Below are 40,997 nucleotides of genomic sequence, written 5' to 3' on the forward strand. Positions count from 1 at the left end.
AGGCATAGTTTCCTACTACTTGCACATCATCTGTTTGGAAACCACTATAGTTATGTCTATTGTGATTTCCCACGAAAACCGGGGAAGCGGGGTTAGTGATATTAATGATTTCCAGTCCTGATTCGTGATCAGCTACATAAGCGTAGTTATTTACTACTTGCACACCATAAGCAGTGCCTGATGTATCATAATTACCGATGAGGGTGGGGGAAGCGAGGTTGCTGATGTTGATAATTTGTAATCCTGAAGTACCATCAGCCAGATAAGCGTAGTTCCCTAATACTTGCACCCCATAAGCATTACCAAGAGTAGTATCCCACGTTCCCGCTAAAGTAGGTACAGGTGTTAATTGAATGGTTAACGGTTTTTCAAAGTATAAACCGCCTTGGTCGGTAGTGCGAACTCTGATGTTGTAAGTGTTTTGATTATTATAGATAACACTAGAATTGGTTTTGAGTTGATTACCGACAATGGTAAATGATGCGTTATTGGTAGAACCTGTACCTGTGAATAAGCTATAGGTAAAAGTATTACCTATATCTGGGTCTTGGTGAGCAAGTCTTTGACGAACACATCATAATCATTGTTAGTGTCGCCACTGACTAGATTAGAGGCTAAAGAACTAAAGACTACATAGCGGCCATCCGCTGATATGGCTGTCTTTTCTGAGTAACCATCTCCCTCAGTGCCGTCAGCTGCTGTAGACACACGGGTAGTAATACCAGTAGTTAAGTCTTTAACAAAGACATCCCGTGTATAGTTATAGTCATTACTGACTAAGTTGGTCGCGGTGGACTCAAACACCACATAACGGCCATTGGCTGAGATAGATGCATCACCGGAGTCAATATTCCCTTGAGTGCCATTTGATGCTGTAGAGACGCGGGTGATGGTATTGGTGGTTAAGTCTTTGACGAATACATCATAACTGTTGTTAGTATCGCCACTCACGAGGTTGGTGGCATTAGATGTAAACACTACATAGCGCTGCGGTAATTTGCTCAATTCCGTTGTGATTTGGGTTAAGGATGCTTGTTTCTACACCTTCAACAACTCCCGTCTGTAGGGTTTCACGATCCGTAACAGAGGAGTCAATAAAGACAACAGTTGCATTTATCATAACTGTTGACCTCCTGATATTGTGTTTTTTCTAGATATTTCTCTATAGGTTGGTCATGGCCTATCTATATTTCTTATTTTACCCGGCTTTCAATGAAATCACTCTATAATACATAAAAAACACACATCTTATTATTAGTTAATATATTATAGCTTTGTTCAATCTCATGAGGTATACCTAACTTCTTTACTGTTCCCTGTTCCCTAATTAAAAATGATATAATTTTAATACTTAAATTTTATAGTTTAAATTTATAACAGGAGGATAATATTATGTTATCAACAAACATTGAGCAAGAATCCGTGATTAAGAGAGTTGAGAAAGTGGTATCTATTTTAATGGAAGAAAATCCTATATTTAAAGAGGATCTTAATTATGCTGCAATAGTGAAACATATATTGAAAATTGTTCAGGAAAATCTCACACCTGAAAGATTTAATAATATGTCTGATGAAAAGTTAAAGGAAAATTGTGATTTTGTGATGTCAACAGAAGTATTATCCAAAATTGGGGAAGATTTGACACCTGAACAAATGGCTATTTTTGATGAAGCAATTAAACGTAAGTGAGTGAATAAGTAAATATTATGGGTTATTTGTTAGATACTAATATTGTTTCTTTAGCGATTAAAAATGATTTTCGCATCAAGCAAAGGCTACAAGTCATCAAATTTGAGGGGATAGATATTTACATTAGCTGTATCACCTATTTTGAAGTGAGAAGAGGTTTTTTAGCGTTTGATGCTCCTAAACAAGGAGAAAGATTTAACCAACTTTGTCAAAAATATCCGATAATTTTTCTAGATGATTTAGCGATTTTAGAAAAAGCTGCGGAAATTCATGCGAATTTAAGATTAAAAGGTTTACCGATTCAAAGTGAAGATGTTTTAATTGCGGCTACAGCGATAATTAAAGGTTTAACCGTGGTTTCTAATGATAGTGATTTAGCAAGAGTTGAAGGTTTAAGTTTAGAAAATTGGTTACAGGGATAACAGTCAAACTCCTGACTCCTGACTCCTGTACGGGCGTTCGCGAAGCGTGCTGGAAGCATCAGCATTCGGAAAATAGCCTTCTCATAAAATTGATAATTGGTCGCCCGAATGCTTCGCCCCTACGACTCCTAACTTCTGCCTCTTGACTTCTAACAGCTATAACTCCTGCAAATACTATCTTTTCCAACTTCTTTCTTCAACTAGCGGTTAGTAGTGGTATCATTCGGATATTACAAAAAGTAAAGGGCAATTTTACTATGACCAAAGCACCTGTTGCTCCTGTGGTGCTAGTCATTTTAGATGGATGGGGCTACTGTGAGGACAAGCGAGGAAACGCGATCGCTGCCGCTAAAACTCCCATTATGGACAGTTTGTGGGCGGCCTACCCCCACACCCTCATTCGCACTTCAGGAAAAGCCGTAGGGTTGCCAGAAGGTCAAATGGGCAACTCGGAAGTTGGTCATTTGAATATTGGCGCTGGGCGTGTCGTCCCCCAAGAACTGGTACGCATCTCCGATGCGGTTGAAGACGGTTCTCTGGCCGCTAACCCAGCACTTGTAAACATTTGCCAGGAAGTGAAATCACGAAATGGCAAATTACACTTGATTGGGCTTTGTTCTGACGGTGGGGTACATTCCCACATTACCCATCTCTTTGGGTTACTGGACTTAGCCAAATCACAGCAAATTGCTGATGTATGTATTCACGCTATCATGGACGGGCGTGATACTCTTCCCGCAGATGGAATAAAAGCCATCGCACAACTGCAAGATTATATAGACCGCGTGGAAATAGGGCAGATAGCCACTATTAGCGGTCGTTATTATGCGATGGACCGCGATCGCCGTTGGGATCGAGTCCAACGAGCTTATGATGTAATGACGCAAGAAGGCGCTGGCAACGGAAAAACAGCGTTAGAAGTCTTGCAAGCCTCTTATGCTGAAGGCGTAACCGACGAGTTTATTGTTCCCATCAGAATTACTCCTGGCGCAGTTGCACCTGGCGATGGGGTGATCTTTTTCAATTTCCGTCCCGACCGCGCCAGAGAATTAACTCAAGCTTTTGTTAGTGTTGATTTTCAGGGTTTTGAGAGACAGCAAATTACACCTCTGTCTTTTCTGACATTTACCCAATATGACCCAGAGTTAACTGTCTCTGTGGCCTTTACTCCCCAGAACTTGACGAATATTCTGGGTGAAGTGATTGCAAATCATGGTCTAAAACAGTTCCGCACGGCAGAAACGGAAAAATACGCTCATGTCACCTATTTCTTTAATGGGGGACTAGAGGACCCATACAAGGGAGAAGATCGGGAACTGGTCAGCAGTCCAATGGTAGCCACCTACGATAAAGAACCCGCAATGTCCGCCCAGGCGGTGACAGATGTGGCGATCGCTGCCATTGAAAAGGGTATTTACTCTTTAGTAGTGATGAACTACGCTAACCCTGACATGGTAGGCCACACAGGAAAAATAGAAGCTACAGTCACAGCGATTGAAACCGTTGACCGATGTTTAGGCAGACTTATAGAAAGTGTCGGCAAAGTTGGCGGTACAATGCTAATTACAGCCGATCACGGTAACGCTGAGTATATGGCAGATGAGGATGGTAATCCTTGGACGGCACATACAACTAACCCCGTTCCCTTCATTTTGGTAGAAGGGGAAAAAGTGAAAATACCCGGATATGGTGCAAATGTTGACTTGCGACATGATGGTAAGTTAGCTGATATTGCACCCACTATTTTGGATATTTTACAAATTCCTCAACCAGAAGAAATGACTGGTAAATCTCTACTAAGAGCCGCAGAATATGATTTACAACTTTCTCGTACTCCTGTACAAGTAGGGTTGTAATCTATTTCTCTTCTTTGACAGTTAACTTTTCACAGTTAACTGTTTTTTAGAGGTAATGGGTAATGGGTAATGGGTAATGGGTAATTGGTAATTGGTAATATTATCCCAGTCACCAGTCACCAGTCACCAGTCACCAATCATCAAATTTTTAATTAACCGTGTTACGTTAAATAATATTCAAGATCATCTTTGGGAATTTTTAATTACGTATGTCGATTACTAACATTGTGCAAGGAATTTGGGCGTTTTCTGCCTTAGGTTTAATTGTCCTGGTTTTACTACATAGCCCTAAAGGTGATGGTATCGGTGCTATTGGTGGCCAAGCTCAACTCTTTAGCAGTACCAAAAGCGCAGAAAATACATTAAATCGTGTCACCTGGGCGTTAGTAGTAATTTTTCTCGGTTTAACAGTGGTTTTAAGTGCTAACTGGCTACCTAAATAAGTAAAACCTAGATAAGTAAAAATGGGAAAAATATCCCAAAAATCAATATCCAAAACCCAAAATAGAAATCATCATTTTTTTGGGTGGAAATTATTAACAGTTCTGACTTTATTCATAATTTCAGGACTGTTAGTTATTTTGACGAATTTTCATACTCAAGCCAAAGAACCTAACCCCCAACCCCGTTCCCTAGCAGGGAAGGAGACTATAATTTCCCCTTTCCTTGTAGCAGAGAGGTTAGGGGAAAAATCAATACAAAAACCCCATCCTTTACCACTAAGTTTAGAAAAATGGCAAGATCAAAATAATAGTGGTGATTATTTTGAGCAAATTCAACCTACAAAATATGGTTATTTAATTTGGTCACATTTCCCGATTAAAGTAAATATTGAAACTCCTACAAATATCAATCAACAACAAGCGCAAACATGGGTAAATCAAGTTTCACAAGCTATTAAAGAGTGGAATAATTTTTTACCTTTAGAATTAGTAGAAAATTCAGAAATTACTGATATTAAAGCTGATATTAAAATTATGCGTCAACGTCCACCTTTACAAATAAACCCCATTAGTAAAATTCCCCGTGCGCGTTCTGCATTAGCGACATACGAGTTATATAATCAAAATAATTTTTTATTACACCGTTTTACTATTTTATTAAGTCCCACTCAAACAGGGGAACATTTGCAAGCAGCAGCACGTCATGAAATGGGACACGCTTTAGGAATTTGGGGTCATAGTCCCGTAGAAACTGACGCACTTTATTTTTCTCAAGTTCGTAACCCTGTATCTATTTCTAGCAGAGATGTGAATACTTTAAAGAAGATTTATCAACAGTCTACAAGTTTGGGGTGGTCAAGTGTGAAAAAGTAATATAGTAGGAGTCAGTGGTTCGACTTACTTCGACTGCGCTCAGTACAAGTCGCTCACCAACCGGAGTCAGAAGTCAGGAGTATATGCCTATTTTAGTAAGACTTTCATGATAAATTGATGTCTTAACTACCCTGTGTTGGGCTATAAGTTAATATTTGTGAAATATGGAAGATTTATAACTTCTGATAGATGTATAAAATTTAAAGTTGCAAATTTAAAGTTGCAAATTACAACAATGAATGAAACTGATTTAGCTTTTACCCCAGCTTTAGAGTTAGCACAATTAATTCGTCGTCGGGAAGTTTCACCTCTCGAATTGACAGAACTATATTTAGATAGAATTTCTCGCTTCAATCCCCAATTAGGAAGTTATTTTACTGTCACAGCAGATTTAGCTATTGCTGACGCTAAAGCAAAAACAGAATTACTCACAACCGCTTCAGAATTACCGCCATTTTTTGGTGTTCCCATTTCTATTAAAGATTTAAACGCCGTAGCTGGTGTTACTTGCACTTACGGAAATCCAGCTTTCGTTAAAAATATCTCTAACTATGATGATGGCGTAGTGAGCAAGATTAAACAAGCCGGTTTTACAATTTTGGGAAAAACTGCCACGTCTGAATTAGGTTCTTATCCTTACAGTGAACCTACAGGTTTTCCCCCAGCTAGAAACCCTTGGAATTTAGAATATACTCCTGGGGGTTCTAGTGGTGGTGCTGCGGCCTCTGTGACAGCAGGATTATGTGCGATCGCTCAAGGTTCAGATGGTGGTGGTTCAATTAGAGGACCTGCGGCTTGTTGTGGTGTAGTGGGAATTAAACCAGCAAGGGGAAGAGTCACACAAGCACCGGTAGGTGATCGTATGGGAGGAATTGCTGTTCATGGTCCCATAGCTAGAACTGTATCAGATGCAGCAGCCATGTTAGATGTGATTTCTGGATATATTACCGGAGATCCTTACTGGTTGACAAATCCAGAACCTTCATTTTTAGCAGCAACCCAAGTAAAAACCCAGAAGTTAAAAATAGCTTTTAGTACCAGTATTACTCCCTTGGGAGATGCTGACACAAACTGCAAACAAGGAGTATTAAAAACAGTTAAATTATTAGCAGAAATGGGACATGAAATAGCAGAAAAATGTCCTGATATGAGTGGTTTAGTAGCACCATTTCAAATAGTATGGCAATCTGGAGTAGCAGCAGCAGGAATACCCCTAGAAGCACTGCAACCATTGAATCAATTTTTATTATCTAGAACCGGTTCTGCGGGTGAATATTTGCAAGCTTTAGCACAAATGCAGATAGTTTCCCGGCAAATTGTCGCCTTTTTTGATAATATTGATTTGTTAGTATTACCGGTTTATTTGCACTCACCCATTAAAGTTGGTGAATGGCAAAATTTAACCCCAGAAGAGACATTTCAAAATATTATCAAATGGGTTGCACCTTGTCCAGTAGCAAACGCAACAGGATTACCTGCAATAGCGATTCCTGTAGGTTTTGATAGTAATGGTTTACCCCTGAGTGTGCAATTAATAGGTAAACCTGCGGACGAGTCTACTATTATTAGTTTAGCAGCACAATTGGAAACCGCTAATCCTTGGATTCAACATCGTCCAAATCTCTGAGTTAGTGTTAATAAGATGGTAATGTTGTCTGAATCAGGATATCCAGGATTTAAGGATTTTCAGGATGTTTAATCAAAAATAAATCATGTTTTTCTTTAAATCCTGTTAATTTTTAATTTTGAGACTGTCGTTTATCAACAACCAAAACTAAACAAAGTGCAGCAACCGCTTTTTCCCATTCCTGACGAACTTTGACATCTTCCACACCATCAAATAAACTAACTAAACGAGGAACAGCTTCTTCTAAAGCTGCTGGTGGAACTGGATGATGTAACTCAACGAGGTGATTTAAACTTTCTTGATGATGGAGAAAATTAATTACCCATTTTGTTGTATGATCTGGACTATCAGGAACACGCTTAACCCCTAATTCGTTTTTTAACCAATGATAGAAAGGCGGTAAATTTTCAGCTAAAACTTGTCCTGCTGTGGGTAAAGTTTCACGCAGTAATTGAATATCTAAACTGTCTAATTCTTGTTTTAGTGCTTCTGATTTCAGTACCTCATCTAAAGGTGTAGAAAGTATTGCTTCTATTTCTGATTGAGAAAAATCTAAATGCTGAGTAAAGGTAGAAATTGCTGTTGACATTTTCCAAACCTCCCAAAATGATTAATTAATATCTGCTGACTTTTCAGAAAGTGTGAGCAGAAATGATAAATTAGATTCAGCCTGTAACGCATGAGGGGCATTAGCAGGCATAAAAATAAAAACTCCGGGTTCGAGTAGAATTTCTTCTCCTGATAAAGTTAATAAACCTCCACCTTCCAAAACATTGACAGTAGCATTGCGTGTAGAGGTATGTTCAGAAATTTCCGTATTAGCTGCTAGACAAAAGAGAGTATATTGACAAACTGTATCTTTTGCCAGCACCTTGCTTAAAACTCCCTCACGGGGATATTCAATGTGTTCCTGTAATCGAGTGACAGTAGGATTCATATCAATAGCGTTGAACCTATCAATACCATTTAATAAATGCTAACAAAATGAAGTTGGAAATTTTCCACTTCACCACCCAAAAGAGCCTCAACTATGGCAATCTGAGAAACATAACCCCTTGCAATCTGATATTTTAGCTACAGAAAATCTACCTGTTGAGGCTATGCAAACCCTACCACCCCTTGAAACTAACAACATTACATCCAGTCAACCCGTCTTTGACACCACCATCAAACGCCGCAAAACTCGTCCTGTCAAGGTAGGAGATGTCACCATTGGCGGAGGCTACCCTGTGGTGGTACAGTCAATGATTAACGAAGATACCCTCGATATTGATGGTTCTGTAGCAGCTATTCGTCGTCTTCATGAAATTGGCTGCGAAATTGTCCGCGTTACAGTTCCTAGTATGGCTCATGCCAAAGCCTTAGCAGAAATTAAACAGAAATTAAAGCAAACTTACCGTGATGTTCCCATTGTTGCCGACGTGCATCACAATGGCATGAAAATTGCCCTGGAAGTAGCTAAACATATCGAAAAAGTACGTATCAATCCAGGGTTGTATGTATTTGAAAAACCCAACACCAACCGCACAGAATACACAAAAGCCGAATTTGACGAAATTGGCGAGAAAATCCGTGAAACCTTAGAACCCTTGGTAGTTTCCCTAAGAGATCAAGGTAAAGCTTTGCGGATAGGAGTGAATCATGGTTCGTTAGCAGAAAGAATGCTATTTACCTATGGTGACACTCCCGAAGGAATGGTAGAATCTGCCTTAGAATTTATCCGCATTTGTGAATCTTTGGATTTTCGCAACATCGTTATTTCGATGAAAGCTTCACGAGTTCCCGTCATGGTAGCAGCCTATAGGTTAATGGCCAAACGCATGGATGATTTAGGCATGGATTATCCTTTACATCTGGGAGTAACCGAAGCCGGAGATGGGGAATATGGCAGAATTAAATCTACAGCGGGAATAGCTACATTATTAGCCGATGGTATTGGTGATACAATTCGCGCATCTTTGACAGAAGCACCAGAAAAAGAAATTCCCGTTTGTTACAGCATTCTGCAAGCTTTAGGTTTGCGGAAAACAATGGTTGAGTATGTCGCTTGTCCTTCTTGCGGAAGAACTTTATTTAACTTAGAAGAAGTGTTACACAAAGTCCGGGAAGCAACCAAACACCTAACAGGTTTAGATATTGCCGTCATGGGTTGTATTGTCAACGGACCAGGAGAAATGGCCGATGCTGACTATGGTTATGTAGGTAAAAATCCTGGTTTTATTTCTTTATACCGTGGCAGAGAAGAAATCAAAAAAGTTCCAGAAGATCAAGGTGTAGAGGAATTGATCAATTTAATTAAAGCTGATGGACGTTGGGTAGATCCTTAATTTGGGGAATGGGGAGTCGGGAGTCGTAGGGGCGAAGCATTCGGAAAATAACCTTTTCATAAAATTGAGAATTGGTAGCCCGAATGCTTCGCCCGTAGAGGAGTCGGGAGAGAAATATTTTTCCCCTATCACCCATCACCCATCACCCATCACCAATCACCAAATCCTGTGTTAGATTGGGCATACTGACAATAGATTTTCCCTCTGACATAGATGTCATTATGGTGATTACAAAAAGTAGACTTGTTTTAGGTGCTACAGCAGTGACGCTTTCTACAATTGCTGTTACTAGTCTTGGTATTAATTCCCGTGGTCAGGCTTTGTTTAAAGCAAGTCCCAAGGAATTGGTAGACGAAGTTTGGCAAATTGTTTACCGTCAATATGTAGACGGGACTTTTAATCAAGTAGATTGGCAAGCTGTTCGTAAAGAATATTTAAGCAAGTCCTACAGTAATCAGCAGGAAGCTTATACATCCATCCGGGAGATGCTGAAAAAGCTAGAAGACCCTTATACCCGGTTTATGGATCCAGAGGAATTTAAGAGTATGCAGGTTGATACCTCTGGAGAATTAACAGGTATTGGTATCACTATCAGTCAGGATGAAAAAACAAAGGAATTAGTTGTAATTTCCCCTATTGAAGATACACCAGCTTTTAAAGTAGGAATTTTAGCTAAAGATGTCATCTTAGAAATTGATGGCAAAAGCACTAAAGGCATGGATACTAACCAAGCTGTATCTTTAATTCGCGGTGAAGCGGGAACTCAGGTCAGACTGAAAATTCTCCGAAATGGTCAGCAAAAAATATTTGACATCACCAGGGCGCGAATCGAAATTCATCCGGTTAAGTTTGCTGAAAAACCAAGTCCAGCAGGTAATATTGGCTACATTCGACTGAATCAATTCAGTGCTAATGCTGGCAAAGAAATGAGAGATGCCATTAATAAGTTAGAAGCTAAAAACGTCACTGGTTACATTTTGGATCTGCGTGGTAATCCTGGTGGTTTATTATTTTCCAGTATAGAAATCTCCCGGATGTGGTTAGATAAAGGTACGATTGTTTCCACTATTGATCGTCAAGGTGAGCAAGAACGGGAAATAGCCAGAGGACGTGCTTTAACTAATAAACCTTTAGTAGTGTTGGTGGATAAGGGTTCAGCCAGTGCTAGTGAAATCCTGTCCGGTGCTTTGCAGGATAATAAGCGGGCGACGATAGTGGGTACACAAACTTTTGGTAAGGGTTTGGTGCAGTCTGTGCGTCCGTTGGAAGATGGTTCTGGTTTAGCGGTGACTATTGCTAAATATCATACTCCTAGCGGTAAAGATATTAACAAGCATGGTATTGACCCTGATATCAAAGTAGATTTAACTGATGCCCAAAGACAAGATTTGTGGTTAAGGGAACGTGAGAAATTAGGTACTTTAGAAGATCCGCAATTTGCTAAAGCTATTGAGGTTTTAGGTAAACAAGCTGCTCAAAATACTACAACAACTAATAAGAATTAAATTGTCAGGAGTCAGGAGTCAGTAGGGGTTTAGCAGTGCTAAACCCTTACAGGAGTCAGGGGGAAAAGTGAGCAGTTTGTGATGGTTTTAATGTCTATTCTTTGGATTTTCTTCCCCTTTTGATCCCTGAATCTCTTGATTCAGTTTTGTATTTATATGCTTAATGGCACGCTGCGGTAACAGCAGACGTTACTTATTTTGTTATTTATAGTAAAACCAGTTGCCAAAAATACGACAAGTATGTTAATCTACTTAGAGTATATTTAAACATATTATGATTACTTTATACTGTTAATTCCTGTACTGGTGATGAATAACAGTCATTTATTGATGGGGCGGATTTTGCGCGATGTCCTATTGTATCAATCCTCACTGTGCCAAACCTGCTGATCCTGCAAACGCAAATAATCCTATTTGTCGTAACTGTGGGTCACAACTACTGCTGCAAAATCGTTATCGGGTACTTAAACAACTAGGTCAAGGTGGTTTTGGTAACACTTTTGAAATTGACGACGGTGGAAAAACCAAAGTTTTAAAAGTGCTGACTGAGAATAACCCCAAAGCTGTGGAACTGTTTCAACAAGAAGCTAAGGTTTTGAGTCAGTTAAATAGTGCAGGTATTCCCAAAGTCGAAGCAGATGGTTATTTTACGGTTTTACCTAAAAATAGTTCTGTACCATTGCACTGTTTAGTAATGGAGAAAATTGAAGGGGTAAATTTAGAGCAATGGATGGAAGTTCGCAATTATCAACCTATTACGGAAACTCAAGCTATCCATTGGTTGAAACAAATAGTAGAAATTCTGGCTTTAGTACACGCTAAAAAATATTTTCATCGTGATATTAAACCTCAGAATATCATGCTGCGACCTAGTGGGCAACTGGTTTTAATTGATTTTGGTGCAGTGCGACAAATCACCACTACAATTTTAGCGGGAAATTCCCATACTAGAATTATTTCACAAGGTTATTCACCACCAGAACAACAAAACGGTTATTCTGTACAACAGTCTGATTTTTTTGCTTTAGGACGGACTTTTATATTTTTGATCACAGGTAAAGAACCCCAGGATAAAGCTATTTATGATCCTCTGACTAATGAGTTACATTGGCGAAAATATGCAGTTAATATTTCTCCTCTTTTAGCAGATTTAATTGATAATTTAATTGCTCCTAAGCTGTTACACAGCTAAATTGTATAATCCTAATATTCTGAACTCTTGTTTAACAGGCAAGATGCCTGTTCCACTTATACAAATTAAATGCACAACAGCTTACTGCAAATCAGCGTCCTGAAAATACGAGAGTTATTTTACAGAGATTAAAGAAAATTGAAAAGGCTTTAAATCAACCGCAAATTTTTGTAAATACCACGAATATTCAATCTAAAAATAGTTCTTTACCCACTATTTCTGTTAGTCCAGGTAAATCAGTACAAACGACTGGTAAACCAAGTCAGAAAAATCGCAAAAAGTGGAAATGGTTGATTGGTTTAGGTGTAGGATATTTTGCTATTGCTGCATTGAATCAACCTAATAATAAAAACATAGTTGAAACTGAAGAAAAAATACCCGTTATTAGTCCTAGTATTTCTAATTCATCACCAGTTATCCCCATTTCTGAATCTACACCAAAGGCTAAAACGCAAATTCAACCAAGTCCTGTAAATGTAATTTCTTCTGAAGATGTGGAAGCTGAAAAAGCGAAAAGGGAAGAAATAGAAAAACGTGAAGCTGCTTTCAAAGCTGAACGAGAGAGAAAAGAAGCTATAGAGAAACAAAGGAAATTAGAATCAGCCGCTAAAGCGGAACAAGAAAGACTAGAGGCTATTAGGAAAGAACAAGCAGCTAAAGAAGCACAGAAAAAGCTAGAAGCTGTGATCAGAGAAAGGGAAAATCAGGCTGCGATATTGGCACAAGAGAAACAACAAGCCGCACTGCGAGAGAAACAACGAAAACAGGCAGAAATACAAGCTAAAAAGGCTAAACAAGCTTTGCGAATAAAATCACAAAAAACAATTGTGTTAACTCCAAAGAAACGACAATTACCACCTAAACCACAAAAAGTGAGGAAAAAACAGGAAAATACACCACGTTCACATGATAATGTAGTTGATGCCACTAAACCTTGGGAAGTTACACATCCCATTCCTAAAGCTTCCGATGAATTAGAACAGGTCATAAAAGAAGGAAATCAATGATGAAATTCACAGTTAAAAGTCTAATTGCTTTATTTGTCACTAGCTCGACTCTGTTATTAATGCCAATGAGAAGTGATGCTCAGATTAATATGAAGATACTAACTCAGGTGGCTGATAGTTGTCAAAAAGATGTAGTTTCTGAAAGCTATTATCAGCAAATGGGATTAAATATTAATACTGTTAATAATTTTTATTTACAATATTGTATTGAATCTCGATATCATTACTCCTTAATTTTGGATAAATTTCCTGAACTTGCTTCAACAGGAGAAATACTGCCAGGGTATCCTGGTTCTGTAGCTGTTGGACAAATAGCAGACGGCTTTCTTCGTTACGGTGGTGATAAGAAGTTGTTAGATTGTATTATTGCTAACGATACCTCTAGTGATGTATGTAACGCGAGCAGAATGAGGATTTCTCAAAATACAAAATATAGATCCAATTCGGGTTTAATCCGAGAATACTTACCATCTGTTTGCCCTTCTTGTGTTGTAGCTCATGACGAAGTATCAGGTTCACAAGAGGTAATTTTAAAAGCTTTTATCCAATGGTTTCTCAAACTTGAAAAACCACAAAGAAGAGAAGTGATTTCGCTTTTAGGAGATGACGATCAAGCTAATCAATTGAGATGGTCACTAAGGAGTGAATCTCAAAAAGCAGTAGGAGAATATCAGGAAACACGCGAACGAGTTGAGCAACAGGAACAGGAGAGACGTAGAAGAGAATTATTAGGTCAATAACAGTAGGTTGGGTTGACGCGAGGAAACCCAACAATAATCAATAACAGCGTAACGTAGAATTAATGATAATAGGTTACAACATACGACACATCAGATAGAATCATGACCTCAGATGCAGAATATAAAGCAAGAATTACCAGCTATAACTGGGATGATTTAATTAAATTATGGTCAGAAATTAAAGCAAAAAAGACATCAAATTTTTGGGATGCAGGTAAAGCATTAAAATATCTCATTTTACGAGCATTTCAACTTGATGGTGCAGAAGTAGCTTGGCCTTACATCGTCAAAATTCAAGATAAAATAGTAGAACAAATTGACGGAGTAATCTATACAGATAGCCTAGCCTGTTTGATAGAATGTAAAGATACAAGTGACGAGGTTAATATTGAACCTATAGCTAAACTAAGAAATCAATTGCTACGAAGACCAGCATCAGCTATTGGTAGTGTGTTTAGTCGCAGTGGATTTACAGAAGCAACAGTAACATTAACTGGGTTTATTTCTCCGCAAACTATTCTACTATGGGGAGGAGAAGAAATTGAATATTCACTCACAAATAAATGTATATGTAAATTCCTAGTCAAAAAATATCGTGTTTGTGTTCAAAAATGTATACCTAATTACGACATTACAACGGAGATTTTCTCATGACACTAGCATACATCCTGACAGAAAGTGATAAAGATATAGAAATTTTACAGAAATTGCTACCAAAAAATTTAATTCAAGATATTAAATTTATAGCAGGTGCAAGTTCTTACAGAGCGCGTTCTTTAGCTAGTTCACTACTTGCGACTCAAAAAATACCTGTTTTTCTTATTATAGATGCAGATACAAATAACCCATCTCAAGTATTTGAAAAGAAAGATTTAATTAATTATATGTTAAGTCAAGCATCTTCTGGTATTCCTTTTCAAATCTCCCTTGCTATTCCTGAAATAGAAATTATATTTCTCCAAAATAAACCATTAATTGAAAAAATCGCCCAACGTGAATTTAATGATTTAGAATGGCAACTTGCCCAAAGTAAACCCAAGGAATTTTTAGAGACAGTATTAGGAGCAGAAAAGCCAATTAACGAGATAATATTTAGCAACATAAATGATGAAGAAATTAAAATATTACAACAACATCCATTAATTCAAGAAATAATCACTTTCTTATCATCACTTACTGCATCTTCCCTAGCAATAAATTAATTATTCTCATGTTGATGGCAATAAACATCCTGTAAATCCTAAAATCCTGGATATTATCTCGACTTCCCTCGATAACCACCTGATTCAGAGAAATTATGACTCGTAGAAAAATATTATCAGAAAATCAATCCTACACATTCCAATCTTACTTTGAAATGAGCTATGAAGCTGATGAAATATTAGCAGAATTAGGTTACTCTTTACTCAGAAGACATATTGATTTACCTAAAAGTAATCATCCTTTAGAAAGATTAGAAGAGTTAAAACAAAGAATTGAAGAATCTTTAACTCTAGTCAGTTTAAGTAGCGAAACAGCGCGACGAGAAACTTTAGTAGCACCTACATTATTAGAAGTTGCTCGTTATTGTCAATGTCAAGTAAGAATCGAATATCCATTATCTGTGAATAATTGGTTAAAAGGTAATTTAGATTATTTCCTAAAACGAAATCCCGGTTTATTAGTAGTTGAGGCAAAAAATGATGATTTAACACGAGGTTTTACTCAGTTAGCTGTAGAATTAATTGCTATTTCTGAAGTTGAAGAAGGTGATATTTTTTATGGATGTGTAACTATTGGGGATGCTTGGCGTTTTGGTAGGTTAGATAAAACAAATCAGCAAATTTTTCAAGATATCTCACTATATCGTATTCCTGATGATTTAGAAGATTTAATGAGAATTTTGTTAGGAATTTTAGAATAGTATGATTACAATATTTTAGTAGTAGGTTGGGTTGACGCAAGGAAACTCAACATTAATTTCAAAAATCAAAATTTCCGCAATAGTAAAGAGTAAACCCCTTGACACCACCTGAAAACCCTGTTATGCTGGTTTTGATGAGGAAGAACTATCTTCTGTGCATAAGCAATTACAAGTATTTTCAAATAAGTAAGGGCGAAGCATTCGGAAAGAAAATCAATGGTTTCAGGGATAACTTATCCCCCGAATGCTGCGCCTCTGCGTCTCTGCGTGAGAAAAAAATAGGGGCAGTTTCCACAACCACCCCCAAAACAACTTGTAACTTAACAACTACTCAGCACTAGCTAAAGTGGGAGCAGAAAAGATTTGAGAATATAAACTTGTAGGTTGTTGACGAGCGATCACAGGCAACACTTGACGGGCATGAGCCGCAACTTCTACAGTTTTTACATCGTATGTTTCTGTTACTAACTTAGGATAGAAACCAATACCGATGATAGGCAGTAACAAACAAGCAGTGATGAACAACTCACGGGGTTTCACATCAGCAACTACAGTATCTAAATGTAACTCTTCACTTTGCTTACCGTAGAACACCTGACGCAACATAGAAAGTAAATAGATAGGTGTTAAAATCACACCCACTGCTGATAAGAAAATAACTACAACCTTGAAACTAGAACTATAAACGTCGCTAGTACCAATACCCAAGAACACCATTAACTCACCCACAAAACCACTCATACCGGGTAAAGCTAAAGAAGCCATTGCACCAGCAGTAAAAAGAGCGAAGGTTCTCGGCATTACCTTAGCAATACCACCCATTTGGTTCATCATTAAAGTATGGGTGCGTTCATAAGTAACACCAGACAAGAAGAATAAACTAGCAGCAATTAAACCATGAGAAACCATCTGTAACACTGCACCACTAATACCAATTTCGGTATAAGATGCAATGCCTATTAACACAAAACCCATGTGGGCAATAGAAGAGTAAGCTAAACGGCGTTTGAGGTTAGTTTGGGCAAAAGCACAACAAGCACCGTAAACAATATTGACTACACCTAAAATTGCTAAAACTGGAGCAAAAACAGCGTGGGCATCACCTAACATTTCCATGTTAAAGCGAATTAGGGCATAACCACCCATTTTTAATAACACACCAGCTAAAATCATAGAACCAGGTGCAGACGCTTCACCGTGGGCATCAGGCAACCAGGTATGAAAGGGGAAAATAGGTAATTTTACACCGTAAGCAATTAAGAAACCTGCATAGAGAGCTAATTCTAACAGTTGGGGATATTCTTTAAGTCCCAATTCTGTCATGTTAAAGGTGAAGTTATCACCGTAAAACGCCATTGTTAAACCAGCTACGAGAATAAATATAGATGCGGCTGCTGTGTAGAGAATAAATTTAGTAGCTGCGTAACGGCGGTTTTTGCCTCCCCAAATAGAAATCAATAAATAAACAGGTACTAATTCGATTTCCCACATTAAGAAGAATAATAACAAGTCTTGGGCGAGGAATACACCTAATTGGGCGCTGTACATTACCAGCATTAACGCATAAAATAAACGCGGCTTATTGGTTACTTTCCAAGCCGCGAATATAGCTAATGTGTTAATTAAACCTGTGAGTAATACTAAGGGCATTGATAAACCATCAATCGCTAATGCCCAATTTAAACCAATTTGAGGTATCCAACTATAGGTTTCTGTGAGTTGTAAAGCTGAACTTTGGAAGTCGTAACCTTGCCAAACCGCATAAATCATTAATGCTAAATCTGCAAAAGCTACTCCTAAACCATACCAGCGAATGGTTTTACCGTCTTTGTCGGGAATGAGGGGAATGGCTAAGGATGCCACTAACGGCAAAAAAATTATGGCTGATAGCCAAGGAATTTGTATCGGATTCATCACTGTTGACAATCAATTTTGCATTTTTCTTTTAATTAGATTATATTAAGAAATCGTTACTTTTGTAAACACATTTCTTAACATAATTTCAATCTAGGTAATAAATAGTAATAAATATTTACCAAAACTGCCTAGTCGCTATTCTAATCATAAATTTTTGTAACGTCAACAAAAAAGCGGCTAAATTGGCCGCCATTTTCAGATATAATTTTTCTCCTCATAAAATTTTAACAGCGATATAGACTCAGCACTAACTTTGACACTGAGAACAAAAATGACTAGAACGCCCACCTAGTTTAATACGCTGGATGATATTACTACAAACTTTACAAGGCTCTCCAGCACGGTTATAAACCCACGCTTCACCGCCATAATTGCCGTTAACGCCTTTAACATTGAGGAAATTACTAAAAGTTGTCCCACCTGCGGCAATACTGGCGGATAAAACATCAATTATCGCTGTTCTTAAAGGTTCTATTTGTTTTTTCTGCAATTCTGTACAGATGGTGGTAGGTAAGATGCCACTTTTAAACAAAGCCTCATCAGCATAAATGTTACCTAATCCTGCTACTATTGACTGGTCTAATAAGGCTGTTTTAATCGGACGACGGACTTTTTGCAGTTTATTTGCTAAATACTCAACTGTAAACTCTGGGGAAAATGGGTCTACTGCTAGTTTGGCTAAACCTGTAATAATACTTTCTACAGGTACATTCCCAGGAACATACCACATTTGCCCGAAGGTGCGCTGATCTACAAAGCGTAATTCTTGCTGATCTCCAAAAAATAATCTTACTCTTGTATGTTTGTGTAAGGGTTCATTTCGATTTAACCATAATAATTGCCCTGTCATTCGCAGATGAACGCCTAACCAGGAAAAAGGGGAGAGTTCAGCTAAAAGATATTTACCGCGACGATGCCAAGATGTAATGGCACTGGTTTTAATTTTTTCTATAAATTCTTCAACAAAAAAAGGGTGGGCGATGGTGCGTGGTAGCAACACATCGCCCCCCGTAATTTCTTGATTTAGGGTTAATTGATTTAAACCCCGTCGTACTGTTTCAACTTCAGGCAATTCAGGCATTTTCAGAGTAATGATTGCTGGGTGTTTAGTTTAGAGTCATACCTCAACCGTAGATTAAGGGCATGGAACCAGCATATTTAGTTTACTGCTTTTCCATGTTTTTATACTCAATTCTCAGCACTCAGGACTCATGACTGTTGTATTGCTTACTTTTTAGCAGCAGGTTTAGCTTTGGGTGCTTCCACTTCTACTAATTCATCTAAAGCAAAGTTGTTGGTGTTAACACCAGCGTAATTAACACTGGGGAAACGTACAATTACAGGGTACTTAATTCCGCTTTGATCTACAGTAGCAACAGTACCTACTTCTTGAAACCAGTAGGACTCAGGGCGGAGAATACGTACTTTAGAACCACGTTGAACCATGATTATCTTCCCTTTGAATGTTCAATTGAGAATAAATTAGGGCTATTTGATTTCACTCTACAACTAGAAGGTCTTTACTAGCGTATTTGTTAAGTTATTTGTCATAAGTTAGGGAACTGGTGACTGGTGACTGGTGACTGGTGACTGGTGACTGGTGACTGGTGACTGGTGACTGGTGACTGGTGACTGGGGAAGATGAATAACCTAATTACCAATTACCAATTACCCGAAAAAGTATCAAACCCTACTTGACAAAGTACCTATAATAGAATAATGTCGTTCGCAAACACTTTTTGCGAATAAATTGCCTATGCCTTTTAAGCTTTGCTTAACACAAAGACACTCCCCTCGTTACCTCTGCCAATACGCAGATCATTGTCTAGATAAGTGATGTCCAACCATCCTTGTTGTTGGTCGCTGTTGATGGGAAAATCAAAAGCGGTAAATTTTTTGCCTGATTCAATTTGTTGGATAAACGTTGCAGGTGATTTATAGGCAATTAACCTTTGTAAGCCAAAAATAGAACGTTGAAATTTGACTTGGACTCGACGTTCGGAAACAGGGTCAAATTTAGCAGCGACGCTAACTAATCCTTCCAAAGACGGTAGTCCATAAATTTCAGCAATGTTATAAACACTGTTAGTTTCGACTCGAATACATTGGTAAATTTGACCAAGTTTACAAAGAGGGAAACGATCCAGGTTTAATAAGGCCTTGCTGGTGGTGTAAAGTAATCGCCAATCACCTTCTAGTAAATGGCTGGCTTGCATTGGGCGGGGTGTGGGGTTAAAGTCTTCTAGACTGGCGATCGCTGCTAGGATAGCCTGTTTTTGGGTTTCAGTTGCCAGTAAACCCCGGTTTGTACCAGCAATTGCATCTAAAAGCGTATTTTTTGTTACCATAACTCTTGACCTCAAAATATAGCTATGAAATCAGGATTAACAAGGGTTAAATGTTATATGTATAGGCTGGTGTAATCGTAGAAGAATAGCTTGCTGTTTGGCATAGGGCTATTAAATAAATTTTTGTGTTTAATTCGGATAGATCAATCAAAGAGTTGAATCATTAACTAAATTATCCCGTATCAAATGATAGACTCTTAATGTCCAGAACTTGTACCTTTTTCTGTCTTCGTTGATATGTTAAATTCTCCCCTAAATGAGCAACCCCGGAACCAAAGAGCTACTGTAATTCCCTTGAAGCAAAAGTCTTCGATGTTGGACTGGTTGCAGTCTAGCGGTCGTCTCATCGCTCGTGACTTTAACGAATCGACTTTTTCGGAGCCTGAAGAAGAAATATCTGATTTTTTGGCGGGAGAAGATGGAATTGCTGACCTTGACTATGATGATGATGGCGATATCAGTATAGATGAGGACTAGTCTTGAGGACTGTGGGGACTGGGTTTGATCAATAGTTTCGGTTTTCGGTTCTTTAAAAGTGTGGAGTGAAGGGAAATTTTTTGTGGACGCTAAATTATCTCCAAACCAAGGATTAAACATTTCTGGAATTGGGCTGGCCTCTCTGTTAGCTCTCTCGCTGACTACAACTGCATTGATTTTAGATGGGCTAGGACATAGAGTATTCTGGCAAGCTAATTCGCTGACTATGCCGTTTTTTCTATGTGCTGTAGGCGCTGGTGCTGCTGGTTTTTGGGTTGTGCCGTTGCTACAAGCTTTGAAAACAGGACAAATAATTAGGGAAGATGGACCGCAAGCGCATCTGAAAAAAGCTGGTACTCCGACTATGGGGGGGATCTTTTTCATACCTGTAGCTGTAACAGTTGCTTGTATTTTGTCTAATTTTGCTCAGGATGTACTTGCTGTTTCTGTGTTAACTCTCAGCTATGGCTTAATAGGCTGGATCGACGATTGGCAAATTTTGCATCGAAAATCAAATAAAGGTATATCTCCAAAGATGAAATTGGTTTTGCAGATTGTTTTTGCAACTGGTTTCTGTGTCTGGATGATGTTTAACAGAGATTTTAGTATAACAAATATTGCCTTGCCTTGGGTTGGTTTATCTTTGCCTCTGGGTTTACTTTTCTGGCCTGTGGCTGGTTTTGTGTTGGTTGCAGAAAGCAATGCTACTAATTTAACTGATGGTATTGATGGGTTGGCTGGGGGAACGGTGGCGATCGCAATTTTTGCTTTAGGCGCTTTAATTGCACCCACTTCACCTGATTTGATGATATTCTGTGCGGCTATGAGTGGTAGTTGTGTAGGCTTTTTAGCCCATAACCGCAACCCAGCCCGTGTTTTTATGGGTGATACCGGTTCTCTGGCTTTGGGTGGTGCGTTGGCTGCTGTAGCACTGCTTACTAATAGTTTAGTAGCCTTGTTCATTCTCAGCGGTATCTTCTTTGTGGAAACTCTGTCTGTGATGGCACAAGTCAGTTATTACAAAGCTACCAAGGGACCAGATGGGAAAGGTAAACGGTTATTTAAAATGGCCCCTTTACACCACCATTTAGAATTATCTGGTTGGACAGAATTGCAAGTAGTTGGTGCGTTTTATATCATTGCTGCAATTTTGGCTACTATATGCTTGACAAGCATTAAATTTTGAGATTTTTAACAAAATATCAATAACACAGCCTAGATCCCCGATTTTTTGAGCAGTCGGGGATCTTGTTTTTTAGTGATTTTGCATTTGTTTGAAAAGATGGATGATTTCTGGTAATATCAATTTTTCCATTCCCAGACGGACTGCGTTACTAGAGCCGGGAAGGGAAAAGATTAATTTATTTTGATAAATACCAGCTACAGCGCGAGAAGCGATCGCTCTAGAACCGATTTCTTGATAACTGAGAAAACGGAATATTTCGCCAAAACCTGGTAAAGTCTTTTCTAATAAATTAGCGATCGCATCATAAGTAGTATCTCTGGGTGCTATTCCTGTACCACCATTAAAAATAATTACATCTACATTCTGATTTTTACTGATACTTTCTATATATGCTTGGATTTTGTCTGGTTCATCTTTGATTATTTGATAATCTGCAATTAAATGATGAGCAGATAATAATAAATCCTGTATTAATTTTCCACTTTTATCTGTTTCTGATGTGCGGGTATCGCTGACGGTAACAACTGCACATTTTACTGTGATATTTTCTGTATCTGGATGTGGATGTGATTTGATCATATATGGATATAGAAAATGCAATTACTATTATTAATTTTGCTATAGTTTACTCCCTTCCTACCTGAATAATACCGATTTAATAAACCACGAAGGCACGAAGAACACGAAGGAAGAAGGAAGGAAGAAGGAAGGAAGAAGAAAGGAAGAAGAAATGTTATATTTTGATAATCTATATATAGAAATCAATACTTAGGCCTTTTTTGAATTATTGGGTGAGTTTTACTGCTGCTACTGCTAAAGTTTTCATTAATTTCTATCCCTGTAAAACCTCACCCACAGTTAACTTAATATCAGCAAATAAAGGTGAAGAAATCACCATATCATCAGTAAAAATATGCTCATCATAAAAACCTTCTACCCACTCGAAAACTGTTACCTTTTTTTGCATGGGATCAACTATCCAATATTCAGTAATACCCCGCGCTGCATACTCAGAACGCTTGTAACGATAATCCCGATTTTCTTGGTTAGGACTGACTATTTCAACTACTAATAATGGGGGTGTCATGTCCATTAAAACTAGGGAACGTTTAGCTTCTTTCATTTCTTCTGCTAGTTCTTCGGAAAATATCACTAAGTTAGGAACTCTCACCCCTACCATTTTACTATTTACAGCTATTTCTGTTTTCATTCTTAACCGATAATAGGGAATACCTAATTTGAGAAAATAGGCAAGTAAAAACATTGCTATTCTTTGATTTAGTTCACTTTCAGAAGGCATAACAATTAATTCCCCATTTTCCAACTCATAGAAATTATCTGTACCGCCATCAAATTCTAGAAATTCTGCAAAAGTCATTTTTTTAGCAGTTGCAACTGTCATGATTATTACTCCTATAAACTGCTGACTGCTGATATTTACTATTTTAACAATATAATTAAATCGGGTGATGGGGTGCAGGATGCGGAGTGCGAAGTGTGGAGTGTTGATAACCCAATCACTAATCACCAATTACCAATCACCAATCACCACTAAGTAATTTAAGATTTACTTAATCCTAAATCATTCTCTTCAGCGTACCGATTCATAAACCGCATAAAACGATCCCATTCTTCTACACTTTTCATCAGGTAAACAGCTTCTACTGCTTCTGGTCTACCATTAACAAATTTACCCTTGACTTCACGGGTGATAATTTCCCCCTCTTCGTCAATCATATACATCCCTGTAATTTCTTCTGTACTATTTTCACTGAAGGCTTGGGGATTTTCAAAAGTAAATGTTGCTGTTCCACTATCACCACTACGTGATCTTGTTAACTTTACTTCTGGAACTACTGGTTCGTCAATGCCTCTAGAAAATTGGATTTTTGCCATGATGAATGTTTGTTTAAGTTTTATGATCTTTAGGTTAATATTCTCTCATCATATAGCAGCGATTTGGCTATCTTGATTAAATCTGTTTTTCATTTTGGGTGGGTGTCGCTAAATAGCTTCTTTTTCCAAAATTAAAGTAACTGGTCCATCATTTTCAATTGCAACTTGCATCATCGCGCCAAATTTACCAGTTTCTACCCTTAAACCACTTTCCTGTAATTTTGATACAAAGCGATTATATAAATATACTGCTAATGTGGGTGTAGCAGAACGGTCAAAGGAAGGACGACGACCTTTACGACAATCACCGTATAATGTAAATTGACTAATTACTAATAATTCCCCATTAATTTCTTGTACAGATTTTTGCCATTTATCACCACCTTCATCATCGGGAAATAAACGTAATTCTAAACATTTACGCACCATCCAATCAATTTCCCCATCAGTATCAGTATGAGAAATACCCACAAGTAAATTTAAACCTCGACCAATTTTACCAACAATTTCCCCGTCTATAGTTACTTGGGATGATTTAACTCTTTGAACAATAACGCGCATATTTCAGATTTTTTACTAACGATAAAGATAGGGGTTTAGCAATGCTAAACCCTCACAGGAGTCAGGGTATGGGGTGATGGTGTGAAAATTTTTTAACTGTTCCCTGTACCCTTATTTCTCAATTACCAATCACTAATCACCAATCACCAATTACCAATTATCTATTTCCCGAAACCTTTACCTTTGCTAACTGAAGGTAAACACAGACAATTTTCTAATTGCTGAAGTAAAGTCTCTTGATCCAAATTTTGACCAATTAAAACCAGTTGATTTTTCTTTTCACCTTTCCATTGATCATCATCAATAGTGAAGCGTTTACCGCAAAGGTGGAAAATATGACGTTGTGGACTTTCTTCAAACCACATAATACCCTTAGCGCGGAAGACATTTGTGGGTAGTTGATTATCTAAGAAATATTGAAATTTTCTAATCGAGAAAGGTTGATCACTTTGAAAAGATATGGATGTAAAACCATCATTTTCTAAGTGATCAGAGTGGTGATGATCATGGTCGTGATGGTCATGTCCACAGGTAGAATGCTCATGGTCGTGATGTTCATGTTCGCAGGTAGAATGATCATGATCGTGATGATGATGATCATGTTCATCGGTTTCTGCATCAAAATATTTATCAGATTCAAATAACCCAACACTGAGAATTAAAGGAAGTGGAACTTGAGAATTTTTAGTTCTGATAATTCTTGCACCTTCCTTAATATCATTAATCTTTTTCTCTAATGAATTTAAAGCAGCTTCATCAACTAAATCGGTTTTATTGAGCAGAATTACATCACCATAAGTAATTTGACTAAATGCAGCTTGAGAGTTGAATAAATCCAAACTATAATTTGCCGCATCTACTACAGTGACAATTGAATCTAATCGGGTTAAATCTCGCAATTCAGATCCTAAAAATGTCATTGCTACAGGTAAAGGATCTGCTAAACCTGTAGTTTCAACTACTAGATAATCTAGCTTTTGTTCACGTTCTACAACTTGGTAAACAGCATCAACTAAGTCATTATTAATGGTGCAACAAATACAACCATTACTAAGTTCCACCATATTATCATCTGTAGAAACAATTAATTCGTTATCAATACCAATTTCGCCAAATTCGTTCACTAAAACAGCAGTTTTTACACCTTGCTGATTAGTAAGAATATGATTTAGTAAGGTAGTTTTACCACTGCCAAGAAAACCAGTGATAATGGTAACAGGTAATCCCTGTTTGGTTGCTTCCATTACGTGAGATTCTGAAGTAACTGCTGATGTCATATTTATGAAGTAGGGTTTGAGTCTATTTTGAATGTTAGCGTGATTTGCAAAAATCCGAGTAGCTGTTAATTGTCACTTGGGAAGTGTTTGTTAGCTAGTGATTTTATCATTTTTTGAATCATTTATAAATTGCTTAAAGTGATGTTTTCATTGATGCAATTCTCAATAGCAATAGTTGTTGTTTGAAGATTTGCAATATCAGAAATTATACCTAAACCTAAATATAAAGTTAAATCATTTTGATCTTGGGTTAAATTACGCCAACTCTGCAAAATTTACTTGTTTAGTTCTGGGTAAAGCTAGAATCATAAGTTACCTAACTCTGACAACTATATTACATGATATTACTGGAAATCAACTAGAGAACTATATTTAGATATCATAGATGATAAGAGCGATCGCTTTTTACTGTATCTGTAACTTAATCTGTCTCACCTATCCGGTTACTCACTACATACGCTATCATTGCTAATCGTTAGATTGCCTTATCCCTTATATTATGACCCTATCTATTTACAATACTCTCACCCGTCATCAAGAAGAATTTAAAACCGTCGAACCTGGTAAGGTAAAAATGTATTATTGCGGTGTGACGGTTTATGATTATTGCCATTTGGGTCACGCTAGAGCTTGTATTGTTTGGGATGTAGTGCGTCGCTATTTACAATTTATTGGTTATGGTGTGCGGTATATCCAGAATTTCACGGATATTGATGATAAAATTCTTAACCGCGCACGGGAAGAAAAATCAACAATGGAAGCGGTTTCAGAACGCTATATCCAGGCATATTTTGAAGATATGGGACGTTTGGGGATAAAAGAAGCAGATGAATATCCTCGTGCAACTCATACCATGAATGGTATCCAAAGATTAATTCATGATTTAGAAACCAAGGGTTTTGCTTATCCTGCTGATGGTGATGTTTATTATGCGGTGCGAAAGTTTGATCAGTACGGTAAACTTTCAGGACGGAAATTAGAAGATTTACAAGCAGGTGCAAGCGAAAGAGTAAACGTAGAAGATCCAGAATATCAGAAAAAGAAAGATCCCTTTGATTTTGCCTTGTGGAAAGCTGCAAAACCTAGCGAACCTGCGTGGGAGTCACCTTGGGGAAAAGGCCGCCCCGGATGGCACATAGAATGTTCTGCAATGGTGCGCGATCGCTTGGGTGATACCATAGATATTCATGCTGGTGGTGCTGACTTAATTTTCCCACACCATGAAAACGAAATTGCCCAATCAGAAGCAGTAACCGGTAAACCTTTAGCTAACTATTGGTTACACAATGGCATGGTTAAAGTTGATGGTGAAAAAATGTCTAAATCTTTAGGCAATTTTACCACAATCCGTGATTTATTAGATCGTGGAGTTGACCCAATGGCATTAAGATTATTTGTGTTAATGGCACAATATCGTAAACCCATTGATTTCACAGATGAAGCAATTTTAGCAGCAACAAACGGCTGGCATACTATTAAGGAAGGTCTGCTTTTTGGACATCAACACGGTGAAAAGTTAGGTTGGGAAAATCTGGAATTAAATAACGCCAACATTGATAAATCAGAAGTTGAGAAATTTACTAATGCAGTGGATGATGATTTTAATTTTCCTGGTGGGTTAGCGGTTATTTTTGAATTAGCTAAAGAACTGAGAAAAGAAGGAAATATCATTGTTCATCAAGGAAAAACAGAAACTCCCGCCGATGAATTATTTAAACAATGGCAAACCTTAACTACATTAGCAGAAGTTTTAGGTTTAACCACCGAACCAGAAGCAGAAACAACAAAAACTAATGGTTTAAGTGATGCAGAAATTGAGGAATTAATTCAAAAAAGACAGGAAGCAAGAAAATCTAAAAACTTTGCTGAATCTGATAGAATCAGAGATGAACTCAAAGCCCAAGGTATTGAATTAATTGATAGCAAAGAAGGTACACGCTGGCAACGGAGAAATTAAAAATTAAAAATTAACAAAGCATCGTCATCTGAGTTGTGAACATGATTTTTTAAACGAACCGCTCCAGACGCAGAGGACACAGAGGTAAAGACAAAAAAGATGATTGAATCTTACTCATTTCTCATTCTAATATTCCCCCTATTCTTCTCTTCTTCCTTCGTGTTCTTTGCGTCCTACCCTGCGGGAACAGCTTCGCTGAACGTGGTTCATTCTCTTGAAAAATTATTCACAACTAACCAATATCTCAGAAACTCTTTTCCTCTGTGTCCTCTGTGGTTTATATTCTTTACACCATATATAACTTATAATGTAAAAACAGATTTTTAACTTTGAATTTTTTAATTTTCAATTTAACCTATGTGGAAAGAACTAACAACCGCCATATCTAATTTTAACATTCCTGCTGATTGGATCGGTATTCGCGCTGTCAAAGAAACAACCAGAACCCATTTTGTCAGAGATGGTTTACCCCAAAGCAACGGTAAATCATTAACAATGGGAGCAATGATAGAAGTAATGGTTAATGGTAGTTTGGGTTATGCTGCTACCAACTCTTTAACATTATCATCCTTACAAAACGCAGCAGAAATAGCTTATAAACAAGCAGTTGCAGCTAGTGAATTTTGGATTTATCCCTTTAGTGAAAATACCCGTCCTAAAGTCGTCGGTGAATATAACTCACCTTTCTTTGAACCATTAGATGCTATTAGTCCAGGGGAAATAAATGATTTATTAATGAGAATTTGTCACGGCTTAAAAATTAGTGATCAAATTGTCCAAACCGTAGCCAATATTAACACATCTGAAAAAGAGACTTGGTTTGTTAGCAGTAACGGTTCAGAAGTTTATCAAAAAATTCTTAGTTTAGGCAATCATTTTGGTGTTATTGCCCAAGATGGTGCAGTTGTGCAACAACGTAGTAATAACGGAATGCACGCTAATTGTTATCAAGGTGGATGGGAAGTATTAAAACAAAATAATTTATGGCATCGAGTCCAACAAATTGCCGAACAAGGATTAGAATTATTAACAGCGGTCGAATGTCCAAATACTCGCACTAATTTGGTTTTAGCACCTGATCAAATGATGCTACAAATTCATGAAAGTGTGGGACATCCTTTGGAAATTGACCGCATTTTAGGAGATGAAAGAAACTACGCAGGTGGTAGTTTTGTGAAACCCGAAGATTTTGGTAAATTAGCATACGGTTCACCTTTAATGAATATTACTTTTGATCCTACCGTTGAAGGTGAATTTGCCAGTTATAGTTTTGATGATACTGGTACAAAAGCCACCAGAGAATATATCATTAAAGATGGCATTTTACAAAGAGGTTTAGGTAGTTTAGAAAGTCAAAATCGTTCTGGTTTGCCAGGGGTAGCTTGTGCGCGTGCTACTTCTTGGAATCGTCCACCCATTGATAGAATGGCTAACTTAAATTTAGAACCAAATTTAGAACCAGGAAACGCAAATTTTTCCGAAATGATAGCGGATATAGAACATGGTGTTTACATGGAATCCAACCGTTCTTGGTCAATTGATGATAGAAGACATAAATTTCAATTTGGTTGTGAATATGCAAAGTTAATTGAAAACGGTAAACTCACTAAAACCTTGCGTAATCCTAATTATAGAGCTACTACGCCCGAATTTTGGCACAGTTTAATTAAAGTTGGGAATGATGCAAATTGGGAAATGTACGGTACACCATTTTGTGGTAAGGGAGAACCTAATCAAACTATTTGGGTAGGACATGGTTCACCTGTTTGTGTATTTGCAAATGTAGAAGTTTTTGGTGGTGGTTAGAGACCGATTAAATAAGATCCCCGACTTTTTATTTACTTAATTTTTACAACTTATAAGTTAATATTAGAAGTCGGGGATCTGCAACAACACCAGATCATTATATTCTTTGTAAAATATCCGCAATAGTTAATTTTAACTCTGGAAATAGTGGGGATACAATCAAATTATCTCCTCTAAATTGATTAACTAGATATTCTCCATCAATTAAAGTATGAACTGAAATCGTGGGTTGTTTAGGATTACCAATAAACCTTCTACCACCGAAAGCAGCATAATCAACAATCCAATATTCAGGAATACCCATTAATTCATATTCATTAGTTTTAGTCGAATAATCTATTTGCCAATTACTACTAACAATTTCTATTACTAAAGGAACAGAAGCAGCTTGAGTAATTGTTGATTCTTTTTTCCACAGAGGTTCATTAACTAAGTTTTCAGGATTTAGTAATAAAATATCTGGATAAAAAGCCGATTCAGAACTTGATGATTTAATCAATGTTGTTTTAGGTATGAGATAAGGAAGATCAAGTTTATCTAATTCTGCTGATAATTTACGGACTAAAAAACCAATAACTAATTCATGATCTCCTAATGGTGGGTTCATATCAACAATTACTCCATTATGTAATTCATAGCGTAATCCTGTATCTGGATACCATTCGATAAATTCCTCAAAGGTTACTGGTTTAATTATTGTTTGAACCATGATTCACCTCTTGAATAATTATTATTATCATATTATTATTTTATCTCATTTCCCAAGGTTTTGTTTGTGTGGATGTAATTTATAATCTTCTCATTATCTTGAATTGCTGTTTCTATTTCCTCAATTTGTTTCAGTGATCTTGGTTATTTATTCCCAAGTCGTTGTTTACACAAATTTAATTATCTACATAATATTTCAAAATAAGTATTATCTTTTTATAAAAAAGACACAAAAAATTAAAATTTAAACCTGTTTCAATCTTGACACAGGTTATTACTATTAGGACTTACGCAACTGGCACAAGCGATGGTGCGGCGTAGCCGCACCGAGCGCCTAAAGACTAAACCATTGACATAGCAATATCTGGACGTTTTAGTTGTCCTATTAAATAATTAGAAAGCAAATTATGCTTAATTTGATTCTCAAACATCTAATTTAGAAGTTAGTGATAAATGACGACAATTATCTATTGCACTAAAAAGTAATCATTTATGGTAGGAATAATTCATGAATTGTCTCTAAAACGGTTTCAGATTATGCAAATTGAATTACCACCAAATGTATAATCAATGCTACAATCAACCAATAACTACTTGATGCTATATCAATATGATGATTGCACAAGACTTAGAACAAACAAAAGACATCTCCCCAGAGGTCACATTTCCCCCTAGTGATTTATATAGCGATGAACCACCAGTGGAAACAGAATTGCACACCAGAAGAAACCGCAGAAGAGGAAACTAAGAAAGCAGTAAAATCAGAGAAAAGAGCAAACCAAGAAGCTAAACGAGCAGCACAAGCAGACGCAAGAGCAGAACGTTTAGCGGCAAAATTGCGAGAATTAAATATTGATCCTGAGAACATTTAAAGCGACTTTTAAAAAAATGAAAATGCAAATTGAAGAATTATCAATCTTAGAAAGTAACTTTAATCAACTGATAGAAATGCTGCTTGCAAAAAAAGCAGATAGCGAACATTTTACCGTCAGACTTAACAGCGAAAGAAGTCAATTTACTCGCTTCAATAATGCTAAAGTTAGACAAACAGGATTGGTTGCTGATGGTTCAATTAAACTAACTTTAATGGAAAATCAGCGCAGTAGTTTCTGTAAATTTCCTTTTACTGGAGATTGGGATTTAGATTGGCAAACTGCATACAAATCTTTACAAGATTTACGAGAAGAATTACATCTATTACCCGTTGATCCTTATCTGGTTTTACCTACAGGAAATAATGTTAGTAGAGAAGTACATACAGGTAAATTATTAGGATCAGAAAATGTTGTTAACAGCATTTTAGAACCTGTTAAAGATTTAGATTTTACGGGTATGTATGCTGGGGGAGTTATTATTAGAGGTTATGGCGATTCTAACGGACAAAAACACTGGTTTGCCACTGATTCTTTTAATTTAGATTATTCTTTAATAATCGAATCAGGAAAAGCGGTAAAAGGTACTTTTGCTGGTAGTAAATGGGATGAATCTGCTTATGTAGATAAGATAAATGATGGGAAAAAACAATTAGTATTATTGTCTCGTGAACCCAAAGAGTTACCCAGGGGAAATTATAAAACCTATTTTGCTCCTGCTGCTGTATCGGAATTATTAGCTATGCTTTCTTGGGGTGCTATTAGTGAAGCTGCTATTCAACAGGGAAATAGTGCTTTATCTGCTTTATCACGTCAGGAAAAACAACTTTCATCTAAATTCGTTTTAAAAGAAAATTTCACATCTGGTTTAGTTCCCAGGTTTAATGATTTAGGAGAAGTTGCACCAGAAGAATTAACTTTAATAGAAAATGGGGTTTTGGTAAATAGTTTAATTAATTCTCGCACAGCGAAAGAATATAATAAACCTGCCAATGGTGCTAATAGTTCAGAAACTTTACGTTCTCCAGAAATAAACACAGGTAATTTAGCTTTTGCTGATATTTTACGCAGTTTAGATACTGGGTTGTATGTTTCTAATTTGCATTATTTAAATTGGAGCGATCGCCAAACTGCTAGAATTACAGGTATGACTCGTTATGCCTGTTTTTGGGTAGAAAACGGAGAAATAGTTGCACCTATAGAAAACCTCCGTTTTGATGAAAGTCTTTATCGCTGTTGGGGATCAGAAAATTTAGTTGACTTAACCAACTTTCAAGAATTTATTCCCGAAGTCGGTACTTATGAAAGTCGTCAATTAGGTGGTACTTTAGTTCCAGGAATGCTGGTGGAAGATTTCACATATAGTTACTAAAAATTTAGATTTTAGATTTTAGATTAGAGTTGACAAAAACAATCCAAAATCCAAAATCCAAAATCAATCACTCCTGACTCCTGACTCCTTTTATACCTGGTTATTGTGAAAAATGTTGTTTTCTTAATAAGCTAAAGTTTCTAAAGTTTCTCGTAAATACCGTTGTACTTGCTGTTCTAGGCGCAAACCCTTTAACTGAGCATTACTTTCTAGTTGCCAGCGTTGGAAACCGGAACTAGCAGAAATGGCATACTTCAGGTTTTGCCAAATGTGAGCATCACGAGAAAGCTGGCCGGTGATAGAAGCTGAAATTTGAGCCATAGTTCCTCATTCCTCGTTTTTCAATTTTAGAGTCAAACAATTTTAGATTTTAGACTTGAAATGGATTATTGTTTTGCCTAGAACGACAACAAAGAAACCAAATAAGCTAAATCTAACATTTTTTAAATGGGGCAGGAGGTGATCCATACCTACCCCGAAAATTTTGCAATCTTATTTAATCTTTTCTCAAGATAACGGTTACACAGCAACAAATTCTGTGTGATTGATCACTAAAACTAAGGATATTTTCGGTAAAATTCTGCCAAATAAGCTTTTTAAATTAACCAAAGGATTTTTAACTAAGTAAGTGGGCGTTGAAATTTATCCTTGTGGCAAGGCAAGAGGCAAGAGACTTTTAGCGATTTTACATTTTGTAATATACCTCAGTTTTTTTATGCCAACTTACTTATGGGTTTTAAGCTGTTTTATCTGTGTGATAGATAGTTATTTTTTTCTTTTATCTCTTCGCTCTCACCTGTCACCTGTCACCTGCCACCTGCTATATGAGTGCTGAGATTTATGTATGTGAATGTTGAAATAAAACCTATATCCATTCAACACTCATCAATTTACTCAGCACTCAAAAGTTGGTACTCAAGACTACTTAGTTAAGGTCAGGGTACGGCGTTTAGTTACCATTTGGTAAGCTTCGATGATATCATTTTCAGCCCAGTCATGGAACTTATCAATACCAATACCACATTCATAACCAGAGTTGACCTCGCGCACATCTTCTTTCATCCGTTTGAGGGAATCAAGAACACCTTCGTAGATCACCTTACTGCCGCGACGAACTCGCACTTTACAGTTACGAACCAGTTTTCCAGATTGTACATAACAACCAGCAACTGCGCCACGACCGACTGGGAAGACAGCACGGACTTCTGTTTGTCCTAAAGGTTCTTCCACTAACTCTGGTTCTAGTAGACCTTCCAAAGCTCCTTGGATATCTTCTAGTAGTTTGTAGATGATGTTGTATTCCCGCACATCCACACCTGCTTCATCGGCAGCTTGTCTAGCACCACTAGCATAAGTAGTGTTGAAGCCAATGATGACAGCGTTACTTGCCGCAGCTAAGTCGATATCTGTTTCTGTAATTTCTCCCGCAGTAGCCAATAACATCCGAATTTGTACTTCGTTTTGAGGTATTTGCTTGAGAGAGCCGATAATAGCTTCTACAGAACCTTGGACATCGCCTTTGAGTATCAAGTTGAGTTCTTTCAACTCGCCTTCTTGAGCTTGAGCCGATAGGGTTGTGAGGGTAACTCTTCCTTGTAACAAACGAGATTGACGTTGTTTGTCGGCTCGATCAGCAGCGATCGCTCGTGCTTGTTTTTCATTCTCGAACACTTCAAACTCATCACCTGCTGCGGGTACATCGCTTAAGCCTAGTACCTCAACCGCACAGGAGGGAGTAGCAGCTTCTACACGCTTACCTCGATCATCTACCATTGCCCGGACTTTACCAAATGCCGATCCCGCAACTAGCATATCTCCCACTTGGAGAGTACCGTTTTGAATCAACAAGGTAGCAACCGCACCCTTAGCTTTATCTAAGTGAGCTTCTATGACTGTTCCCTTAGCCACACGATTGGGGTTAGCGGAAAGTTCTCCAACTTCTGCCACCAAGAGAACCATTTCTAGCAGTGTATCCAGGTTTTCGCCCCTGATCGCACTCACAGGAACCATAATTGTCTCACCACCCCAGTCTTCTGCGGTTAAACCATAATTGGTCAGTTCTTGTTTAACCCGCTCTGGTTGTGCGCCTTCTTTGTCAATCTTGTTAATAGCGACAACAATCGGTACACCTGCGGCTTGAGCATGGCTAATCGCTTCCACTGTTTGCGGACGTACACCGTCATCTGCGGCTACAACCAAAATCGCAATATCTGTCACCCGCGCACCTCTAGCCCGCATTGCTGTGAAAGCTTCGTGACCAGGAGTATCTAGGAAGACAATCTGTTGTTGCTTACCATCATGTTCTACATCAACATGGTATGCGCCGATATGCTGGGTAATACCACCTGCTTCACCCGCCGCCACTTTAGTTTTGCGGATGGAGTCCAGTAGAGTAGTTTTACCGTGGTCTACGTGACCCATAATTGTCACCACGGGAGGACGACGAATCAGATGCTCCAGATCCTCAATGTCAATCATTTCTGTGACTTTGCGGGCTTCTGCTTCTGGTTCAGCCGTTTCCACTTCTACCTCTAGTTCTTTAGCTACTAGGGTAATGGTGGGAATATCCAGATTTTGGGTGATACTTACCGCCATGCCTTTCATAAACAGGATTTTCACAATCTCTGTATCGGCAATGACCAAAGCATCCGCCAACTCTTGTACTGTCATTGGTCCTGTGACAACCAGTTTTTCTGGACGCTCACGCTTAACTTCTACTTCCTGCTGACGGCGATTTTGGTCGCGTTGGGAACCAGGCTTTTTGTTTTTCGTGGGTGCAGATGTAACCAATGTTGGTTGCTGTGCAGGTCGAGCAGCCTTGGGCTTGGGTGGACGAGCTATAGACAGGCTGACTTGGACTGCGGCTGGAATTTCCAGACCTTCTTCATCCAGTAAGTCGTCTTCTTCAAAATCATCATCGAGGATGGGTTTAGCTCGCTTGCCTTTAGGTCCAACCTTGGCTTTCTCTTTGATTTCGTCAATTATTTCTTCTTCTTGCCACTTCTTCCCACCTTTAGATAGGCGTGGTGGTGTTGGCCGTTTCAAATCCAGCAAAGCTGGTGCGATCGGCTCATCCACCAATGCCTCTTTTTTACCTCCTCCAGACATTGGTTTGGGTGGAGTGGCTACAGGCATGGTGGCTACAGGTTCAGCAGGACGTGTTGGCCTGCTGGGTCGTTGCACCTCAGTTGATGGTGTGGGTGCAGATTTACTTCCCCTGTGTTCTGGTTTCACAGGTGATGGAGTTGAGCGACCCTGTTTTTGTGGTGTCTGCTCTGCTGTTCCTTTGTTGCCCCTGGGTTTTGAGTGTTCTCTTTCTTCTTCACGCCGTTGCTGACGATCGCGTTTGAGAATTGGTTTTTCCGCAGGAGATAGCTGTTCTGTGGCAGAAGCTTTTTCTTCCACAGGCCTTGCTGGTGGAGCAACCAGTTGCGGTTTTTGGGGTTTTTCCGGTTTGGGTCGATGACCAGCCGGTTTTTCTGGTTTTTCCGCTTTTATTTTTTCTGGGGCTGCTTGGACATTGGGTTTATGATCTGTTTCTGCCACAGGTTTCTGTGGTGTCTCAGATTGATTCCGGGGTACAGGTCGAGTTGGTGCCGTCGGTTTCATGGGTGAGACTGGTGTAGCGAAAGGCCGTGGAGGTGATGGAGAATTAGCTGTAACTTCGCCATGTACACTATCAGACGAAGCAACTTGGCTATTGGTAGCAACTGACGCTTCTGAGGCGTTGGAGGTAGTGTTTCTCAAGATTTTGGGTTTGCGAATTTCCAAAATTTGTTGTTTATGGGGTGCAGCAGGTCGGTTTCGGGAGCCAGTTTTTTGTGAATTTGGTTTATGGCTATTTGTACCTAATTCCTTTTTGGGCGTGACACTCGTGGCTGGGAGTTTTTCCGCAGCCTGTCGAATTTGTTCTGCCTCTGTTTCTGAAATCGTGCTGCTATGGCTTTTGACCGCGATGTTGAGCTGGTCGCAAATTGCTAGTAGCTCTTTGTTATCCAAATTCAATTCCTTTGATAATTCGTAGATTCTAACTTTGCCGTTGTTCATCCACTCTTTCCCCTTTAATTTACAGTTTTAACGGATGGTTGCCTGGTTTGCGACATCTCCATCCTTTGATCACTGTTTTTTAGGTTGCCCTTGGTGATGTTGCCGGTGCCTCCAATAATTAGGAAAGAGAGATGTTTCGGTTTAATACTGGCATCCCCACCGGGAATGATGGTTGACTGGACCCCATAAAATTTTTCTCAATAAAAAATTTTTTTGGGCATCCTTGATGCCGAACTGCGCTTTAACGCTACCAGGTTGCCATTTTTTAGGTTTTTGTTTTGCTGATTCTGAGTCTTCCACAACACAATCGAGTAAAACTTGTTGGGAGTATTGCTTCGTCTCTCTCCATTTTTAGAGAGCCACTTGCCTTTTACACCCATTTACTATTTTGGCACTAATCCGATACAAAAAAGCTAACTAATGCTAACAAGCTTTGATGCTTTTCCTTCCTGCTTCATCAGTTCGACTACTCTCACTGAACTCCTAGAAGTGTCGGCACTATCTAGTCTACAGGCTTTTAGATTGGGTCTATCTCACCCTACTATTAAGTATTTAGGCTTGGTTCTCACCTAAAATACCTATCAATAATAGCATTTTCTTGTTTGCCCTGTCTGCTGACTCTCAGGCTACAGGATCTTTAGTATTCTCAATTCTCAAGTTTTTTTGTCAATGAGTAGACATAAATCTTGATCAAATGTGAGCATTTGTTAGCTTTTTTTAGGAAAACACTAACTAGCTTTTAACCTTTGTCTGACACAGCCTCTCTGGTATTTTAACCTTTGATCTGGCCGGAAATCAGGCAGTAGACTACCTTGGGCAAACCAGAATATTTAGTTTAATTAAATTTGATTTGGGGGATTGCGTTCACTAAGTCGCTGCCACAATGTTTGATACAGTGTTTCTGGCACTGTTCCATGTAGCGATCGCCCTAATCTATTTTTTTTCTGTGCTGCTTGTAGGCAGTCAGCTTGCGGACAAATATAGGCAGAACGCCCCATGCCCTGATCTAATTGTACCTTCCTAGATGGAAAGACGCGGACAATCCGCCAAAACTCTTGTTTTTGTCCTACCCGGCGACAACTAATACAACGCCGATAGTTTGGTTTCATCGGGTTTTTGTTCAGTCAGGTGAGCAGTTTTTACTTGCTTGAGATACTTACCTCAGATTTGTTTTTGTTAATTTTCACACTTGCTAAATGTCTTCTAGTTTACCGTGAACTGTTGATAGTGAACAGACTATTGTCAAAAAACATTTGAGAATTAATCTGTCTCTTCCTCGTTAGTTTCAAAATTATCATTCTCTAATTCTAATTTGTCCTGATATTCATCTTCTAGTTGTTCCATCTCGGTTTCATCATTTTCTGCCTGATATTTTGCTCTCACAGCTGCAAATTTCGCATCTTCTGCGGCATAGTCATATTTAGCTTGATCTTTAATGTCAATTTTCCAGCCTGTCAGTCTGGCAGCTAATCTCACGTTTTGTCCTTCTTTCCCAATAGCTAAACTCAGTTGATCTTCTGCTACTAAAACGTGGGTTTGCCGACTTTCGGGATCCATTAAGCGCACTTCATCAACTCTGGCCGGACTCAAGGCATTGGCAATGTAAGTTGCTGGATCTGGAGACCAGCGAATTACATCTATTTTTTCACCCCGCAATTCATTGACTACCACTTGAATGCGTGATCCCCTCGCGCCAATACAAGCTCCAACTGGGTCTACATCTCGATCAAGTGTATCTACTGCTATTTTAGTCCGTGGACCGACATAACGGGAAGGAGGATTTGCTTCTCTAGCTACTGCCACTATTCGCACTACTTCGTCTTCAATTTCTGGGACTTCGTTGGCAAATAAATAAACTACTAACCCAGCATCAGCACGAGATACTAATAACTGTGGACCCCTTTGTTGTCCTTGGGAAACTTTTTTTAGATATACCTTAAAGGTGGTATTGGAACGGTATGTATCATTGGGTAGTTGTTCCCTTTTTGGTAATTCTGCTTCTACTTCTGGCTGACCAAAACCGCTGCTAACTGCCAAAATTACTGATTGTCTTTCAAATCTTAAAACTCTTGCTTGTAAAACGGTACTTTCTAAATCTTGAAATTCTTCTTGCACCATTTGACGTTGTTGATCCCGCAATTTCTGTGCCAGCACTTGTTTAGTTTGCATGGCTGCCATGCGTCCAAATTCTCCTTGATCTGGGGTGACATCTAAGACCACAGAATCACCTGATTGAGCTTCTGGCGCAACTTGTTGTACTTCATCTAAGGAAATTTGATGATCTGTATTAGTAACTTCTTCGACTATTGTTTTGGTAGAAAGAACTCGAAATCCTTCTCCTTCAATATCAAGTTCTACTTCAAAATTATCAAAATAATTTTCATCAAATTGTCGGCGCTCTAAATTTTGGGCGCGGCGATAACGTTCGTAACCTTTAAGTAATGCTTCTCTAATAGATGATTGCACTGCTAAACGTGGTAAATTTCGCTCGCGGCTAATGCTTTCAATTAAATCTTTTAATCCAGGTAAAGTAACCATTGACATAAGCAACATCTCCTTAATTTTTAAATTTTTATGTCAGCAACCAGCAATTTTTTGTATTTTAAATCTGGGATTTTAGATTTGTATCTAAAACCCTGAATCTAAAACCCTGCATCTAAAATCTCAATTTTAGTTAACTGCCCTCATCGAGTTGCACCCTGGTAACGAGGGAACGGGGTATCTGTACTACACGACCTTTTTGGTTTAAGTAAATTTTTGTTTCATCCCGGCGCATCAAGTTACCAATCCACTCTTGTTTTCCTTCGTAGGGTTCAGAAGTGGAGATCACCACGGGAAATCCTTTAAAGGAAATAAACTCCCTGTCTGTGTTCAATTGTCGGGAAATTCCAGGACTGGAGACTTCCAATACGTAAGCATCTGGAATCATCTCTGTCGCGTCTAAGGAGGCTTCTAAAGCACGGCTCATTCGTTCGCAATCGTCTAAACCAGTATCCTGTTGAGGGTTACGGATATCTACCCGCAAAACTGGTGGACGTTGGTTGGTATGAAAAACTATGCCAACTACTTCCAAACCCAGTTCTTCTGCTACTGGTTTCGCCAATTCAATAATTTGTGGAACTAAAGGATGAGTCATGGGAAAATTCAATAAAAAAAGTGGGCTTCTACCCACTTCCGGCGATAGGGATATCTTCCAAGAAGTCTTGTGACGAACCTGTATTGGTTCGCCCCTAACATGAGTGTAGCGTATTTTTTTCGTTAGTCATTAGTGATTGGTGACTGGTAATTGGTGATTGGGTTATTAATTTACCTATACACCCATGCACCCAACACCTTTACACTTCTATGCTTTAAAGCTTTTATCAATAAATGTGGGAACAGTAGCTTGCGATCGCATCCTTCTTGTTTGTTCGATAATTTGCTCAATATCTTCTTGGGATAGACGTTGAACATAATTAATTTTCACTTCTTCTAAAAAGTCATTGAGCAAACTTTGAATCTCTGAAATTACGTGTTTTTCCTGGATTTCTGCACCTAAAACCGTATTAAATTTTTCCACTAACTGACTAGAAAGTTGGGCTGCCACTGGATCTTTAAAGGCGCTAACCAAGGCAAGATATAGGTTTGTGGTGATTTGATTGGCCAATTGTTCACTTAGCTGATTTTGTGCCTGTCCTACTCCTGGCAGCATGAGCAGGTTACGATAAACAGGTACTTGCCTAAAAGCAAGTTCGATATTGTGCCGCAAAATGGCATTCATTTCTGGTTGTATTTTTGGTAAGACTTGAGTAACGATGGTTTGTATTAACAGTCCTGAAAGTGCTTCTACTTCGTTAATATTATTAATATCAATGTAGGCACGCTCTTTTTCCGGTTGTAATAACCACCTAGTAATATCACCGCGCTGTATTGAAACCTGCATTTGGTTAATTACCCGCACTACCACAATTTCTGTGATTTCTTCGGCAAAATTGGCTACTATACCTTGGTGAATTTGCCTTCTCACTAAATGTAGATCAATTAACCCGGCTTGATCTAGACGAACTAATACTGGCAAAACTCGCAACCAACGCCAAAAGGGAATTACTAAAAATAGGTCATACCAACGCCATAAAATCGCTTCTAACCAGCTTAAATGGCGATTTTGACGTTTTATATAAAAAGTACGTAATAGCAATTCTAAGCCAAATATCACGACAAACGGTAAATCAATTAACCAAAAATCATCTATAAATTCGCCATTTTCGCCTATTTTGCGATAATAATTAGAGGCAATGCCTGGACGAATTTGCTGGTTAAAAAAATTAATTTCTTGTATCCAACCCCGTTTAGATAAATATTCCACACTCCAAAAAGTAGCAAAGGCGCGTTTGGCTGATTCTTGACCGATGTGTTCCCGCATCCGGTTTTTAATTTTTTCCAGAGTTCCACTTTTACCCGCACCTGCAAAGGGATTACTATCAATCATCTCGTTGCTGAGACGGCTGATTTCTGCTAACTTGATTTTTACTTGAGGGGAGTTTAAACCGGTTTGGCTAACTTGTGCTTCTAAAGCTGCTACTGTTTCTAGATAATTTTTCGTGTCTCGATGGGGTTCAATACCTTTAATCGGGTCATAAATCTGGGTGATTTGGGGAAGTTGGCGAAAATAGAAATCCCGCCAAGGTACGTAACTCAAATCAAACACTACTAACCCTAAGTTAAGACTGGCTGCGATCGCCATTAACTTTTCCAACCATAGATTAGCTTGTTTTCGAGGTTTTAATTTATTCATTATTAGTTAATTTCTATACTCAATATTAAGTTTTTCTCTTCTTTAGTGTAAGATATTGTTTAATTATCTACCTCATATCTCTGGTTTTTACAGCAGTTTTCATGTCTTTAGACCACAGTAAGGGCGAAGCATTCGGATGATAGTCTTAGGTAAAAACCGATAATTAATTGTCCGAATGCTGATGCTTCCAGCACGCTTCGCGAACGCCCCTACAT

The 40,997-nt window shown here is 38.3% G+C and carries 43 protein-coding genes (1 of these 43 cut by a window edge); 21 read left to right on the forward strand and 22 right to left on the reverse strand.

The window, feature by feature from the left end:
• The 3 genes from FFR48_RS00315 to FFR48_RS30465 all read right to left on the reverse strand — a co-directional run.
• On the reverse strand, positions 1 to 355 hold the beginning of the coding sequence (locus FFR48_RS00315; RefSeq protein ID WP_268932382.1) for a hypothetical protein. 1,445 nt of this gene lie to the left of the window's left edge; only the first 355 of its 1,800 coding nucleotides appear in the window; the start codon lies at positions 353 to 355; its stop codon lies beyond the left edge, outside the window.
• Between the two features lie 179 nt (positions 356 to 534).
• Positions 535 to 1,005: a TolB family protein gene (locus tag FFR48_RS00320; RefSeq protein WP_162501817.1), complete on the reverse strand. Its 471-nt coding sequence runs from the start codon at positions 1,003 to 1,005 to the stop codon at positions 535 to 537.
• Positions 965 to 1,120 carry a DUF4347 domain-containing protein gene (locus FFR48_RS30465; RefSeq protein WP_137665981.1) on the reverse strand — a complete coding sequence of 52 codons (156 nt, stop codon included), beginning with the start codon at positions 1,118 to 1,120 and terminating at the stop codon, positions 965 to 967. The genes FFR48_RS00320 and FFR48_RS30465 overlap by 41 nt, the downstream gene beginning before the upstream one ends.
• A gap of 272 nt (positions 1,121 to 1,392) precedes the next feature.
• Here FFR48_RS30465 and FFR48_RS00330 point away from each other — a divergent pair, with 272 nt between their 5' ends.
• The 7 genes from FFR48_RS00330 (at position 1,393) to FFR48_RS00355 (ending at position 6,910) form a co-directional block, all read left to right on the forward strand.
• Complete coding sequence (locus FFR48_RS00330) at positions 1,393 to 1,689, forward strand: hypothetical protein (protein ID WP_137665982.1); 297 nt, start codon at positions 1,393 to 1,395, stop codon at positions 1,687 to 1,689.
• Positions 1,690 to 1,706: 17 nt separating this feature from the next.
• Entirely contained in the window at positions 1,707 to 2,111 is a 405-nt protein-coding gene (locus FFR48_RS00335; protein ID WP_137665983.1) for a type II toxin-antitoxin system VapC family toxin, read from the forward strand.
• A gap of 257 nt (positions 2,112 to 2,368) precedes the next feature.
• Positions 2,369 to 3,967, forward strand: a complete 1,599-nt coding sequence (gene gpmI, locus FFR48_RS00340) for a 2,3-bisphosphoglycerate-independent phosphoglycerate mutase (protein WP_137665984.1) — start codon at positions 2,369 to 2,371, stop codon at positions 3,965 to 3,967.
• Positions 3,968 to 4,058: 91 nt separating this feature from the next.
• A complete protein-coding gene (locus FFR48_RS29935; RefSeq protein ID WP_268932381.1) occupies positions 4,059 to 4,190 on the forward strand; it encodes a hypothetical protein in 132 nt (43 codons plus the stop codon).
• The gene (gene secG, locus FFR48_RS00345; RefSeq protein ID WP_096570332.1) at positions 4,177 to 4,410 is read left to right on the forward strand and encodes a preprotein translocase subunit SecG; all 234 of its coding nucleotides are present in this window, start codon (positions 4,177 to 4,179) and stop codon (positions 4,408 to 4,410) included. The genes FFR48_RS29935 and secG overlap by 14 nt, the downstream gene beginning before the upstream one ends.
• 21 nt (positions 4,411 to 4,431) lie before the next feature.
• On the forward strand, positions 4,432 to 5,283 hold the full coding sequence (locus tag FFR48_RS00350) for a peptidase (RefSeq protein WP_137665985.1): 852 nt from the start codon (positions 4,432 to 4,434) through the stop codon (positions 5,281 to 5,283).
• Between the two features lie 235 nt (positions 5,284 to 5,518).
• Complete coding sequence (locus tag FFR48_RS00355) at positions 5,519 to 6,910, forward strand: amidase (RefSeq protein WP_137665986.1); 1,392 nt, start codon at positions 5,519 to 5,521, stop codon at positions 6,908 to 6,910.
• A gap of 112 nt (positions 6,911 to 7,022) precedes the next feature.
• On the opposite strand, the gene FFR48_RS00360 is transcribed toward FFR48_RS00355, so the two are convergent.
• Positions 7,023 to 7,499, reverse strand: coding sequence for a hypothetical protein (locus FFR48_RS00360; protein WP_137665987.1), 477 nt, complete (start codon positions 7,497 to 7,499; stop codon positions 7,023 to 7,025).
• Positions 7,500 to 7,520: 21 nt separating this feature from the next.
• Complete coding sequence (locus tag FFR48_RS00365; RefSeq protein ID WP_137665988.1) at positions 7,521 to 7,847, reverse strand: cupin domain-containing protein; 327 nt, start codon at positions 7,845 to 7,847, stop codon at positions 7,521 to 7,523.
• A 163-nt stretch (positions 7,848 to 8,010) separates the two neighbouring features.
• Between FFR48_RS00365 and ispG the strand changes: the two genes are divergently transcribed.
• The 8 genes from ispG (at position 8,011) to FFR48_RS00405 (ending at position 15,584) form a co-directional block, all read left to right on the forward strand.
• Positions 8,011 to 9,237: a (E)-4-hydroxy-3-methylbut-2-enyl-diphosphate synthase gene (gene ispG, locus FFR48_RS00370; RefSeq protein WP_096570327.1), complete on the forward strand. Its 1,227-nt coding sequence runs from the start codon at positions 8,011 to 8,013 to the stop codon at positions 9,235 to 9,237.
• Between the two features lie 221 nt (positions 9,238 to 9,458).
• A complete protein-coding gene (gene ctpC, locus FFR48_RS00375) occupies positions 9,459 to 10,742 on the forward strand; it encodes a carboxyl-terminal processing protease CtpC (protein ID WP_137665989.1) in 1,284 nt (427 codons plus the stop codon).
• 349 nt (positions 10,743 to 11,091) lie between these two features.
• Positions 11,092 to 11,934 carry a serine/threonine-protein kinase gene (locus tag FFR48_RS00380; RefSeq protein ID WP_236103949.1) on the forward strand — a complete coding sequence of 281 codons (843 nt, stop codon included), beginning with the start codon at positions 11,092 to 11,094 and terminating at the stop codon, positions 11,932 to 11,934.
• Positions 11,935 to 12,224: 290 nt separating this feature from the next.
• Positions 12,225 to 12,941, forward strand: a complete 717-nt coding sequence (locus tag FFR48_RS00385) for a flotillin family protein (protein WP_201277546.1) — start codon at positions 12,225 to 12,227, stop codon at positions 12,939 to 12,941.
• On the forward strand, positions 12,938 to 13,681 hold the full coding sequence (locus tag FFR48_RS00390) for a hypothetical protein (RefSeq protein WP_137665990.1): 744 nt from the start codon (positions 12,938 to 12,940) through the stop codon (positions 13,679 to 13,681). The genes FFR48_RS00385 and FFR48_RS00390 overlap by 4 nt, the downstream gene beginning before the upstream one ends.
• Positions 13,682 to 13,783: 102 nt before the next feature.
• Positions 13,784 to 14,335, forward strand: coding sequence for a hypothetical protein (locus tag FFR48_RS00395; RefSeq protein ID WP_137665991.1), 552 nt, complete (start codon positions 13,784 to 13,786; stop codon positions 14,333 to 14,335).
• Positions 14,332 to 14,883, forward strand: coding sequence for a hypothetical protein (locus FFR48_RS00400; RefSeq protein ID WP_137665992.1), 552 nt, complete (start codon positions 14,332 to 14,334; stop codon positions 14,881 to 14,883). The genes FFR48_RS00395 and FFR48_RS00400 overlap by 4 nt, the downstream gene beginning before the upstream one ends.
• Positions 14,884 to 14,978: 95 nt before the next feature.
• On the forward strand, positions 14,979 to 15,584 hold the full coding sequence (locus FFR48_RS00405) for a hypothetical protein (protein ID WP_137665993.1): 606 nt from the start codon (positions 14,979 to 14,981) through the stop codon (positions 15,582 to 15,584).
• A 327-nt stretch (positions 15,585 to 15,911) separates the two neighbouring features.
• Here the strand turns inward: FFR48_RS00405 and FFR48_RS00410 are convergent, their stop codons facing one another.
• The 4 genes from FFR48_RS00410 to FFR48_RS00425 all read right to left on the reverse strand — a co-directional run bounded on the left by FFR48_RS00410 (position 15,912) and on the right by FFR48_RS00425 (position 19,849).
• Complete coding sequence (locus FFR48_RS00410) at positions 15,912 to 17,498, reverse strand: NAD(P)H-quinone oxidoreductase subunit 4 (RefSeq protein WP_137665994.1); 1,587 nt, start codon at positions 17,496 to 17,498, stop codon at positions 15,912 to 15,914.
• A 250-nt stretch (positions 17,499 to 17,748) separates the two neighbouring features.
• Entirely contained in the window at positions 17,749 to 18,582 is an 834-nt protein-coding gene (locus FFR48_RS00415) for a DNA-formamidopyrimidine glycosylase (RefSeq protein ID WP_137665995.1), read from the reverse strand.
• A 146-nt stretch (positions 18,583 to 18,728) separates the two neighbouring features.
• Complete coding sequence (locus FFR48_RS00420; RefSeq protein ID WP_096570310.1) at positions 18,729 to 18,947, reverse strand: photosystem I reaction center subunit IV; 219 nt, start codon at positions 18,945 to 18,947, stop codon at positions 18,729 to 18,731.
• 317 nt (positions 18,948 to 19,264) lie between these two features.
• On the reverse strand, positions 19,265 to 19,849 hold the full coding sequence (locus tag FFR48_RS00425) for a PAP/fibrillin family protein (protein WP_137665996.1): 585 nt from the start codon (positions 19,847 to 19,849) through the stop codon (positions 19,265 to 19,267).
• 237 nt (positions 19,850 to 20,086) lie between these two features.
• On the opposite strand from FFR48_RS00425, the gene FFR48_RS00430 reads away from it, so the two are divergent.
• Complete coding sequence (locus tag FFR48_RS00430) at positions 20,087 to 20,326, forward strand: DUF3134 domain-containing protein (RefSeq protein ID WP_096570306.1); 240 nt, start codon at positions 20,087 to 20,089, stop codon at positions 20,324 to 20,326.
• Positions 20,327 to 20,408: 82 nt separating this feature from the next.
• Positions 20,409 to 21,512, forward strand: coding sequence for a phospho-N-acetylmuramoyl-pentapeptide-transferase (gene mraY / locus FFR48_RS00435; RefSeq protein ID WP_236103950.1), 1,104 nt, complete (start codon positions 20,409 to 20,411; stop codon positions 21,510 to 21,512).
• Positions 21,513 to 21,581: 69 nt separating this feature from the next.
• Here mraY and FFR48_RS00440 read toward each other — a convergent pair whose 3' ends face one another.
• The 6 genes from FFR48_RS00440 to FFR48_RS00465 all read right to left on the reverse strand — a co-directional run bounded on the left by FFR48_RS00440 (position 21,582) and on the right by FFR48_RS00465 (position 25,518).
• Positions 21,582 to 22,088: a MogA/MoaB family molybdenum cofactor biosynthesis protein gene (locus FFR48_RS00440; RefSeq protein WP_137666006.1), complete on the reverse strand. Its 507-nt coding sequence runs from the start codon at positions 22,086 to 22,088 to the stop codon at positions 21,582 to 21,584.
• A 256-nt stretch (positions 22,089 to 22,344) separates the two neighbouring features.
• On the reverse strand, positions 22,345 to 22,914 hold the full coding sequence (locus FFR48_RS00445; RefSeq protein ID WP_137665998.1) for a Uma2 family endonuclease: 570 nt from the start codon (positions 22,912 to 22,914) through the stop codon (positions 22,345 to 22,347).
• A gap of 158 nt (positions 22,915 to 23,072) precedes the next feature.
• Entirely contained in the window at positions 23,073 to 23,408 is a 336-nt protein-coding gene (gene psb28, locus FFR48_RS00450) for a photosystem II reaction center protein Psb28 (RefSeq protein ID WP_096570300.1), read from the reverse strand.
• A 108-nt stretch (positions 23,409 to 23,516) separates the two neighbouring features.
• Positions 23,517 to 23,969 carry a D-aminoacyl-tRNA deacylase gene (dtd, locus tag FFR48_RS00455; RefSeq protein ID WP_137665999.1) on the reverse strand — a complete coding sequence of 151 codons (453 nt, stop codon included), beginning with the start codon at positions 23,967 to 23,969 and terminating at the stop codon, positions 23,517 to 23,519.
• Positions 23,970 to 24,130: 161 nt separating this feature from the next.
• On the reverse strand, positions 24,131 to 25,246 hold the full coding sequence (locus FFR48_RS00460; RefSeq protein ID WP_137666000.1) for a CobW family GTP-binding protein: 1,116 nt from the start codon (positions 25,244 to 25,246) through the stop codon (positions 24,131 to 24,133).
• A 122-nt stretch (positions 25,247 to 25,368) separates the two neighbouring features.
• Positions 25,369 to 25,518 (reverse strand): hypothetical protein, encoded by a 150-nt coding sequence (locus tag FFR48_RS00465; RefSeq protein WP_162501819.1) that lies wholly within the window; start codon positions 25,516 to 25,518, stop codon positions 25,369 to 25,371.
• 227 nt (positions 25,519 to 25,745) lie between these two features.
• Here FFR48_RS00465 and cysS point away from each other — a divergent pair, with 227 nt between their 5' ends.
• Positions 25,746 to 27,203, forward strand: coding sequence for a cysteine--tRNA ligase (gene cysS / locus FFR48_RS00470; protein WP_137666001.1), 1,458 nt, complete (start codon positions 25,746 to 25,748; stop codon positions 27,201 to 27,203).
• Positions 27,204 to 27,560: 357 nt separating this feature from the next.
• Positions 27,561 to 29,009 carry a TldD/PmbA family protein gene (locus FFR48_RS00475; RefSeq protein WP_137666002.1) on the forward strand — a complete coding sequence of 483 codons (1,449 nt, stop codon included), beginning with the start codon at positions 27,561 to 27,563 and terminating at the stop codon, positions 29,007 to 29,009.
• Between the two features lie 97 nt (positions 29,010 to 29,106).
• Here FFR48_RS00475 and FFR48_RS00480 read toward each other — a convergent pair whose 3' ends face one another.
• Positions 29,107 to 29,718 (reverse strand): Uma2 family endonuclease, encoded by a 612-nt coding sequence (locus tag FFR48_RS00480; protein ID WP_137666003.1) that lies wholly within the window; start codon positions 29,716 to 29,718, stop codon positions 29,107 to 29,109.
• A 688-nt stretch (positions 29,719 to 30,406) separates the two neighbouring features.
• On the opposite strand from FFR48_RS00480, the gene FFR48_RS00485 reads away from it, so the two are divergent.
• Both FFR48_RS00485 and FFR48_RS00490 read left to right on the forward strand, forming a co-directional pair.
• Complete coding sequence (locus FFR48_RS00485) at positions 30,407 to 30,589, forward strand: hypothetical protein (RefSeq protein ID WP_096570290.1); 183 nt, start codon at positions 30,407 to 30,409, stop codon at positions 30,587 to 30,589.
• A gap of 22 nt (positions 30,590 to 30,611) precedes the next feature.
• Positions 30,612 to 31,961, forward strand: a complete 1,350-nt coding sequence (locus tag FFR48_RS00490) for a TldD/PmbA family protein (protein WP_137666004.1) — start codon at positions 30,612 to 30,614, stop codon at positions 31,959 to 31,961.
• A 123-nt stretch (positions 31,962 to 32,084) separates the two neighbouring features.
• Here FFR48_RS00490 and FFR48_RS00495 read toward each other — a convergent pair whose 3' ends face one another.
• The 6 genes from FFR48_RS00495 to FFR48_RS00525 form a co-directional block, all read right to left on the reverse strand.
• Positions 32,085 to 32,282, reverse strand: coding sequence for a hypothetical protein (locus tag FFR48_RS00495; protein ID WP_096570288.1), 198 nt, complete (start codon positions 32,280 to 32,282; stop codon positions 32,085 to 32,087).
• Positions 32,283 to 32,882: 600 nt separating this feature from the next.
• Positions 32,883 to 36,008 (reverse strand): translation initiation factor IF-2, encoded by a 3,126-nt coding sequence (gene infB, locus FFR48_RS00500; protein WP_137666007.1) that lies wholly within the window; start codon positions 36,006 to 36,008, stop codon positions 32,883 to 32,885.
• Between the two features lie 839 nt (positions 36,009 to 36,847).
• Entirely contained in the window at positions 36,848 to 37,117 is a 270-nt protein-coding gene (locus tag FFR48_RS00510) for a YlxR family protein (RefSeq protein WP_096570286.1), read from the reverse strand.
• Between the two features lie 151 nt (positions 37,118 to 37,268).
• A complete protein-coding gene (nusA, locus tag FFR48_RS00515) occupies positions 37,269 to 38,552 on the reverse strand; it encodes a transcription termination factor NusA (protein WP_187038934.1) in 1,284 nt (427 codons plus the stop codon).
• Between the two features lie 130 nt (positions 38,553 to 38,682).
• On the reverse strand, positions 38,683 to 39,144 hold the full coding sequence (gene rimP / locus FFR48_RS00520; protein WP_096570282.1) for a ribosome maturation factor RimP: 462 nt from the start codon (positions 39,142 to 39,144) through the stop codon (positions 38,683 to 38,685).
• A gap of 207 nt (positions 39,145 to 39,351) precedes the next feature.
• Positions 39,352 to 40,782 carry a hypothetical protein gene (locus FFR48_RS00525; protein WP_137666005.1) on the reverse strand — a complete coding sequence of 477 codons (1,431 nt, stop codon included), beginning with the start codon at positions 40,780 to 40,782 and terminating at the stop codon, positions 39,352 to 39,354.
• Positions 40,783 to 40,997: the final 215 nt, after the last annotated feature.

This window comes from Sphaerospermopsis reniformis, from assembly GCF_005402885.1.
GTDB classification, from domain to species: domain Bacteria; phylum Cyanobacteriota; class Cyanobacteriia; order Cyanobacteriales; family Nostocaceae; genus Sphaerospermopsis; species Sphaerospermopsis kisseleviana.

What these genes read in the sequence shown, in the direction of transcription:
- FFR48_RS00410 (WP_137665994.1), bottom strand. Translation starts at nt 17,498, where the DNA reads ATGAATCCGATACAAATTCCTTGGCTATCAGCCATAATTTTTTTGCCG.
- FFR48_RS00490 (WP_137666004.1), top strand. Translation starts at nt 30,612, where the DNA reads ATGCAAATTGAAGAATTATCAATCTTAGAAAGTAACTTTAATCAACTG.
- FFR48_RS00335 (WP_137665983.1), top strand. Translation starts at nt 1,707, where the DNA reads ATGGGTTATTTGTTAGATACTAATATTGTTTCTTTAGCGATTAAAAAT.
- FFR48_RS00445 (WP_137665998.1), bottom strand. Translation starts at nt 22,914, where the DNA reads ATGACAGTTGCAACTGCTAAAAAAATGACTTTTGCAGAATTTCTAGAA.
- FFR48_RS00475 (WP_137666002.1), top strand. Translation starts at nt 27,561, where the DNA reads ATGTGGAAAGAACTAACAACCGCCATATCTAATTTTAACATTCCTGCT.
- FFR48_RS00460 (WP_137666000.1), bottom strand. Translation starts at nt 25,246, where the DNA reads ATGACATCAGCAGTTACTTCAGAATCTCACGTAATGGAAGCAACCAAA.
- nusA (WP_187038934.1), bottom strand. Translation starts at nt 38,552, where the DNA reads ATGTCAATGGTTACTTTACCTGGATTAAAAGATTTAATTGAAAGCATT.
- FFR48_RS00480 (WP_137666003.1), bottom strand. Translation starts at nt 29,718, where the DNA reads ATGGTTCAAACAATAATTAAACCAGTAACCTTTGAGGAATTTATCGAA.
- FFR48_RS00330 (WP_137665982.1), top strand. Translation starts at nt 1,393, where the DNA reads ATGTTATCAACAAACATTGAGCAAGAATCCGTGATTAAGAGAGTTGAG.
- rimP (WP_096570282.1), bottom strand. Translation starts at nt 39,144, where the DNA reads ATGACTCATCCTTTAGTTCCACAAATTATTGAATTGGCGAAACCAGTA.
- FFR48_RS00355 (WP_137665986.1), top strand. Translation starts at nt 5,519, where the DNA reads ATGAATGAAACTGATTTAGCTTTTACCCCAGCTTTAGAGTTAGCACAA.
- FFR48_RS00360 (WP_137665987.1), bottom strand. Translation starts at nt 7,499, where the DNA reads ATGTCAACAGCAATTTCTACCTTTACTCAGCATTTAGATTTTTCTCAA.
- FFR48_RS00400 (WP_137665992.1), top strand. Translation starts at nt 14,332, where the DNA reads ATGACACTAGCATACATCCTGACAGAAAGTGATAAAGATATAGAAATT.
- ctpC (WP_137665989.1), top strand. Translation starts at nt 9,459, where the DNA reads ATGGTGATTACAAAAAGTAGACTTGTTTTAGGTGCTACAGCAGTGACG.
- FFR48_RS00405 (WP_137665993.1), top strand. Translation starts at nt 14,979, where the DNA reads ATGACTCGTAGAAAAATATTATCAGAAAATCAATCCTACACATTCCAA.
- FFR48_RS00485 (WP_096570290.1), top strand. Translation starts at nt 30,407, where the DNA reads ATGAACCACCAGTGGAAACAGAATTGCACACCAGAAGAAACCGCAGAA.
- secG (WP_096570332.1), top strand. Translation starts at nt 4,177, where the DNA reads ATGTCGATTACTAACATTGTGCAAGGAATTTGGGCGTTTTCTGCCTTA.
- FFR48_RS00390 (WP_137665990.1), top strand. Translation starts at nt 12,938, where the DNA reads ATGATGAAATTCACAGTTAAAAGTCTAATTGCTTTATTTGTCACTAGC.
- FFR48_RS00425 (WP_137665996.1), bottom strand. Translation starts at nt 19,849, where the DNA reads ATGGTAACAAAAAATACGCTTTTAGATGCAATTGCTGGTACAAACCGG.
- cysS (WP_137666001.1), top strand. Translation starts at nt 25,746, where the DNA reads ATGACCCTATCTATTTACAATACTCTCACCCGTCATCAAGAAGAATTT.
- FFR48_RS00350 (WP_137665985.1), top strand. Translation starts at nt 4,432, where the DNA reads ATGGGAAAAATATCCCAAAAATCAATATCCAAAACCCAAAATAGAAAT.
- FFR48_RS00510 (WP_096570286.1), bottom strand. Translation starts at nt 37,117, where the DNA reads ATGAAACCAAACTATCGGCGTTGTATTAGTTGTCGCCGGGTAGGACAA.
- FFR48_RS00365 (WP_137665988.1), bottom strand. Translation starts at nt 7,847, where the DNA reads ATGAATCCTACTGTCACTCGATTACAGGAACACATTGAATATCCCCGT.
- FFR48_RS00420 (WP_096570310.1), bottom strand. Translation starts at nt 18,947, where the DNA reads ATGGTTCAACGTGGTTCTAAAGTACGTATTCTCCGCCCTGAGTCCTAC.
- FFR48_RS00415 (WP_137665995.1), bottom strand. Translation starts at nt 18,582, where the DNA reads ATGCCTGAATTGCCTGAAGTTGAAACAGTACGACGGGGTTTAAATCAA.
- FFR48_RS00525 (WP_137666005.1), bottom strand. Translation starts at nt 40,782, where the DNA reads ATGAATAAATTAAAACCTCGAAAACAAGCTAATCTATGGTTGGAAAAG.
- FFR48_RS00380 (WP_236103949.1), top strand. Translation starts at nt 11,092, where the DNA reads ATGTCCTATTGTATCAATCCTCACTGTGCCAAACCTGCTGATCCTGCA.
- psb28 (WP_096570300.1), bottom strand. Translation starts at nt 23,408, where the DNA reads ATGGCAAAAATCCAATTTTCTAGAGGCATTGACGAACCAGTAGTTCCA.
- dtd (WP_137665999.1), bottom strand. Translation starts at nt 23,969, where the DNA reads ATGCGCGTTATTGTTCAAAGAGTTAAATCATCCCAAGTAACTATAGAC.
- FFR48_RS00430 (WP_096570306.1), top strand. Translation starts at nt 20,087, where the DNA reads ATGTTAAATTCTCCCCTAAATGAGCAACCCCGGAACCAAAGAGCTACT.
- infB (WP_137666007.1), bottom strand. Translation starts at nt 36,008, where the DNA reads ATGAACAACGGCAAAGTTAGAATCTACGAATTATCAAAGGAATTGAAT.
- FFR48_RS00395 (WP_137665991.1), top strand. Translation starts at nt 13,784, where the DNA reads ATGACCTCAGATGCAGAATATAAAGCAAGAATTACCAGCTATAACTGG.
- gpmI (WP_137665984.1), top strand. Translation starts at nt 2,369, where the DNA reads ATGACCAAAGCACCTGTTGCTCCTGTGGTGCTAGTCATTTTAGATGGA.
- ispG (WP_096570327.1), top strand. Translation starts at nt 8,011, where the DNA reads ATGCAAACCCTACCACCCCTTGAAACTAACAACATTACATCCAGTCAA.
- FFR48_RS30465 (WP_137665981.1), bottom strand. Translation starts at nt 1,120, where the DNA reads ATGATAAATGCAACTGTTGTCTTTATTGACTCCTCTGTTACGGATCGT.
- FFR48_RS00495 (WP_096570288.1), bottom strand. Translation starts at nt 32,282, where the DNA reads ATGGCTCAAATTTCAGCTTCTATCACCGGCCAGCTTTCTCGTGATGCT.